Genomic DNA, 48,560 nt, shown 5'->3' on the forward strand with positions numbered 1-48,560 from the left:
CGAATCGATGAGCGGAATCTGTGTCAGATCGCTTTCTGAACGGTCGCTCTTGTTCCACAGGCAACTATTCCAGCGGATTTCCGAGACTCTGGATAGTGTTGCCACTCAGACGCCCTGCTCTCAAGGAGAGAGTCCCGTTACTATCCGATTCCGGTTTCCTTCTTCACCAGCGTCAGCGTGTTGTCGGCTGTCACAATGGGCGAATGTTCGTACTCACCGGTCAACTGCATCTGCACCAGCAGATCGACCGCCCGCCAGATCGAGTACAGCAGACACGCGAACGCGAAGTAGAAGAATCGGAGGCCGAAATTTTTCGAGGTAGTGCCGGTCATGAATCGTTTAATCGATTTGTAGCCGCTCTCGATCTCCCACCGGTAGCCGCACTCGGTGAGGTGGCCACTCCCTCTATTCGTCACTGATCTCTTTGGGATCACCCTGACCTGCTCAAGCCATATGCATTGAGACGACCGGGCTCAACTACTGTCGCAATTTGGAGGGTCTGCTATATCCGGCTTAGAGGACCTGAAATCCGCAAAACCGTGATTGAGTACAGAATGTAGCGTGCTGGAGAGGGGCTTTTCGCTGCCTTTGGCGCTCCTTGAGGTAGGGGCTTCCTGAAAAAAGGCTACTGTGGGCTAGAGTACCCCCGGCCGGATTGGGAAATCGCCGATTGCAGATCTATAGGCCGGTCTTCCACCGTCAACGCCGGATAGAGACCATGTTTCGCCTTCGCGCTTGTGGTAATACACTTGGCCGCAGTCACCACACTTGAAATATGCCGTTGCCCGATTCCCCTCAGCGTCGTGTAGAGCTATTGTTGCGACTTCTTTTGGGACATCTGCAAGATTCCGGTCTTGTCCTCGTAGGTCTTGATATACAGCTCGCAGCTCTTCGACTGCGTGTCTAGGGAATCTGATCTCAACTTTGATCTTTGAGTTCCCGTGGCCAATATTGTCCACGCCGTCACAAGGACCTTCTATACGTTCGCACGATCTTCCACGGATTACGTTGACCCATTGCCTGAGCGACCCACCATACACTGCTCTGAACCGTTTGATCTTGTCCGATGGCTGGTCATTGCAGTCCTGGGGTGAATCCCCGGCTTCGATAGCACGAACGCTGACGGCTGGGGAGCCTGGTTTCATCATTGGTGTTTTGGAAGGTTACTCACGGGCTGTTCGACTGGGAAGCCGCCAGTAGCGTATTCGTAGATCGGCTTTTCATCTATTTCACCTGTGACAGACCACTTTTCTCCCTCTTCGTCGTAGCTGTGATATGTCCCACACTCACCGCAGGTGAAGCAGGCGCCTGCCCGGTTACCTTCGGCATCGTGAAGGGCTGTCGCTGTCGCCTTTGTTGTGGTCGGCTGGATATTTCTGTTTAGGCCGCGAAAGTCTTGGCAGATAGCCTGAAGCTTTTCCTTTACCGTCTCTGGCTGGTAAATCCAGATTTTGATTTTAGATTCTCCATGTCCGACCTCGATCACGTTATCGCAGAGCGATGCGGTACACTTGCACGATTCTCCTCGGACTGTCTCGACCCAGGTTCTGAGCGACCCACCATAGGTTTCTCTGTACTGCTCGATGGTGTGCATTGAGGCCATTGGGCCGGGGGGCACTTCGCCAGTCTCGATCGCAAGGACGTTGATTGTTGCTTTGATCATTTGCGGTTATTGAGTGTACTTCTGTGGAACTGTTCTGTGTAGTGTCGCCGTGAATCGCAAAACCTCGTGTCCTTGACTAGAACTTTGTTTGGCTTGTCGGTAGAGACCTACTCTGCTTCTCCCTCCCGTCTGAAGCGGTTCGCTTGGTATTGTAGCCCGGTCGCCTCCAGGTCGGCTCGGACGAACGAGCCGTCGGCAGTTTTGACGACAACCTCGTTCCCGCCTTTGTCGAAGTACCGCTGCGGAAGGCTGATGGTGACGTTCTCGGTCAGCCGTTCGTTATCGAGTTGTGAGGCAGGGACCGGGTGTTCGTACGTCGTTCCATTGGGGTTGATGACCATGACGCTGGGCTTGTAGGAGGTCAGAATATCGCCAACATAGGAGAGTTGCGCCTCTCCATCGATTTTGATTCCGTTTGTTTCGATGGTGGACATATCGAGTGTGTGCTCGCCCAGCGTGAGGCTATCCAGTTCGATGGTCGCCTTCTCACCTTCTCCAAGTGGTTCTGACTTGCCGAAGTCTTCTGGGTACGAGAACTCGGTGCCGTCAATGCTGATCGTGGCATCACCGACCTTGGCGGTCGCGCCATACCCGAGTTCATATTTCACTGGCAGGCCGTTGGCTTTGATCGTGATGTTGTCGCCGCCGACCAGCGTCGAGTCTGCGATGTCACAACTGGTCGATCCAGTGAGAGCGTTGGGCTTCTGGCAGATCGTACTCCCATCGTGCATCAAGCGGACGTTCTTCGTTGCCGTCCGCTCTTTGTATTCGACAACAGCCTTCAGCGTGGGATTCATCCCATCAACTGACTGCGACTGGACGGTGAGTTCCTTCTGTCCGGGCGAGAAGGCCTTCGTCGACATTTCGTAGGTATCGCCCGACGTCAGCACGCCCATCCCGTTGTTACGTTGGTCGTAATTGAACGTCTGACCGCCCATATCGACAGTTCCGGAACCCACACCAGCTCGTGCAGTATAGCTCATCGATACTTCCGGGGTCGGGCCGTTCGATGAGAACGATAGCGTGCTGCTCGGGGAGACATTGCTTGAGTCTACCGTACAGGTTGTCGACCCCGGAACCGTGTTCTCCGAACACCGGGTATTCCCATCTGCTTTTACGCGCACGTTTTCCGTCACAGACCGTTCTTGGAACGTCAACTCGTAGTTGACACCTTGTTCACCGGAGGTCTGGATGTCGAACGTGTGCGTCCCTGGGGAAAGAGAGCCGATGTTGACTGTGCTGGACCCGGAGCCGCCGACATTATCGTTGTAGGTCCCGGAGATGCCAGGGCCAGAGACACTGACGTCCCGCGTTTTCTGTTTCTGGATAACCTCTACGGAAATGTCAAGGTCATCATAGGAGGCCCCAGTGAATGAGCCTTCCAACATCCCGTTATTTGGATTATCTGGGTGTTCTGGCCGGGAGACAGTGACTTCCTTCCGGGCATCAATTGGTGGTTCCGTGCCGGTAGAGCCGCCGTAGCTAGAGGTCGTAGCCCAAGAATCGATCGTCGAATAGTTTCTATCTACGTAATACCCATCCATGATGTCTATGTACTTCTGGTAGGGCTCGACCTGCTTCCTGAGCGCGAACGTCTGGCCTCCATCGTAGTTCGCGTCGTGCCAATCGCCTTCGACGTCGAGAATATACTCACGGGTTGAACCGTCGGGCGGCGCAGGCATGATCGTCTGAATCTTAGCATTCCCGCAGTCCCAATAACACTGACCAGCACTGCCGCTGAAGTGTTCTGTGGTGACTGTCCCGGTCCACGACTGTCCATTCAATTGGAGTTGGACATTCTCTGCTGGCTGATTACCGTTGACCTGGACGGTCAATTCGCCGTCCTTGATCTCTCCTGTGACCCTCCGGTTGTTCGTGTTTTCTTGACCGGTCACCTGGAATTGGACATCCTGTGGACGGAGGTTGCCGCGGACGTTGTGGGTAAATGAGTTCTGTGACTTCGAGGTACTGATGCTGCGCGACTCAGTATCCCCGATGAGCTGGAGTTGGTGGTTGATTGTCGGGAGGTTCCCACCGACTGTGAACGTCTGACTGTTGCCGCTGGCCGCTTGCTGTTGCTTGAGAGATGAGACTTCCTGGAATCCTTCAAGCGTCACTTTTGGGTTTTCGATTGGCTGGTTACCCTCCAGTGTGTGAGTGGCCTCGGTCGAGTTCCCGGTCAACATCTTGTCAGATGCTTTGCTGTCACCGTAGAGCGTCAGTACCGGATTGCGCGGTTGTGTATTCCCGCGTGCGGTGAAGTCGAGGGGGGAACTAGCGTTGAATTGTATTTCCCGTTCTGAGGAAGTGGCGACGCTTGAGAGGCTAATTGTCACGTCGTTGGCGTTGAGGTTGTTCGCGAACGTGATGTTGGAGTTAATTCGCGATCCGTTTCCGAGAGCTTTGATCTGTTGTGCCTCTGGAGCAGTCCAGTCGATCTCGTTTCTGGCAACGTCGCCGTCACTGTCAGTGAAGTAAATCGCGCTGGATGGGGCTTTCTCCAGTTCGATATTGCCGCTGTCTCCGACCTCAAATTTTGCAGATCGGGGCGCTGCTGTCGACTCGAGATCGGTTGGGATGACAGAGAGCGTGTGTGTTCCGCTCTCGACACTGTCGAAGGAGTAGGCACCGGATTGGTCCGTAGTGGTTTCCTTTTCGCCGCTGTCCAGGATCACTTTGGCGTTCGTGAGTGCGTCTCCGGAGGGGCCAGTGACGCTGCCTTTGACTTCTGTGACGTTGTACGAGCCTTCTGATTCGTTCCCGTCGATCGGGTCTGAACCACCACCGCCACCTCCTCCGCCGCCACCGCCACCGCTGATCGGGGCAGTGGTGCCGTCGTTCAGGACATTTTCGACCTCAGACGCAGTTGTTTCCTTGAATTCACTGGAGGGGAGATTATCGAGATTCCATTCGATGAGCGCTTCCTCTGCGGCTAGCTGCGTGTCATAGAAGTACGGTTCGACGCTTACTGACCCGTCTGGATGGAGGAATACGACGTTTCCTTCTGAGTTCTCAGCTGCCACGACGTACGCACTACTATTGACTTTGAAAACAGACCAAGGAGAGTCCAATTCTGGACTGGAGATGTTGCGCGCGTCTGGATCGATTGTCGTGTTGGGGTTTTCGACTACAATTTGTTCCCACTGTCCGATGGCCTTTCTAGCATCTTGTTCAGTATCGAAGAAGTGGACGCTGTCGACGACTACGCCATTGGCGTTGAGATAGACTGTTTCGCCGTTACTATTCTCGCCAGCGACGACGTATTGATCGCCGTATTTGTAGATCGTCCAGTTAGGGCCACCACCGACTTCTGAGATAGATCCGTCTGCTTTCGAGACGTTGGTCTCTGCTGAGGCGACCCCACTACTCCCACTAGGACCGCCGAGGAATGGGAGGCCGGTAACAGCGATCAGGAGGGCAACACCAAACAGGGAGATGCCAATTATGACACCGACTGTTTTGAGACTGGTTCGGGCAACGATTTCTTTGGGGTTGAAACTCCGTCCAGCCCCCAGCTGCATCTCGATGACCTTTGCAGGGATTGCCTCGCCATTTTTGTAGTGATGCTTACACCCTTCGGTTCGGCAACCCGAAGCATGGATGATTTTGTCTTTGTCTGAATCGTACGCCTGAACTCGACGCTGGTGTGCGGCAAGTCCCCGTTCCCAACATTCGGGGCAGACCATCTCGCTCCGAGATGAGGCGTTGATATCATTCAGATCGCGACTCACTGATACCACCCCGGTTCAATAGAGGGGGCCGTTTTCGATTTTTGATGGGGACATTTCCGTGTGTGGAGGACAGAGCGGACAGATGGGGGTCCATCCATGCTGCGCGCTATTTCTCGAACTGACAAAAATCTATGGAAACTGATTCAACTTCTGATAATCTCACGCGGAGAAAAACCGGCAAGAACGGCACTATAGATTGTGTTTTTTCAGTATCGATATCGGGCTTGGCGGGATATGTCATATATCATCCGTGTTTTGATCTTGGTTTGGATCGCTGTAATCAACACCAGGCCCGAATTTGGGCGGCAACTCGACTACGGGAGAAATATTGTAATTTGCTTTTCGGCCATCTTCACCGTGTGTTATCTTTGTAATGAGCGAATGATCTTCTAGAGTGCTGAGAGCGCGCTTGACTGTTCGTTCGGGTAGTCGAGTCTCTTTTTTTAGTTGATTGCGGGAGAGCCAGCCTTCGTAGGCGAGGGTCTTCAGGACGAGAATTTGTGATGGCGACAACTGGTTTAACAACTCTTCGACAGGTTGGTCTGGTCCGCTCGGGCCGTCTGGGTTGTAGTCTGGCGGTACCATTGTCGGTCTGCGCCAGATGCAGAGCCTCAACACGCGCGCGAGACAGCCAGACCAGGCGGTTGGAATTTTGGCTGCTGTTGCTTCCCGCCATCATCTAGCTGAAAAAACAAGTGGATTTTTACTTAAATGGGCGAATAATTCCGCCATGGACAGCCCTCCAAGCTGGTTAGAGGTAGATTCGGCGGATCAAGTATTGTATTCTGGTCATCCGAGTCCGTTCGTGCTTGTGCCAGAGGGAATTGCGACTGTTGTCGTGTCGCTGATCACCTCGTATGTAATTTCAGAGGGGCCGCTTGCTGGGACGACGGTTTTTGGCCATTCGATCCAGTTCTATCTCGCGATTCTTCTGGCCCTCTCGATTCTGCTACTCGGATACATGGAGCTTCGGAGACGCTTCACGCAGTATGTCGTGACGACACAGGGGGTTTATAAGAAGACGGGAATCATCGGCCGAGACCCGGATTTTATCCCGATTCGGAATTTGCAGGCGATGGATTGGAACCAGAATCCGCTCGAACGGATGGTTGGAATCGGTGATGTGATGTTTTTCTCGGCATCTGCGGGCCATATGTCGACGTTGGATTGGAGCTACGTTCCGGATCCGTCGGAAGCTGGTGGGTTGATCGAAGACCAACTGTCGGGCTTGAATGTTGAAGTGCAGCGCCAGCCGCCGGGGACTGAGGAAAGTACTGAGGGGCAGGAACAGCAGACCCAACCGAGTGATGACGATGGCGGGACGCAACGTTCGACTGGCGATGCAGCGAGTGCAACCGCCGAAGGCGCGACTAGCGATGGGGCTGAGACGGAGGATTCAGCGGAGACGCCGCGCGGATTCCATTGATTTTTCGGGCTGATTCTGGTTACCAGCGAAGATTTCGCCAGACTCCTGCGCCTGTTTGTGCTGGTCGCTGATCGTGTCCAGAGCCTCTTTCTCGTCGAAGACCCACGGTGGGATTGGTCGGGAGACGGTTTCGCTACTTTCCCTCCCGTGGGTATCTGCTCGTTGGGATTCAGACATCGCTCTCACCCGGCGGGTATCGGAGGAACTGGTCGTCTGAATCGTGGAACGTTTCGACGTGACTGAAGGTTCCGTCAGGGTCGCCGAGGACGAGCGCGAAGTGGTGGCTGTGGACTTCCTCGATAGCGAGAATGTACTGGGGGGAGTTGGTTGGCTCGTGCCAGATCCACTCGGCGCCGTCGGGCCACAGTATTCCCTGTTCAACGAACTCGTCTTTGTCTGGTGGGGCGGAACTTGGTGGTTGGTTGCTGTCGGTCTCGTCGCTCATGGCACTCTACTTGCTGTGCCACAAAACCGCCGGCCTTGGTACGGGGGAACGGACAGAAAAGAAGTACCACAGAGTCCGACTACGAGTCGCTGTCGCGCGAGGTGGTAGTCGGAACGTTCTGGCCACGATCTTCCAGCTGCTGGAGGTGGTATTCGTGGGCGTCTTCGGACCCGCGCTCGACCTTGGGGAAGTCGTCGGCTGTGATTTCGGGCTCGTTGATCTCGTCGGGGATTTCTGTCCCGTCCGGGACCTGCGTATCTACGTCCCGATCGTGTTTGTCTTCGATGTTCTGGCTGTCGAGGTGTTCGGGCTCGGGCCCGAACTGGCCGCTGTCACACTCCCAGCATTGCCAGACGGGCCGCCCGGGAGTGTCTTCGAGATAGTGGAGCGTTTCGAGAGGGGGGCCACTGGACTTGATATCGCCGTTGTGGTGGATATCGTCTGCCCATGTTGGCCGTCCTTCTCGCCCTTCGAATGTGTGAGGCGTTTTCTGGCCACAGTCGGTGCAGAAGAGGTCTTCTGTGTCGTCGGGGGCAGATCCGGATTGCTTGATGACGTAGGCGAGTGCGGGGACGATCCAGTATCGCTTGCCGTCCACGAGGTCGGCATCGGCGTAGGTCGCGACGGTGTCGACGTCGAGTTCTTGACCGTACTTGCCGTAGAGGTGGGGCCGCTTTGCGGACGCGTACGAGGACGTGTTGGGTGTATCCAGTTGTGACTGGATGGTGGCGAGGATTGCCTGCCCGTCTTCAGAGGTGAGTGGGGCGGCTCCGGGCAGGTTGCCCCAGGCGTTCTGGACGGTGTCTGCGAGATCAACGTTATCGATGAGGTCGTAGTTGTCCCCGGACGTGGGGAGATCGCGACTGCTACCCAGTTTGGACTTAAAGAGCCCCGTCGCCTGCGGGAGTGCAACATGCTTGGACTGGGCCGGGACAATCGCGAAGACAACCCGGTCGAGCGTCCAGCTGTTGGAGTCGGTCGTGGCACTCCAGCGCGCAGTGACCGAGGGATTGATTGTGTGCCCGCAGTTGGGGCACTGAGCGACTTCAGTTGAGACGGATTCTTGGCAGGTGGGGCAGGTCTGCTGGTTGGGGCTGTCCTGATCCTGGTGAGTGCCGGTAGACTGTGCAAATTCTGAGATGGGAGATTGGGATGAGTTGGGGTTGGGAGCCATCGGTTCAAGCATACTTCGGCAGAAGGTCCTATTTAAACTGTCCGGTCTATCAGAATTGATTCATATTCTGTCTAGAAGACAGAGATCGAGTTCGACGCGGGACGCTGGATGGGCTAGTCGTCGAACATGAACTGCTGGCTGGCCTGTTCGCCACCCAGCGTCAGCTGTTGGTCGTCGCTGCTCGCGAAGAGAGATTGCTGTTCGGTCTCTTCGCCAGTGGGGCCACTGTCGGTGGATCGATCGTCGACGCCAAACTCAGAGGCTTTCTCCTGTTCGACTTGGCTTTCGCCCCGCTGTCTGGGGATGTCGACGCCATGGTCCTCGAGCGACATTCTGATCTGTTCTTTCTTCGTGAGTTCGCCGGACTGATTGAATTCGGCCTGTGTGCCGTCCTGTTCTGGATTGCTGTCGATGCCGGGGTCAGCGAACTCTGTAGGCGGATCGCTATTGCTTTCGCTTTCTGACATTGGTGAGACCTACGGACAGATTGTCCACCTCACCCGCAGACTCACAAACCACAAACCGGATTTTCACCTTGGCTAAATATTTTTAGCTGAGAGGATGTGCCAGTACTGAAACTAGAGTCCTACCACATTAAAGTCGAATTTTTGGCGGGGGAGAAGTGTTGGACGGCGCGCTTTGAGAAGCACCTCCAGCGTGTCAGATCCAGGTACGAACGGGAAGTTACCTGGCTTTTCGTGAATTACTGGGACTCCTTCAGACGTGAAAACCAAGTGCTGTTGAGATCTACTGGCCTCTGGTTGGAGATTAAGCATACATTGGCCGCGGACTAGGCCGAGTCCTCGAACCAAGTTGTTGATTTGGATCTGGGCGTGGCCTTGATCGACTGTGAGGGCGTCAAGCAGGGCGTCTCGTGCTTGTTGCAGGGATTGAGTGGTTGTTTCTCGGAGTGCAAGCTCGTTGGCTGCTTGGGCTGGATCGGCGGCTTCCAGCCTTTCGCGTACGTCCGACTGAGACAGTTCATCTTGGAATTGAACACGAACCGGTTCGGTCAGGCCTGAAACTGCCGGTGTGTCAACGTTGGTTTGGGTCATGATTGGAGCGGCTGAGTGGTCTGGATCAGGATGGCGAAAACGACGATCTGGCAGAGAACTCCGGCCGCGAACAGGCCGTAGTTCCACCAGTAGTTGTCGTATTTTGTGAACCCGTAGTACAGTTCGCGGTTGCTAATAGGCCAAAGCGGACGGATCAGGTTTGATCCGCGGCCCACGGTAAGTGCATCTGCAAACAGGTGCGATGCGACTCCAAGGAATGCGCTCGCCGCTGCAATGGTCCCCCCAGCTACAGGACTGGGAAGCGCGGACAGGACCGCTGTGACACTGTCACTGTCTGGAATTGTGGCCGCTGAGTCGGTTGCGACTGAGAGGCCTGCTGTTACAACGAGTCCGGCGATGATGGCGACGATGAAACCAAACCACACCGTGTGTGTGCCGCCACGGTGTGTGATCAACTCCGTTGAAAAGTCGATAGTGTCTGGAAGTGACGCTACTGATAGCGCAATTACGGTAGCGCCAGCAGCCAGCAGGGGGCTAGCCGCAATACCGAGTATGATAGTGAGCGGGGCCGCCCATGCGAGGGCCATTCCAGCGTGACCGATTTGCTTCATCCCTTGGTATCCTCTGCCGTTTCGCAACCAACTGTTTTAAACCTATAACTAGAGTCCAACATTATCCGGTTCTTCTATATTCTTTGATACTATTGGACAGCCAAATTTTCGGCCTATATGGGACTTATTTTGATTCTGTAAATAAACCATATGGTAAATATACATTCTCTGCAAGTGTCAATAAGAGATGGAGAACTCTTCTAGAGAACCGGGGCGCAGATCTGAGATGTCCAGCCGTGGTTCCTCAGTTTGAATGTAGAGATCCTTCGGCGTGTTGAACGTACGGATCAGCTGGAAGTCGTATTTCTCTTCGCTGCTAGTGTTGGTTCCGGCTCCAATTGAGCCAACGTGGGCGATCTGTGCTTTTGACTGGCTCGATAGTCCGATGTTGAGACTCCCGCCGTGTTCTTTGGAAATGCAGACCACGTCTGACGGGTCCGAGACGATCTCGCGAGCGGTGTGGAGGCACCATTCGGCTCCGAACTGCAGCTGTGTGTCGCTGACAGTGACTGGTGTTGGTGGCCGGTCGGTGTAGGAGTCTTTGCCACGGAGATACACGCCGGGCGAGAGGGTCCCGTCCTGTCCGTACCCTTTTTCGACGCCGTCACCAGCTTGTAGGACAATCGCGATCCGCCCGACCGGGAGCAGCGAGTCGGCGAGGGGATTGGTAAACTACCCCACCCTACTTCGCTCACCCACAGGGGGTTCGCTCGTTGAGGGTGGGGCTTTGACGTGGACTCCCGTTCGGGCCACAGTACGTGGCACGGAGAAGCCCGTCTCCCCGTCGAAGGGGCTTCGGTGCTTACACGTTCACGTTCATCGTCCCGCCATTCAGCGCAACGTTTACGGGTGCGCCTCCGTCGCCGCCAGTCTGGTTGCGACGGAGTAACCGCCGACACCAACGCACCGCTACGTTCTTGGCGGCGTTGTAGTCGGCGTGGTTCTCGTAGCCGCACTTCTGGCACTCGAAGTGTTCTTGCGTAGGGCGGTTATCCTCGTGGGTGAACCCACAACTGCTGCATCGTTGTGAGGTGTAGTAGGCTGGCACCGTCTTCGCCTGCGGACTTCGCTCCAGTTCTTCGACGTCGATGCCGTAGGCCTTGGCCTTGTACTCGACGTACTCGTACAGACGGTTAAAGCGCCAGCGGTGATGCCACGTCGCTCCCTGCGCCCGCTTTCGGATGTCGGTCAGGTCTTCGAACGCGATCACTGAACAGTCGTGTTCGACCGCTTCTTCGACGATCTCGTTGGCGACGATGTGGAGGTACTGCTTGTAGTACGCCGTTTCTTTCGTGCTGACGCGCTGGAGCGTGCGGTGAGCTTCCTGTGTGCCGGCTTGCTGGAGATCAGCCCGGCGCTGTTGGAATTCGCGGTGCCAGTGGTCAAGTTCGTCACCTGTCCAGAACGTGCCGGTTGACGCGACAGCGAGAGTTTCGACGCCGAGGTCGATCCCGAGAACTGTCCTGTTCTCGGGGACAGCGGCGTCAGTGTAGGTGCTATCGGTCTCTTCCTCAATGCGTTTGAATCCGATGTGGAGCCAGAACTCGCCCTCGAACGGCTTATAGTGGAGTGTACTGGTACGAAACTCCCAGTCGTCACCGTTGAGGTACTCCTCGAACGGCGTGTCGGTCTCGTCTGCTGGCAGCACGTAGTCAGCTTCGATACGTCCATCCACGGTGGACAGGGACACGTGGTCGTCGTGGAAGGTGGCGGCGCGTTTGTCGTACCGAGCGGTGTCGGCGGTGAACTCAGGTTGACTGGTGTCCTCGTTCTTTTCGAGGCGTGCAACACCAGACTTGATGGCTTCGACGGCCTGGAAGATGGCTTGCTGGACGAGATTCGCGGTAAGGTCGTGGTCTGCTTTCAGGTCGTGGTACAGCTCGTCTTTGACAGCGTACTTCGCTGTTTGCTTGTAATCGTTCTCGTTCCAGCAGTGGTCGCTGGTCTCGTTGGCGATGTGTTTGTATTGGGAGATTGTGTCGAGAAGTGCGTCTCTGTCGCTGTCGGCCACGTCGAGTTTGACCGGCAGTGTGCGACGCACCTCCATACTCGTTTCAACGATTTCTATGTAGTTAAATTCTTTTATTATGTAGTGGGGAATTGGCCGAGTGCAGAGAACTGTGATTGTCGAGGGATGCGACGCGCTCCTCCCCTCCCTACTGCGCTGCTTGAGAGACTGCAGTCTCTCTGCGCTGCTCGTTGAGGAAGGGGGCTCCGCGCTGTTTTATGCTGAACGTTGGATCGTGTTCGTCGGCTTCGTCGTGCCACCGCGGGCTGATTGCACGCTCTTTGTGGCCGTCGTTCGATTGTCGGTCTTCCTCTTCAGCCCGGCTTGCGGTAATTCCGGGCGTTACTGTTTCTTCTTCCGAACTGGAGGACTGGCTACTGTCTCCCCAGTCGGTAAGCGAATGCTGGCCGCCGCTAGAAGAAGGCGTGTCGTTGCTCATCTTTCAGAATCCGGCGAGTGTCGATTGTTGGTCGGTTTCTGCCTCTGTCCGGGAGCGATTTGCGTTGTCTTCCGTCTGTTCCTGCATTCGAGAACTCATCTCGGGATGGGGAACGCCTGCTTCTACGAGTGGGGCGAGTGTGGGGATATTCTGGTCGCCAGTCCCGCCGAGTGCGTTGCCGGCCTTGATGACTCGATGGATCGTTTCTGGCTTGTAGTTCTGGTCCCGCAGCTCGATGGCGACGAGCGTTGCTTCCTGCTCGACCCTGTGCCATTCGCTGTCGTCGTTAGCAACCGCATCTTGCTGTTCTGCGATCCGACGTGCGGCGGCGACGATATCGTTGTCAGGACCGGGATGCTCGATCATGAACTGTACTGCAGCGTCGTAGGCGCGGTCTTGGCTGACCCGTTTGACCAGTGGATATGCGTCCGGGACAACACCACTTGCAAGTCGCGTCTGCCCGGATCCGGTACCTGTACCGTTCATCCAGGTGACGGCGACTATAAGCTGGCCGTAGAACGGATGGTCCCAGACGGTCCGGCTGGTCCTGGAGGGATACTTGCTGGTCGATGTCGTGTGTTCGGTCAGCGTCCAGTCGCCCGGCGGCGAAATGTCGTCGACGTGGATCGAGTCGTAGTCGGTGCTGATATCGGCAGTCAGATTGATGTGGGTCCGACCACCGGGCCCGGATTCATCGAGTGTGGCCAGATACGGCCGATAGCGTCCGTCTCCGGGATGAGAATTGAGATGAGATTCCAGTTTCCAGGCCCCTTCTGCCCACGAGTCGGGACCGGGCTTGCCGAGACTTCGCTGGCGGTACTCCATCATGCCGTCGGTGTCGAGACCGACGCGATGCCGGATGTGTGTTGCCCAGTCGAAAGGATCGATTGCCCACAGGCGAACGTAGCCGTCCATCTCGAACAGGCAGACGACCTGCAACGCTCCGTCTTCTGCAGTTCCGTAGTAGGCGAGACCGAACCCAGGTGCTGGGATTCGCTCCCAGCCGTTGATTTCGTTTGGCGGCTCTGAGAGGAGTTCTTTGCCGTTGAGGAGTCGCCGTTGTTCGGTGGCGAGATCGATCCACGCCTCTTTGTATTCTGACCGGAGTTCGTCCTCGACGTCGCTGAGTTGGTCTTCGGAAAACGCGTGGGCGAACCAGCTGATGATTGTGTTTGCCTTCTGCAGTTGCTCGCCGTCTTCGCTGTTGATTTCACCGAAGTTTCGCTCGTGAGGCGTTAGCGAGAACACCATGTCTCGCCAGTAGCCCGGGTCGTCGTTGCTTCCAGCAGTGTCGTCTTGCCACGCTTCCATGGACTGACGGATCTCCTCGTGATGTCCGAGGTCGCCAAGCGCCTGTTCGAGACACCGCTCTGCCACCTGCACCGTGTATTCATCGTCGCTGGCAGGTACTTGATCGGGCAGCGGCGCTTGGGACACAGGAAGGGTCCCGTCTAACTGTGGTGCGACCATCTCTTTGTAGAATCGATCTGGAGAAAATTTGTCGATCATTGGTCGGGCCCCCAGTCGATTGCGGTGTTGTTCTTGACGATCAGGTCCACGACACGATCGACGATTCGAGTGTGGCAGATGTCTTCGGCTAGAAAAATGTCGTTATCGCCGCCGTTCTGGACGCGAGAACTGGCAGGAAGCGTCTTTGCGAACGCGAGAGGCGCGATGTCGGTATTGAAGCCAGATTCTACGAGTATGTCTGCGACACGCTCGCGAAGGAGCGATGTGTTGTCCACGTCGCCGGCCATGATTTTCTCGCTATGTTCGTCGACGAACGCGACGAGCATCCCATCGGCTTCGCTCTTCGATTCTGGTTGTGTGACTTCTCGGGTCATCGTAACTGTCTCACTTCGCCCGCTGATCCGCAACTAATAAGCAGACTGGAGAAAGCGCCGACGTACTAGGGAAGCACGAGATTCTCTAACCGAATTTCGTAGGAACCGCGTTCGTAGCTCAGAGCGAATGGGTAAGTTTCAGACGGATTCACACACCATGTTGAGGGCACTTCTGCGTCGGGGCGGTCTGCGGTAACCTCCGTACATGTTACACCTTTCACCGTCTGATTCTCCCCAATGGTGACCGTTACCGATTCATCTGTCGTCCAGGAGTTTCCATTCTCTAAGGAGTGTCCGTCAACGAGTGCCGGTCCAATATTCAGTGTGGAATATACGGAACCGAATTTCACTGCCGTCTCTTCACCAACAGCACTCTGATTCACGGTTATTGAAGTGGCTTGATCTGGCGTGGAAGTGAACACAGTCGCTTTGTCAACAGTCGCGTTGATGATGGTCCAGTTGTAGGTGAGTGTAGGGCCCTGTTCACTGCTCTGTTGAATATACTGGAAGGATTTGTTCTGTTTGTGGAACGGTTCTTTTTCAGATGGTGCTGACCGATTGTCTGTTGCATTCTCATCCGTGGGGGTCGGTGTTGCTGTTCCTTGCTCACCGCCGAGCATCCCTCCACATCCAGCGAGGGCGATAAGCGCTACAAGTCCACAGAGACTGAGGGCTTTGCGATTGGGGAGTGTGCGGCTCACGATTTCACGATTGATTTTGAACATGTTATATCATTCGGCTGACTTCGATGTTGTTTGGATTCGTCTGTCTATCCAATTCATTTGCGGCACCTCAACATTATCCGCCGGGAATACTATTATCTCCTTTCAGGTTTTCTTTCTGATAACGGGTGAGAACAAATGTCACATTCGTCGTCAGACCCAGACAGTACCTCTCGCACCGATTCGCTTCAGCTGATGCTTGTCCACAGCGTTTTCCCGGACGTAGACCAACTAGACGACGACACTGTCGCGAAACTTCTCGATGGGCGTGACCAACTTGGCTCGGAAACTGGCTATCTGATGTGCTTTACCGATCTGAAGCACTCCCGTCTTCACCCACACTCTATCTCGGATATGGCTGATGAGAAATATCCGGTCCCACGGCCTGCACTTGAGAGTCTCCCACCGCACATCGAGGCAGAACTCGAGCAGGGTGGTGAATCGATGTTTTTTGCGCGATACGACCGAGACAGTCACGAATTCTACGATGTGGCTCTACCGACGGACCAGAGTGACTACATTGAGAAGGCGGCGGAGTTAATGACCCGATTGGATTGCTCGTTGCCGGAGGCCCTGGATTACATTGTCCTTGAGTCTGGGGAATACAGTCCAAAAACATGGAGTAGTATTCGTGACGTTCGCGAACGCCAAGTTAAAGCAAACGCAGATGCTGTACGGGACAATCTTCACGATCGCCCGTCAGAGTGAGAGCGACCCGACCTCGTCGGGGATTTTGGGCATTGGTGTGCTTGGGGTTGGCCGTTCAGCGAACGGTTCTGGCGACTGCCGGTCGTACCATTTTCGAAGCCATGCTTCGACGGCGCCGTCTGCGATGGACATCAGTCGCGAGTCGGGCCAGAGATGGACTGGCAGATCATGCTTATCGCCTAATTCCTGAACCCACGCGTGGTGTTTTAGCGAGTAGCGCCGCCATGCGTCCCGATCGCGAATCTTGGCTAATTGGCTGCCAAGCTCATCGTGGCTGTGGTTCCAGGCCGCGTCGACGGTCATCTGAAAGTTGGCCCCGCGTTGGTTGATCGGCTCATGAAAGATGACGTCGGGATCAGCCGTCGCCACCTTTTTGAGCAGCGTCTCCATCTGGTCCCGGCTGTCGATTGACGGGTATGTTGGGGAGAGCGAGATGAACGTCGGGAAGCCGGCGTCGGCGAATTCTTTCAGGCCGTCGAGCCGGCTTTCTACTGGTGGCGCGTTCTGCTCTATGGCGCTCACTGCGTCCTCGTCGAGCGTAGGGACTGAGGTCCCAATGGTGACGTAGCCGCGTGCTTGCTCGAATGAGTGCTGGTAGTGGTTTGCCAGCTTGGGATTCCGAGTGAGGACTCGAGTGTACTTCTCGTAGTCGCCAAGGATCTGGATCGTCTTGCTGCTGATATCTGCTGCTCGCGGATCCATGAAGGCGTCTGTATGGAACGAGATTCCGACAATCCCCTGCCCACCTTCGGTTTCTCGCCACGTACGCTTTCTCGAGAGTTTGCTTTCTAACCGTTCGGGGATATCGTCGCGATAGAGCACGTAGTCACCCCACTCTTCCTGTCCATCGTCGACGTCGACCTGTTCTTTGAGCATTTCACCCCGCGTTCGGATATTGGGGGTGGAAGGGACGTAACAGAAAGAACATCCGTGAGAACAGCCACTGGCGACGTTCAGTACGTAATCGCAGAGGTACTTCTCATTCAGTCCCGATTTTGAAAGGATGGCTTTGGTCGGATCTTCTGCAGTCCGTGGTCTGTTGCTTTGACCGTCTGACATGGTTGTACTGACCCTGTGGGTCAGTCGTCTGACCACGCCCCAAGGCCGGATTGTTCGCTTTCAGTTTGGTCAGTTGGGACTACTGCTGAGTTGTAGCCGCCTTCCTTTCCATCGTTTTTCTGGTTCCACACAAGCTGTGTTTTCAGGTAGTCAACCCGTTCGTTATACGCATTGATGTGATCACCCACCTCGGACTCAGACACGCCGAGACGGATGAGCAATTCTTCCAACTTCGATTTGTAATTGTAGAGCGTTTCAACCCAGAAGTGCGAATCATAGAGCGGAGACTTAGTCTTCTGTAGGGTGAGAAGAATTGTCTCGATACTGTGGTCTGGGAATGTAGCACGCGGTAATGCGGCGATCTGGACGATATTTTCTCGAAGGAGTACGTCCCTGAACGGCGCAAATGTGTCCCGCAGGAGCGCCTGTTCGGGAAGAATGACTGACATCCAACCGCCGACCTTCAGGTGGTTAATCATAGCTTCGGTGAAGGGGGCATACAGTGGGAATGATCCCTCTGTTGAGTTGTACTGCTCCCGGTATTGGTCGCGAAGACCCGTGTCGATGTTTTTGTATCGAGAGTACGGCGGGTTCGCGATAGCGAAGTCGAACTTGGTGTCGAAGTCAGCGGTGAGGAAGTTCGTTTCTTTGATGGTGACGTCTCCGTGGACTGGCGTTTTCTCGGCCGTTGCTCCTGGCGGATATGAGGGTGTGTGGGCTCGACGTGAGTCGTCTGAAAGCGACGGGGTATGTGGCTCGGATTTACCGAACCGCTGGTCCAGAAATCCAGCCCGGTTCTCATTTGCCTCGACGAGGTGAGCGTCTGGAAGCGGCTTCCCTCTCACACTGCAGTATCGTTTGACTGCTGCGAAGAGAGGGCCACGCCCTGCCCCCGGGTAGAGAAGATTTGTTTCGTTGTCGTCGTTGTTGTGAATGCAACTCAACAGTGAGAGCGCGACTTCATCACTGATTGCGGGCGGTGTTGGGACGAATCCATCTTCCGCTGGCATATATCACTTTCAGTGGCAGGACCACAATGCCCCGTCCGTTCTATCGGTGTAGGGGCGCTATTTTGCTGTCATCGGAAGAAGGTCTATATATCAGGAGTTACTCACGTTGGATTGATGTACGACCTGACTGCCTTCCAACGTGACCTTTTGTATGTAATTGCAGGGTTGGATCAGCCCCATGGTCTCGCGCTCAAGGAGGAACTCGAGACGTACTACGAGGGCGAAATTCACCATGGCCGCCTGTATCCGAACCTCGATACACTGGTCGAGAAAGGACTCGTAAGCAAGTCCTCGAAAGACCGGCGAACGAACGAATATACCATTTCCAACCGCGGAGAGCGTGAGATTGAGACCCGTCAGAAGTGGGAACAGAAGTATCTCTCTGACTCAATTACAACGTGATGATCTCGTCGGGATCGCCGTAACCGATCGGTGCTTCGTTCCAGATACAGATTCGTGGCCGTCCGTGGGACGCGCCGAAGTCAACGACGACCCGGCCGTCTGAGATACCAGGAATGCGAAGCACCTCTGTGTGATTACCGTCAGGCTCGATGCCACACCGAGACTGGAACTCAACCCCGTCGCTGTCCTTGTTCTCTTGGAACCGGACGAAGACCTGGTCGCTGTTTCGGGGATTGACCGCGTCGACGGTGAATCCCTCGACGTTGCTCGCGATGAATCCGTTGTTCAGCGGATCGTGGCCGATCTCGATGAGTGCGCCGACCCGCCGCAGCTGCCCATACAGGTAGAAGTTGGCGACGGTGGCGTCGTCTAGAGCCTGCTGGAGCCGATCGACCCGGTCGAGGTCTCGCTTCACTTCGTCTTTGGTCATCCGGCTGTTGATGAGAGCAACCGGACCGGCCCGTTCGATGACGTCCTGCTGTTCGTACGTTTCTTTCTCCAAGTCATTGGCGTCGTGTATTTCTCCCATGTGTTCACTAACCTCGCAAGGACGACAACTCGCGGTGGCGAGAACGGGAATTTCAGTGCTTATCAGCACTTCTCCAAGCGCGTCAAGGTGTGCGTAACAGTTTTCCGAGATCCCTGGAAAATGAGATGCATGGAAGATGGACTCGGCAACGAACGAGTTGACTTGCTCGGCACGACCGCTGATGACCTTGTGGCAATCGGGCGTCTGCTTGAGTCGCCGAGGTTGGCGCATATCTGGTTTACTCTCTTTGTGGAGGGAGGTATAGAGAGGGAGAATTCAGACTCAAATCCGTTCCTGTGGGATGGCCTTACGGTAAAGGAAATTCAGGAATCAACTGACGCTGACATCCCTGAATCGACTTTGTATGAGGATATCGACGAGCTGGTGGACATTGGTGCTATTCGTGTGAAATCAGATATTCAACCTCGCGGGTATGAGGCGAAGTTCTTCCAAGCTGATGGGGATAGCATTGATCGCACTGTTGGCGGCGGTCTCATAGGACCTGGCTACATCGGTTTAGTAGGAAAATCGGAGGTCAATGATAGCGTCGCTCAATTCCTCGACAAATACCGGTATGAGGACCTGAACAACGTTCTTCAGATGCTGCGGGCTGATATGCGAGGGGTGCTGGATAGGAGTGTTCAGGAAATGGTTCCTGAAGCTGATGATGCTGATATCGAAGCGGTTCTTCCTGTACTCGAGGACGTGTTTTCGGATGTCAGCCGTCACCCGCTTGTTGATTCAAAGTACTTTCCGGATGAAGTGAGGGGGTAGGCTGTTCCTCCCCTTCACGTTAGTCGTCCGAGTTGGCTCTGCCATTCCCTGCATTTTCTCCCGGTGTGGTTCCAGCGCTTGGAGTGTCACTGTCAGTGAACGAGAACAGCGTCGGATCGTGACTGGTCAGTAGGTGTTTGCAGAGTGCTTTTGCCAATGACACGGGGACTGCGTTCCCGATCTGTGCGGTCGTTTCAGTCTTGTTGCCGACAAACTCGTAATCGGAGGGGAAGCCTTGTGCACCCGCGAGTTCTTCCGGTTTGAGCATCCGATATCGAATATCTATCCCGAAGGGGTAGCACTCGGGGATCACGAGCGCGAATCGGTCCTTGGTGGTGACGGTCGGGAGCGGTTCGTTGATCGGGTTGGGGCTTCCCTGCCCGTAGAACTCGTCGATGAACGGCTGAATTAGACCCGGCTGAGAGCCGGTTGCCGTGACGGTGGGTAGTGGATCGTCGAGATCGTGGGTTCGTGGGCGCTGGCCAGCGCGCTCGCTGTAGAAGGGCACGAGGTAGGACTCGACCAGGTGTCCGTCATGATTCTTCGCAGTGACAGTGTGAAGGGGTTCTTCACCCGGATTATACCCAGGGTTGCTGTGGAGTCCACGTTGCCGTCCGTTCCGCGGCAGGACGAATGGATCTGGGTTGAGCATCTGGAGGGCCCCGGTTGTCGTAACGGTGTTCACGGGCTTCTCTGATGCTTTTCGCGGAGCGGCCCCGCTGTGCTGTCCGAGGATAAACGGATCGGCGTTCAGGAGACTGACCGCGCCTCTCGTTGCGATGGTGGGCAGGGGCGATTCATCGACTGCCCGTGCCACTGAGTTCGAATGCTGGCCGAGGACGTAGGGCGTTGCGAGCGCGAACTTTTCGCCACCGGCAGTAATGGTATCGAGGGGGGAATCGACGGGCTTGGCCGTACTGGTGCCGTAGTACTTGACGAGAAACGGTTCACACCGTTGTTCCATCACTTCGCCGGCGTTGGCTGCCGGGACTGGTCGGTCTTGTAGCTCCCGAACTTCGTCGCGAGTGATGCCGTCCAGGAAGTCGGCGAACGGTTCAAGCGAGTCGTCACAGTACCGTCGGAGCCCTTCTGCCACCCGGCTCATCGTCGTGTGCTTGAGCGGTTTCTTGTTGTTGGAGACGCCCCGCTCCCAGATGCTCTGTCCGGGATCGTCCCAGTCGATGATTTCGCTGGCCGTCCGCCACGGTTTGGTGTCGCCGTGTCCGTCTTCGGAGTGCGTCGGGTCGGGGAACGTGGGCTTGCCGTCGCGACGGGCGACGATGAACAGCCGTTCACGGCTGGTCGCATCGCCGTAGTCTGCGGCGTTGAGAACTTTCCAGTCGACGCTGTACCCGTGGGCGTGGATGCTGTCGACCCAGGCGCTGAACGTTTCTCCGTTCCGCGATGGGGTTCCATCAGCCTCAAGCGGTCCCCAGCTGGCGAACTCCTTGACGTTCTCAAAGAGGACGATCTCGGGCTGGAGTTTCTGAATGAACGTCAGAACGTCCCACGCCGGCATTCTCTTCTGCTTGTCGGCGGGTTTGGAGCCACGTGCCGCGCTCCAGTGGGTACATTCGATGCCACCGCTGAGGATCTTCACATCGGGATTGGGGTCGTCGAATATCTCCCGCGGCTTGACGTTCTGCACTTCGTCGTGGAAGTGACGGGCCCACGAGTGATTGGCAGCGTGGGTTTCCAGCGCCTTCTCGTCGTGGTTGATCCCGACCAAGTCGATACGGTCCTCGAGTAGTTCTCTGGTAGGCTCTGGGGCGTCGACGGCTTCCTCTTTGATGCCCTCGACGAGCCCCCAGCTGAGACCACCGCCGCCGCAGAACAGATCCACGACGCGGATGGTGTTGTCACTGCTCTCTGTCATTGCTCACTTCCGTCGCACTGACTCAATTTCTCAGGCTGGTTTGAGGTCCTCAAACCGGTTCGGGAATCCGCACTCTGGGCAGTGATGAATCGTTTCGTTACCGACGATACGGGTTGATCCGTTGGGCGCGGTTCCACAGTGCTGACAGGCAAACGCGCTCGGTGTCGTACGGATTCGTGGATCGATGTTGGGGTGATTGTGCTGTTGGAGACAGTCCGTGACGATTTCGCTCATCGCCTTCCGGCCGCCGATCTCGAAATGGTCGGATAGGGAGTAGTTGTGTTTTGATTGCTGCCCATCGACGTCGTATACTGAGAGGAACGAGAGCCCACCTGGACCGCCAAGATCAGTCTCCGACACGTTCGCAGTCGTCGGGATGATCCGATTGAGTGTGACGAAGGGGTGGACCGGAATCCACCATGCGTTGACGATAACCGTCTCGCGGGCTACTCGGACAGCTTCGGAAAAGAGGGCTACACGCTCCTCGTACGGTATCTTCCACGGCGGGTCGGTGATGACGGCGTCGACGGCGCCGTCTTGGAGGGGGAGATTGCGACCGTCGCCAAGGTGTGTGGCTGCTGTCTGCCCCGTCCCCCCTCGATTCGTGTATTCTTTAGTGAGGTCGATTCGAATATCACCGAGGCGGTTGCTTCCGCAGCAGATGTTCGCGACCGTGCCGGCGTCTGCAACTAACTGTTTGACCGTTTCGCGTAACTGCTCGTGCCACGCCCAGCCTTCTCGGAATCCGCGTTGTTCCTCGTCGGTGTCGAACGGACGGGGGAGTCTTCTCGGAGGGCCTGTTCCCCTGCCCTGCTGTTGCTGCATGACCACGCCCCCATCACCCCGTGTCTCTCCTGACTGAGGGGTCCAACTGTCTTCGAAGGTGGATTGGACCCGCGAAAATCGAAGATAGCTTTGCGGCGGTTCGAAGCCCAGTGGGTCCAATAGGTCAATCTGCTCCATCTGTAGCCGGTCTGAGTCCGGGACCCATTTCGCCGAGGAAAGCAGCGTCCCGCCCGTCGCCAATAGTTCCGAAAGGCGGTGGAATTCGGTTGGCCGGGCGAACCATGCCATCTTCGACTTCGTATAGATGATCGAGTCGTACGTTGGCGACTCGTCTGGAAACCACTCGTTGGCCTTCACAGCATCGGCAGTCGTCGCGCTTGACACACGAACCGTGGGCTTGCGCCCAGTTACCTGTGAGACGACGTCGGCGTACTCTTGGGTACGGTCTTCGCATCCGCCGACGACAAGCGTCTCTCCGGAGACGTGCTTACCTAGGTAGTCTCGCTCTGCCGTCGCGACCGTATCGAGGGGGCCGGACAGGCGGCCGTGCAACAGGCCGCGATCGGCGTCAGAAAGTGGAATGGGGCGCATCTTTAGACTCTCTGGTGATTAGTCGGCCAGTTCTTGCGGCATCGCGACGAGCGAGCCGAACGTCTCCTGGGCATTGTAGACGCTCGTCAGCCACTGGGCGACGAGCAGCAGGCAAATCTCGGCCTCCTTCTCGTCTTTCACGGTATAGCCGCGTCCGTGCTTGCCCCCGTTCTCGTGGATTGTCTGGTCGATGTCGGCAACGTGGTCCCGATCGTGGAATTTGAGGACCGTGTGCGGGTCGGTTCTCGTCTGTTCCGAAAGCGACTCCGGCAGCGGGAGGTGTCCGAATCGGGTCTCGTTCGTGAACTGTCTGAGATCGCTCCGGGGAGTGACGACAGCGGGGAGTTCGTCGTGGTCGCCGCTCGCGACGATTCGGTGTGCCCGGTACATCTTCTGGCCGGGATGGTGTCCCCACGGATCGATTGGGAGACACTCGACCGTCGTTCCGCTTTCGTGGACTAACCGAACGAGTAGGCAGATTCGCTTCACTTTTGCGGGCTGGCGGAAGCCGGCTTTGTCGACGTGCCAGTCTTCGCTCGTGTGTTGATCGATGTACCAAGCCACATCTTTGATCGTGTGGCCGGTCTGGTCGTCTCGCGGGGGGACGTGTCCGTCTTGAACGTCCTCTCCCGAGATGGTCCGGAAGTCAGGCATGGTTCAATTGGATCGCTTAGTCTCAATCCTGCGCCGGCGATCAGGGGGCAACTACGAGTTGTTCTGCGGGGGGTGATCGGTCCCACTGCCCGTCGTTCTCGACGGTGACGGTGATATCGCCGAGGTGCCGGAGGTTCTGTTGGACGGCATACAGTCGTCCCTCTTCGTCGACGCAACTGAGCGACACGGCTTCCGGATCTTCGGGGTCGAAGATGGATTCGGTTCGCGGGTCGTCGACTGCGATAACGTCCGCCTGGACTTCTGGACGCAATTCGGCGGGGACGCCGAGTGTGTCGCGGAACTCGATAGTGAGGCTGGTTCCTCGCCGTAACTCGCCAAGGTCGATCGGGCGGGCAGCGTGGTCGCCCGTTGCGAGCGAAACCTTCACCCCCGGCGCTTGAGCGTTCGGCCCAGCGGTCGGCTGGACAGCAGAGGCCCGCGCCGGAGCGACGCCACCGTCCGCGGTGTGGATATCGTTGAGCGAGCCCTGGTCGGCGAGTGTCTTGATTTCGTGACGCTCCCAGAGCGTCCCGATGTCGTCGAAGGTTTCCAGAAGACTGTCGGGAACGGCCCCGAAGGCGGCCAACAGCGGGGCGAAAGGCGATGACCCCGACGTATTGCTGAAACTGAGCCGTTGATTCAGGGCGCACAGATAGTCCGCGTCTGCGATGTGTTCCTCGAACCAGTCGGCTGAAAGCCCCGTCGACGCGATGAGACAGACGATCAATTGCACACTTTCTCGGTTAGCTTCGGTGTGGATTTTCTCGGCCCACTCGTCGATCACGCCCCGCTCGAACGGGGGATTCACGTAGACCGCTCCAAACCAGTCTTGCTTGAGGCCGTTGTCGGCAGGCGTGAATCGGTGTTCTGCGATTGGGAATGGTTCCGTCTCACTGCGCGTGGCGGGGTCCAGGTCGAAACCGCCTACCGCATCGGAGAGTCGCCGAGCCAGCCAGCGTGGCGTCCCCCGTTCGTTGCTCCCGCCCACGCCGGGCATCTGTTCAGATCGAGTTTCGTGCGCTGAGCTCTCGTCCGTCTCGGTCTGACTTGGGCCGAAGTTGGAGAGTGTGGTTGACTGCGACTTGTCGGTCATCACCCGGCCCGCAGACCCGCAACGTCCCGATACCAGCCCCCCGTGTCTCCAGTTGCGATATACGTGGGATTCTGAGTCTCTTCGGTTTGCTTGCTCTCTCAGTCGGTTCGGCGGTATTGAGTCCGCGTCTCGTAATCGATGACCTTCGATGGGTCGACGTTGGTCCCATCTACAGCATCGATGAACTGTCTGGCGTTAACAGTCACTGCCTCTGCTGGATCCGCGTCGGCGTCCTCGAGCATCTGCAGGGCAGTCGATTTATCTATCACTTTGGGGTGTTCACTTCCTACCCTTCGTACTCCGGCCACGTTGTCTCCGACGTCCACTCCGTCATCTAATGCAGCCTCTATCACTTCCTGACGGGCTTTTTTAGCCTTTTTCTCTAACCGTCTGAACGCATTTCGCATCTCCGCAAGCGCCCGGACATTACTCGTGTCGATGCCGTCATCAATTACGGCCTCGGCGTAGTTGGCCGTATCTTGGAGTTTTCCGGGGTCGGGGTGTACCATCGTGTCTAGATCGTTAGAGTAGTCCACCTGTATAGCTTACTGCAATCTCTGGGGCCGGGATGTTCATCGACTGCGCTTTCAAACACATTTCCAAAGACCACAGAGCGTGTAGAGAAAGGCATCGGAGGTTCCTATTTGGAGAGGTTATCGTGCAGAAACCCGATGGATTCACGTCGGGAATTATTATTTGACCGGGGCCACGACGACCGCTCGTTCTGGTCCTTCGAGCAACAACTCCTCGTGCCCGCGGAAGTAGATCGTGTACCGATCCGGATCGTAGAGCATGGCTCGTTCGGTCACCCATCCCAGCGCCCGTTTGAGAAGACCTTCTCTGAATAGGGGTCCGAATTCCTTGTTATGGAGCGTCCCGCCTTCTTGGAGCTCCTCCCAGTCCTCGAAGCCGTATGCTTCGGGAGGGCTGATCTGCTTTTGAGCAGTCGCTTTGAGGTGGTCATCGTTGTCGACGACCTTCCCTATCCCTCTGCCCGCTCCTGGAACGATGGTAGCCTTCTTGACGGTTGTCGTTTCTCCCTTTTCCCATACCACCTGCTCAGGAAGATTGGGTAACGGTAGTCCGTTGTGTTGCTCCACCACTTCTTCCAGGTGCTCTCGTGCCGACGGGCGTGACAGGAACGTCTCGCCACATTCGCAGCTTATCGTCTCGTTCTGACCGAAATAGCCGTCAGTGTCCTGTACTTCAATGATGTTCCCCCCTTCGATCAATATCTCGTCTTCGAAGTACTGCTGGTACTCGATAGAGATGCTATGCTTTGCGGCGGGGACGTCTAGCGAAACGGTCCCGTCTTCGGGCTGGTTCGCGCTTTCGCTCATGACTCACTCCGGTGGCTGTACCCCAATGCTCGACGAGCTACAGGTCCGCCAGCGAGGATTGTGACGTGTCTTCTTGATCGGGGACATCGACGTCGACGGACCGGGACTTCGGTTTCGACTCGATCGGGGCCGATGCCGGGTATTCGGTGGGGGCGTTCACTGACTGCAACCAGTCGAACGTTTTCACTACCTGATGTTCACTCCCGGCTGCAGTTTTGTTCTCACCCGTACAGTTCTCTCTGAGCGCTCCGATGGACGTGTAGCCGTGATACGCAGTATAGAACCAGAGATGTACCTCGACGCTATCGCGTAGCAGATACTCGAAAAGCGGCGTCCTCGTGGCGGCCTGCCGCTTGGCTTTCCATTCGGTGAGCGACACGCATTCGACGCCGACGTGCTGATGGTTGTACCCAGCGACGGCGAGGCGTTGCTCCGATGCAGATGTGAGGCGACGGAGGGGTCCGAAGCCGTCGAACCCGTGCTCGACCGGGACGACGTCTTCTCCGAGCGCCTGGGCAGCTGGCGTCAGCCGGTGCGGGATTTCGTCAATCCCGCGTTCTTCCTCCGTTGCCCAACCGCAACGATCACAGATTGGCATCGATCCGTCGCCACAGATTGGACACTCCCGATCGTCGGTCTCGGTTGCCATCGTTCACCTCTGCTGCCGTTCCGCAACCTGCATTACTGGATCTCCGAAAGCGTCGTCTGCTCGCTTGCGTCGGCCTGATGACTGACCGCGGCCTGGGCAGTTGGTTCCCCTACATTCGCGAGGGGGTTATGGACCTCCTCCTCGTCGACGATATCGGCTCCGCAGTCAGGACAGCAGTAGGTTTCACCATCTTCGATGAGCGTATCGAAGGGGAGCTCCGTTCCACAGTCGATGCAACGGTAGTCGTATGGGCCGTAGAGCGCTTGTTCTCGGTTAGACAGCTGTAGGTCCCAAATGTTGAGTGCAGTCCCCTCACAGTGCCGACAGCGGCCCGAGAGCTTGGCCGCTGGACGGCCTGGGTCCAAGACCTTTCCACAGAGGCATTTGATTCGGACGTACTCGTCTACGTCGTAGTCTCCTGAAGTGTAGTCTCCAATGCTAGTGACTGTCACTCCGGTCGTATCGACGTCGGGGTTGATTGCCGCGGCTTCTGAAATAACAGCATCGACGTCACGGCGGTAGTCGCGATAAGCGATGAGCATGTTCACCCAGTTGAAGGAGGGATACTCGGGTTTGCGGTAGTTGACCCACTCGTCTTGGAAGTGTTTGGGGCCCTCGTGGGCTGTCGTTGTCGCGTCGTAGTAAAGCCGAGAGTCCCACGCATTGCTATCGACACTATCGAGTGCAGCAAGGATGTCTGGTGAGTTCATCACGGTCTGCTTGACGCCAAACCCGTGCAGATCGACGCGAGAGGGGAGTGCGTCACGGACCCGTAAGACTGTATTGCGGATTCGTTCGGTTTGGCCGCGCCGGCACACGCTACCGATCCCCATCTTGTCGGTGATCAGTCCGTGGTCCTGCAAGAGATCCAAATGCTCCAGGTACTCTCGCACGTCGTAGCCTTGGAGTACGGCGACAGGGTCGGCGTCGAGTCCGCGGTTCGATGCAGCTTCGATCGTTTCGATGTGGTCGCGGAGTGTCCACTGTTGATGTTGCGTCACTGACCGGTCCCACCGGCGGAGTAGATCCGGTTCGCAGGCCCAGTCCCTGAGTGCGAAATGCTCGATCAGGTCGTCACGCTCTTCGATAAACGTGATATAATCAGAAATCGAGGTCTCGTATTCAGGGTTTGAGGAAAGCGTCGAATAGCCGCCTGAGTCCAGAATCCAACTGGGCCCGTCCCAGGGTTCGTTCATCTTCGTCGCGTAGGACACCATCGCGTATTCCGGGGCGTTGAAAGCAGCTGGATCAAACGGAGTTTCATCGAGTGTTTCCGTGTGGTCGTCTTTGGACAAAGCCCGAAGTGCCTTCCTGGAAGACCCAGATGAGACTGTCCAGACGAAGTCCAATTCATCGGGTGAGGGCATCGAAAATCTCCACTACCCCCGCCGACCCCCAACTCCGTGTCTTATCGTACTGATGGGGTCTGTACCCCGTTGATCAAACTGTATCTACTTCGGGTAGCTCTCGTCACCGGGGAAACCAATCTCGTCGGGATTCTCTGCGATGTCGTAAGCGATCTGGTCGATTGCCTTTACGTCACCACTGATCCGAAGCAGTCGGTTGATGGCTTCGTCGTACACTTCGTTCCGTTCTCTGTTTTCGTTCTCGAAGTTCTGTTCGAGGGCCTTGCGAAAGCGAGTCCGTGCGTGACTGCGGGCTGCATCTCCCATTACGATCACCCAGATTGCCATGACCCAACCCAATTTCACTTAGAGATAATGTAAAAACGGCAAATATCGCACCCCAAGACGGCCAAATTCGGAAATATAACGGAACCATTTTCACTAGTGAGAATCTGACTTCACATGGTGGCCGCGGAAATCGGCCACAATGGATGAGTTCCAAAGGAGCGTGTGACTTCGGGGATTTCCCCGAGGGCTATTGGACGACTTTTCCAGCATTCGCTCAATCTCTAAATCGCTTCTAGACGGGCGTAGAGTACTTCAGAGACGGTTTATTGAATAATAATCTACTGAGTTTATTGACCGGTTTGCCAATTGATTTAGTGGCTTATCTATCCATTGACGGACTGGCCTGTCTGATTATGGCTAAGCTGTCTAATCGGTTGGTGGATAACGCGTTTAATTAACCAGGCTGGTATATGAATGTCTGACGTAGTTTTTTATTAGATGATGGAGTAGTCTCCGGTATGCCACGTACGTATGTGTGGTGGTCTGAGAGTGGAGGTCCCGGTAAAACAACCAATGCGATGAACACTGCTGCAGCCATTGGGCGAGATGACTACGACGTTTTAGTGATCGATCTTGACCCGCAGCGGGGTGCGCTCACTCACTACGCAGGATTTGGGCATCTCGATCATGACACCGAGGAAAATACGGTTGAGACGACTATCATGGATGTCTTTTTCGAGGGGACGGATCCGCACGAGATAATGGTCGAAACCCCGCATTTCGATCTATTGCCAGGACATGAAAGCCTCGCCAACTTCGACTCGAAACTCGACGAAGCCGGGTTCTATGGCCTTGATCGGTTTGGCGTCATCCGAGACATCATCGAGGACCTTGCCAGTGAGTACGACTATTTCTTGGTGGACTGCAATGCTGCTCTCGGCGAGCTCGTCGACAATGCTGTCTTCGCGGCGCGAAATGTGATGGTCCCCCTGGAACTGAGCCCGAAAGGCCGGGCGTCACAGAAGGGGCTGGAGGCTACGATCGACGCTATGAGTTCTGGGTTTGATGGCGTCGGCGTTGACATTGCGATTGCGGGTGTGGTCCCGTCTCGTGTCGGTAACGCCAAGATTTTCGAGGAATACCGCGAGGAATTCGAGGGTGACGATATTCCTATGAGTCCGTTCTCGATTCCCGAGCACAGCTTGCTTCGATATACGTGGGACAAGAACATGGACATCTTCCAGTTCATCGACTCGGATGAGACTCGCGATCTCCGCGAGTACGAAGAACACGTCCCGCTCGCGTTCAAGGTCATTGGCCGCTGGATGACCGGCGATTACTCCTACGATGAGGCTGTCGAGAAGTGGGACGACGTGAAAGACGAGCGGATGGGCGACGCTGAGCCGGAGAAACTGCTGGACGAAGGCGATTCTTCAACGGAGGCTGAAGTCTAATGGGGAGTAAGGAAGAGCGTTACAAGGTCGACGGCGTGGATGATGGACTGGATGAAAAAGAGGACGCTGACGGACAAGAATCAGAAAGCAGGACAACTCCTTCGACATCTTCCCAGAGGGCCGAGAATGGGGAGTCTTCGGCTGGTACGGCCGATAAGCAGGCTTCGGACAGTGGTACAGGCAATGAACAGGAAATCCCGCACCGAGTACGGTACGACAGCCCCCAGGAAAACCGGTCTGCCTTGACGATTTATGTTGGTGATGAGGATGAGCGGCGCATCCGTGAATTGGTCCAGCTGGCAGAAGACGAGTTTGATGAAAAGGTGTACGAAACTGATGTCCAACTTGCGGCACTGCGGTGTGACTTGGACGATGACGACTCGTTCCTCACCGAGATGAGGGCTATCGGCTACGGCTACTTCGAGTAGCCTACGGCTGGATCTCGCGAATTCGCTCGCTGTATTCTTCTTCGTACTCTTCGAGCAACTCTTCGAACTCGTCTTTGGCGTCTTCGGCGGTGGGTCCGGACCCTTCGATGGTGATCCGGTCCTCGTCGCGAGTCCCTTCGCCACGCTTCAGCCGGGCTTCGATTCGTGCGCCAGTATCGTCTTCGGGTTCTGCTGACATTGTTTGATTCGGCCGCTCTAAGGCGGCTGCTCCACTCGCAGTCCCTCAACTCAACTGAGCGCCGTTGTCCACTTCGTCTTCGTCCAGTCGTGACTGTAGACCGTGTCAGAACTGGCTGTGACTGTCTTCTCACCCTCGTACTCGAAGTCGGCGGCCTTGTAGCACGTCCCGTCGTTCCCGTCGATACCGGCGAGGGCGATGAGCCGGTCATAGTCCGTGTTGTGGCGCAGCCAACCCCGAACCCGTGCGAGCATCCACGAACTCGTGTTCTGTGGCCGGTTGGGATGGTTCGCAAGACGGGTCAGATATAGTGTGCCGTCGTAATTGTCGATCGAGTTGTTGTGTGGGTGTTCCACGACCGCGGCCGAGGTCAGGTAGCCGTCGACGGTCGCGATGAATGCGTACCGCCAGCCGTGGACGCCATTTTGTCGGTGCCAGACCTGTCCATCCGCTGCTCCGCAGAGAAACTGGTTGACGATTCGATTTGCTCCCTCTCCGTGAATCCGTGCAAAGGCGAGATCACTGCACGTCTCCGCCGTTGGGTACGCATCTTCAGCACCGATCTTTGGCTGTTCCCAGCGTGAGTATGCCCATTCGGGGCTATCCCCTGGACGTTCATTGGGGGTTGGATGATGAGGCATTTCGGGCGGTGGCGTTGTTCGCCAATCATGGTCAGCAGAGTGGACTGCAGCTGCCAGAGGGGCCGCCTTGCAGGGGAGTCGGTTGGCGAACTGTGTGTACCAGACACCGTCCTTCCGGTGAAACCCGACGATACGGTGTCGAGTGTACGTTGCGAAGACCTCTTTGACGTGAGCGTCTCCATTTTCCCCTTCGTATGTATGTTCTTGCGTGTCCGAGACTGTGCGGTGGAATATGTCACGCTCGCCCAGAGACGATGGCGGGTGTTGGACTTCGCCGTCGTTATCTAAGAAGTCCTGTTGTTCGGACTGTCGGAACGTGGTCAGTGCCCGCGTTCCGCCCTGCTGAGAGGTCTTCGGCATGATATTAGGGAAGCGAGCAGTCGATTGTATCGTCTTGCGGTGCTCGTCGGATTCGGATCTCGTCGTCGACGAGTTCAATTCGTTTGATGCCCGCTGTTTCCAGAACGGCTTCTGCGACGGAGGGACCGTTTACTTCGATGTCTGCAGTGGTCACTTCTCCCTCGTACAGTGCCGGGTGTTGGAGGCTGGGGCCGTCGAATTCGTAGGCGTAGCCGAGGATTTCCCAGTTCCGCTGGTCGGTGTGGAGCGTTTCGCCGAGGATGGCGTATCGAGTCGTCGTGTCGTCTTCCGATCGGGTTGATGGTTCGGTCATTGATGAATCGTATGTTGGTTTATGAACTGATCGGTTACTCTGCGTCGAAGTGGGGATCGTGGTGTTCCGCCTCGTTGATCCCGAGCGACCGATGCAGATTTGCGATATCTGTTGTTCGCTGCTCGTAGGATCGGTTGTGCTTCTGGATGAGCGACAGCTGAGCGGTGTGGAAATCGACGTAGGAGGGGATTCCTCGATGTCCCGCTCCGTTGTCGTAGTACACGAGGCCGGTACTCGGATTGTGCAACTGGAGTGCGACATTCCGGACAGGCCGTGACGCTTTGTCGCCGGTCCGGCTTGCGGTTTGGAACTGATCGACAGCTTTCCAGTCCAGTTCACCGCCAGTGTAGCGATCGAGTATTTCGACGACCGTTCCGTGCGTCCAATTGAGGATTTCGTGGGCGTGTTCGTCCTGCCGACAGAGGGCGGGACTGACTTTTTCCGGCTTCTCGGCGTCTCCCGTATCGATATCAGAGTGATTGATTAGAAGCCGTGAGAGAGCCTTGTTGACGCTCGGGTGGAGCGACGACGCATCTGGCCAGTATGGCCGCTTGAGCCGGACGACGTCGCCTTTTTCCACGAATGGAATGGACAGGTCTGTGTCTGGGATATCCATGTGTCGCCCCATCTGCGAATACTCAACTCTCTATACCGGACCGCCCATCGCCAGTCAGGCGCAAGCTTCTGGCGGGATCGAAACTGGGTTCAGGAATCCGTATTCTGTCTCTTTGCCTAGGAGCAGTAGGCCGAGTTGGTACTCGAGGAAGGTTTCATCATCGACGGTCCGGGGGCGTACGATAGCATCTCGTGAGAGGACCCATTCGCCGACGGTGGTGTCCCACCGTTGGTAGAGTTGGGCGTCAGATAGACCCAATAGCTCGTTGCAGAACTCAACGAGATCCTTGTGCGTGAATTCTGAGCGTGAATCGCGTTCCAGTTCGCACTTCCAGCTGGCGATGTCGCGGACGATTCGTTGTCGCTGGACCTCTGAGAGAGGCTCAGGTCGGTTGGAGTAGAGGTTGTCGGTTGTGTTAGACTCCGCTTCGCCGGCTTCTTCGGTGGACATGGCACTCTCCTCACCGGGCCACAATCATGTAGAGAAGGCTCCAAGCGTCTCCTGGTGTTCGTCAGCGTTGGAAACAGCGTCTCGGGACTGGAACCGGAACTCGGACGTTTCGAGATACTCACGGTTGGTGTCGATAGCTATCCATCCCCGATCGTGTTCGGCGGCGACGGCGCCGACGACATTCGATCCGGCGAAGGGATCGAGAATGACGTCACCGGGTTTGGAGACGCGTGGAACGAGGTACTCGACCAGCTTGCTGGGGAAGCGTGCAGGATGCCAGTCACGGCCTGCTTCTCGGCACATCTGGAGATATTTCGTATTCGATGCGGTGTTTGAGATGGAGAGCGCGGCTGGTTCTCTGTCCAGCATGACCTCGACGAACCGGTAGTAGGACAGGAGAGCGCTCCCATCGAGTGGGGAGGGATCGCAGAACTTCGAGAGATGCTTTCGGAGTGTCGCAGTGTTGATGCCGAGCATGGTCGGGTCTGGGAGACGACCTGGGTCTGGCCGGGCATCGCGAAGCCCGAGTTTTGCGCGAACGAATTGGTCCAACGTGCGCTTTGCATCGACGAAAGTGTCTTTCGATACCGACGGTGATCGGAGTGTTGCCAGATGTGGTAGTGGGGGCAAATCGCGGTCCGAGGGGTGCGTCTGTAGGTCCGATGGCTGAGCGACGAAGTTGCCCGGAATTTCGAAGTCACTCGGATGGGCGGCATCGGGAACTGTTCCGGCAGACCGGTTGGACAGCCCCCAAGCTGTGTCGTCGACGTCGATGTTGAACGAGCCTTGGACCGGGGCCTTCAGCGGCGGGGCGGAATCGTTGTCGCCGCCGAGTGGTGTGAACCAGTGGATTGGATTGGCCATGCACCGAACGCGCGTTTTCCGGTTTTTCGCGTATTCCTGCGAGTCGTTCGGATCTGTGCCGGGATTATACCACGTCACAGCGTGTCATAGAAGTCTTCACATGGTACAGTCATATTCATTATCTTTTTAGAGAGTAACAGACGTAGAAGAGCGTGCACTAGGTGCACGACTCTTAGAATCGTTCAAAGATAGGAATTTTACTCCTGTATAGTGACCATTCTTGCTCAGTTGGCGTTATTCGACGTAGCGACTGTGGTTTCTATGGAGCCGCAGACAGCAGGCTTGGAGCCGGTAACGCTGAATCCGTCGATAGCCATGAGAACCGTTCTATGACACCCTCGGTCAGTCTGCCGACGTGGCGGGCCCGCTGGGGCGGAGAGACCGTGTCGGTTGTCTCGGGGGGAGAGTATCCTCCTTCAGTACCATCGGACTGGTGGGCGGAGAGTGGGCTTACAGAGACGTTCTCGGAGCCACAGAAGACAGCGGGGAGTGTGTGTTGGTAGGTGGTCCGAACTGGTTTCTCTGGTTTCCAGCCGCCACCAACCTCGATGAGAATGCTCCCCGTAGGCTTCACGACCCGTGCCAATTCCGCGGCGAAGGGATAGAACCAATCGAGGTAGTCGTCTGCGGTCGGATTCCCGTATTCGAGGGGATCCGCGAGTCCGAATGGTGGTGACGTGATGACGGCGTCGACGCTGTTCTCTGGGATATCCGGAAGTGATTCCCGACTGTCTCCGTGGTATGCAGTCCCGTTTTCTCTTGTATATACGGGACTACTGGAAATAGCAGTCTCTGGTTCTGTCGCCATGCTACTGCCATGGCCAGTCCACAATCTCTAGCCCAGTCTATCGTCCAGAGATCGTACTGAAAGGTGACCAGAGAGGCACCCGTAAGGGTGCTCGGAGTTGTCATGAACCGCAATCAACGGACCAACGGCGATGATCGCGTTGCGCTCAGGTTCTCACTGAGCGAATGAATATACTACTGGTCGCATACATACGATTTACGCAAATTTTCGCGGTTAGTAGCTTTGAATCCCGGATTGTGTTGTTGCCTGATCGTTCCCACAATCGGTTTTCCCAGTGGTGTTTGGTGTGAGTTGGGACCGATGCTGGCGCTGTTCGGTTGGAATGTCGTCGATCATGTCCTGCACTGTATCGAGATTTGTTTGGGTGTGGTAGGTCTCTTCCAGACAGGGATCGTCGACGCGGTCGGTCAACATATAGTTCGCCATCAGTAGGACGCTCTTGGCGAACTGGCCGTTAACCGTCGAGATGTCGGTACCAGAGGGCAGCGTCAGCTGGCGTTGTTTCCATTCCTTGTCGGGAATCTGCTTGTTGACAATCGCGAACTCGGCGGTCTTAGTGTCGAAACTGTCGATGAGGTTCGGTTCGTTCCGAATCGCGCGGATCATGGTGAGTGAGGTCCCGACACCGAAGGCGTGGAGGTAGGTGTGATCACTGACGGCGTCGCTAATCGCCCTGATTCGACGGACCTGCTTCTCCGGGTCGTTGAGTGACTGCAATCCGCCGATGGCCAGCCGGCTGAATTGCTGGTAGAAGGACTCGTGGGCTCCGTAGTGTTCGACGTATGGCGGTTGGAGAACAGGCATGATCTCGGGCCGGCGGCCGTCGACGTCCTGGTAGCGGTTGAGGAAGTCGACGAGCGATTCAAGGGTCCGCTCGGGCTCGCCGGGATAGTCTTTCGGGATGACGATGTCGGCGCTCTGGTTGAGAGCAGATTCGAGTACGTCTTCGTTGGCCATGTTCTCGTCTTCGTAGGCAGAGTCGATGATCAGTCGCGTACACATCGCCCGCATGTCGTTGTGGGCTTTGCCGGCGTGCATCAGGCGATTCGGGTACCGATATCGCGGGATGTAGGAGGCGGCGAAGACGTCGACGTAGGACGAACCGACGATCTCGTTGATGTAGCTCTGTTCACTCCGCATCACGATCACCCCCGGAACCTGCAACTGCACTGCCCGCTTCGGTGAGCGCCCACCGGTCTGCTGTTGGATCCAGCGTTGCTGTATCGACGCCGGGATCGGTTACGAACCCGACGTGGTAGAGATGCGACTTTAGATGCTGGAACTGGCCACTGTAGCCGTTACCGCTCGTGAGCGGATGTTCGCGACCGTTAGGCGAGTGAATGACTGGTGGCTTCTGATCCTGCTGTGCGAGTTCCCAGCCGTTCTGGAGACAGATCGAACTGGTGAGAGAGATATTCTGTTCGGTGAGATGGGTGACGAGATCGGGAAGCGTGACTGCGTTTGAGATGCCGACGGCGCCACAGTCCGCGAGGGCAGTGAGAATTGAGTCGGCAGGTAGGTAGTGCTGATAGACGCGCTGGCCGAGACGGGCCCAGAACGGCGCTTTCTTTGCGAGACGGGCGTGGGATCTTTTGAGGTCTTCGAGGGCGCTGAGAGCCGCCGTTGACGTCTCGAATTCGTCCGTCGCGACGGCGACGACCTGCTGACCGACAGATCCGACCTCGAATTCGCGAGTGATCAAGCCCAATTCCTCGGCACCGAGTCGGGCGTGTCCGACTGTCTGAACGAGCGAGTCGGTGATGTGCCGAGTGGTTGCTCCGTCGGCATACACCGCGAGTGGGACGCCGAGGTAGTTTTTCGGATGGCTGAGGTTCAGTTGTGCGATGTGGGGCGTTGTCGGATCGTGCTCCGGCTCGGTGTAACCCGCGTCTGGGTCTCGGGGAGATGGTTCTGTCTGTGGCATATGGTTCACCAGCGACCAGCTGACTCAGTTCACCGACAGAGCCCCAAGCTGGCGAGAGCAATCTGGGACTACTGCGGATTCCGCAGTGTCGAGGATTCTCTGAGTGCTTTGATCGATGGCATTGGAACTGGGATGAAACAGTGGGGGTGGCTACTCGACGGTCTGCGCCGCAGCGAACTCCTCGTTGACTATCTCCCCGTCCTCGATGAACACGGTATCACACTCGATACAGCTGAGAGAACTGTACGCCGGGAGCAACTCGCCGACCTTCCGTTTGTGTCCGTCTTCGGTGACCGTGATAGTCACGCCCATGCTCTGGACACCGTGGAGCTTGTTTGAGCCGCAGTTCAGGCAGTTCGTCAGCGTCGGATATTCTACGACCATCGCGCCGCGTCTGCGTGGACTCAACTATTCTTCGCCCCTGTTTGCTCAATACAGATCAACAACGGTTCATCACTCGGATCCCACTTCCTTGATGAGTTTTGGGTGGTAGTGCCGGACAAGTTTCGTCATGGACTCTACAATCGTGTCGATGAATTCTTCGTCTGGTTCGCGGTCCAGTTGCTCGAACTCTATGTAAACCAGATTGCTATTGGGACGGTGTTCGTCGATCGTTTGGAACCCTTCTAACTGGTCCGCGTATTTCGTAATGACTTCACGAACTCTGTCCTTTTCCTCCTCATCTGATCCAAATAGACCGATGCTCACGACCGCCTTTCCTTGCTCTACCATGTGCGGTTTGAATCGATACAGGACTGTGTCTGGATGATCGGGATGTTTCGAGTCAAAGCCAAGTCTGCGAGATGCGGCCCCACTGATGTCCGCTGGACTCGAATGGTGGGTCATATCGCCTATTTCATCATAGATGTAGTCCCGAACTTGCCGAATTACCTTGGAGTAGTCGACCTTGCTGTCTTCTGGCTGTACCCGAGACAGTGGATAGTCCACGACCGTTGAAGACAACAACAGCGATTGACTCGTCGCTGCATCGTCAGGGAAATGAAACCACTGTACGGCAACACACTGGACGGCCAATCCCTGTTCAAGCAGGTATCGGGCGTTGTTCTCGGTGCGTGAAGTGATCTCTTCAGCGAGAATCACCATCCGCTGGTGCGTGTTGAACCCGTCGACGCCGCCCCCTAGTGCAGTTTCGTGAGCCTCCTTGAGGGAATCTTCCACAACTGCTGTTTCACCAACATCCCATTCACCATCCCGAAGATTCCTCTTGTACTCGCGGTTCGCTTGCTGATCCGACCGTAAGTTTGTCCAACCTCGTCAGCAACTGCCCGGTCGAGGTAGACTGCCCGGCCGTGTTCCTCAACGACGAGCCAGGCGACCAAACCGGTTTCGTCGGCTAGATCGGAGAGGATCCCGTCCGCCTGCCCGGATATCGGTATTGAGTTGCGTGCAGCGGTTCCGTGAGAGAGAAACTTGAGACTCAGATGGTAGCTCCCCCCGTCGCTCACGAGGTATTCGAGCGACTCGAGTGTCGAAAGATATCCGTGAAGTGTGCTCTTTGCGAGGTCGAACTCGTCGGTCACTTCGTCCAGATCTGCGCCCCCGTGGTCGTGGACATACTCGATGATCTCAAACGCGGTTTGGGCCGATTTGACCATCCGTCCGGGCTCGGAGAGTGCCATGACAACACATTACATTCATCGTATTTTAGTATTTTCGTATGGCCACTGCTAAGCTGCTCGCCCTTTGCCACCATTGTTACGAATATATCGAACAGCATCATATATACCAATGATGTTAGAATAATTGTTACTATCCATTGCTATATACATTCTCCTCTCGGAACCGAGTTACCCGGGATCTGTTATTCACAACAATCGAATCACGATCCTGTATCTGCAGGTAACAGCGTAGCTATTCGGTATCGAGTCGGCCTATGGATGAGAATTTAGGAGATCCTGTTGGGATATGTGCTAACATAATACAAACCAGATGAAATATTACCTACTATAATTAGGATTATTCGAAAACAATGTATGTTAAAACGGTGCTAACGGTCTCATAGATTTGATTTATGTGAAACAAAACGACACCACAAATATCATATTACATATATTTATTCGGTATAAGTGAACGGATCCGCCTTGCACCTTGAAGTGGTAGCGTGATGTAGTCGGTGACAAGGGTACATACTGCCGATTGCGGCAGCTTGTCGTATACGCTCGTATCGACGAGTTCGAGTCACAGTCACCAGCACAACACCGTCACGCGAAAACCTTCACCAGAGATGTTGTTGCGGCCACAACAAGACTGTGGCGGTCATCGCACGGGAAGTCCTTGCAGCCAGCGGGAAACAGCCCTCAACACGTTTCTCACCGAGTGCAGCTAGAGTGAGTCCAAACGTCACCGCGACTGCCGAGATGCCCGCACTGTCAGTTACAGCCTGTCTCTCCGGAAGCCCGCAGCCTGGCATTGTTGGACCATCGTTCCGATACTACCGGAAGCGGCTCCACTACGTCCACATAACAGTCGTAGCTTTGTTATTCTCCTCAAGCCCGTTGCGCGCACACCACGACTCGTCATCAATGAATATCCCCAGTTTTAAATTTTGATCCACCGTAATTTGCTTTAACGGATGGTCAATACTAGGGAGGACGAGGACGGGAACACTGTCGACAGCAAAGTCGCCCGTCTGATAGACGATTACGGCCTCGGTGAGGCATACGGCAACCGTCTCGAATCGCTCTGGACCGCCGAGGGAAGCAAGCGCGAGAGCCTCCGCTCGCTTGCCGATAGATTCAACGAACGGCTACTCGAAGCCGCAATCACGGACGCCGGGATGTCGACGGTCGACGGTGAGGTTGCCAACATCTACCGACTGCTGACCGACGACGAGGTGAGTAGCGGCAATCGAATCGAAGCTCGGCGACGGCTCGAACAGAACGGCATCGATGTCGACCAACTTGAGCGGGATTTCGTCACTTACCAGGCGATTCGTTCGTATCTTAAGGGGTATCGCGGGGCGGAGTACGAGAATGAGAGCCAGACAGAGCGCACGGACAGTGTGATCGACACCATTCAGCGACTGAAATCGCGTACCCGCTCAGTGGCCGAACAGAGCCTCGACCAACTCCGCGGGGCCGACCGGATCAACCTCGGCGAGTTCCGACTGTTTATCGATATCAGCGTTCATTGTGAGGACTGTAACTCACAGTACGGGTTCATCGAGCTGGTACAACGAGGCGGATGCGATTGTCAGTCGGAGTAACGCGATTTCAGATGTCGGTTACACGGGTATAGTCGTCGGAGAATGCCTGCGCATCCTCGGGGAGGAGCGCAACCACGAGGAATTGCACGTAGTCTGCAAAGTACGTGATGAGATCGGCGATACGGTTGGAGTCGATCGCTTCGAGTGAGTCGAGCAACATGAACGGCACTGTTTCGTGGACATCGTGGACGAGATATCCTGCCAAGGCGAACGTCAGGCCCGTCACCTCGCGTTCACTCTCCGAGAGGTGATCGATCGTGTCTTCGTAGGTCGCCCCGGATTCGGTGGTTCGCACGACATGAAGCTCGAATACGGTCTTTTCGACGTTGCGCCGCCCCTCTTTGACCGTTTTCTCGATTCGCTCGATCCAGATGCGCGCGAGGTTCTCGTATCCGAGCAGGTCCAGCACCTCGTCCATATGATTATTGAACTCCTCGATGGCCTGCTGCTCGATCTGGTCGATACGCGTCCGCTGTGCCTCCAGTTCGTCGCTGATTTCCTCGCGTTTGGCTTGGAGTTGGTCCTCCTCGGCCAGTCGGTCTTCGATAGTCGCGATGCGGTCGGTGACGTCGTCGAGATCGGATTCGTGTTGGCTTAGTTCGAACTCCAATTGGTTGGCCTCTTTGTGGAGATCGAGCACCTCAGAGAACTCCTCTGATTCCAGAGATTCGACCTGCGTTTCGACCGCTTCGACTTCGTCGCTGAGTTCGTCCCGCCGATCCCGGAGGTCGTCGAGTCGTGCCTTCCGTCGTTCGATTTCCGCTTCAAGATCGCTGATCTCCTTGTCGAGCGATTCACGCTTGCGTTGCTGTTTCTCCCACTCACGCTTGTCTGTGCGCAACTCATCAAGTTCGTCTTCGATCTCGCGGATTTCGCTCATCTGGTCCTGCCGGACCGTCCGGAGCGTGTCCATCGTGTCCTCGATGCGGTCGGGATCGACTTCGCTCCCGCAGGTCCAGCAGACCGCCGTCTCGGATTCGAGCAGTTGATCGGTCACTTCCTCGTAGGAATCGGCCTCCGCCGTGAGTGCGTCAGTGACGTTCGTTTCTTCGCCATCGAGCATTTCCTCGTTGAACTGGATGATGTCCTGTAGCGCGCTGACTTCGGATTCAAGCGTCTGTTTGCGCTCCCGGAGTCGAGATATTTCTCGGTCGACCCTCTCGTTGTCACCCATCGGCGTCTCGGGTAACTCTTGGCGTTCCGATTCGAGGTCCGCTAACTCACGGTTGAGTGATTTAATGCTCTCTTCCTGCACGTCGATATCGGATCGGACAGACTCGAGATCCGACCGGAGTTCACGGAGGTCGTCCAGCCGTGATTCGAGTTCACGCTTGTCCTCACGAGTTTCGTCGAGATCAGCGTCAGCCGACTCGATCTCTGTTTCCTTATCGGCGAGTTCCTGTTGTTTTGCCTCGATCTGTTGTTCGAGGTCGCGCTTTTGCTCCTCCAGCGACGGAAGTTCTTCTTTGAGGGAATCCAACTCCTCAAGTTCGTCGTCGATCTCGTTGCGTTTGCGTTCAAGACGGTCAATTTCGGCTTTGATTTCATCGATGTCGACAGGCTGCATGATGAGTTCCCGCAGGTCACGCTGCTGAACGACCGCCCGGCGGGCCTCGTTCGATTCGAGAAGGAAGGCAAAGAGGTTGGCGAGGGTGGCGTCCTCGAGGTACGGGACGCCACCGAACGTGATTGAGCCGTTCGTGCGTCGGAGCGTCCGGCGGTATCGCTCACCGTCAAGGACGAGTTCGACTTCGCCTTCCGTAGCGTCACCCTTGAGTGTGACGTCGTCGCTGCCCATAACCGCCATGATCGACTGTAAGAAGGAGGTTCGGTTGGTCGCGTTGCGTCCGCTTAGGACTGTCACGCCCTCGGGAATGTCGACTTTGGTCTGATCGATACCTCCGATATTTTCGGCGGTGACCGTGGCTTCCGAGATATCCGTATCGACCTTTGACATAGATACAGCCAATGAACGAACGTATAAAAATGTGACCATTGTGTCACCCTTTGTACCGGACGCCCACGCGGAGTCGACCAAACAACGGGTGACCATTCTACGACCTTCTGTGGGACGATCCCGGGCGTAACCCACCGATCAATAGAAGGTGTCACCGGCCGTCACCTTCTTACCCAGCAGGTCACAGTGGACCCTTTCGGCGAGTTCGTCCTCCGATCGTGACGGGTGGCGACTTCGGTCAGTTTACGCAGGATTACGTTGGCACCGCCCTCATCGCACTTATCCAGCGGACCCTCGGGCCAATTTCCGCCCAGGCGAGCTCCCGTGTCGATCTCCGCTGCGGTCACCACGTCGTTCTCGACCAGCTTCGCTGCCTCGTTGACAAATGGCGTCCACACCAGCAATGTGTCAAAGCCCTGGCCGGCGTCGGCCGGGATGTCCGGTTCGTGTCGGTCCGTGTAGTCGTAGTACCCCCATCGGGTCTCCGTCAACACCGCCCATTCTCGTTGAGTTGATGGAGGAGCGGACAGACTGGCGTGTTGTAGGACATTGGCCGGTCATCCTTCAGGTCGTCCTGTTCGCCCTCGACGCGGAGCTGGATACCGCCGGTGTAGTCCGCGAGTTCGAAGGGACCCATCGGGAACATCTCCTTGTACGTCATCGCGGAGTCAATTCCTCGAGAGAGTGGTCGCAGCGGTAACACATCCACTCGGATTCCTCCATGTAGGGCCGCATCAGGCGGTTGACGATGACCGAGGGAATGTCCATCTTTTCGCCGCGGCTCACTCTGTCTCCGATCTGCCTTGGATACCGACCTGGTATAACAGATACAGGGTTGTTATTTGGTTCTGCTCGTTCCGTTTGACGGAACGAAGTTACCGGGCGATCGACGATTGACGACCGGAGAGCGCCAATCCGGGCCCAGTCCGACCGCAGTGTGAGTGGTTCCCGCCGCTCGAACGATTACTTGAAAGGGGGCCGTGATTAGCGTCCGAATACACCGGATAAAACGAGATATGTGTTACCGCGGAACAAACACGACACTCCTGCTGTATCGGCAGATATGGTCCGGAATCCGGATATTTGGGGGCGGCCCAGTGTGGTATAGCGGGGGTTCAGCGTTCCGGAGAATACGAATGCAATATGCGGCCGTGCTTCAGTGATCGGGGTTGTATTTTGCTGGATGCCATCGGTATATCCCACGCGATTCGGAGCTGTGGATATCTCGGGGATGCTGAGTGGAGAACACAGAACTGTCCGGATAATCCGGACAATTAAGTGGGTCGGGGTTGAGGTATGCAATCATATGACTAAGACCATAGAAACTGCGTTCAATATCGTTGAAACGATACTCGAACTGGAGAAAGCGGGGGTTGCGGAGTTAGCTGACGAACTGAATAAACCAACGAGCACCGTTCACGACTACCTGCAAGGGCTCGAGGAGATCGGCTGTGTTGTCAACGATAACGGAACATACCGTGTTGGATCGCGATTTCTATCAATCGGGACACGTATGCGGAGTCAATTGGAGATATATGAGATGGCAAAACCGGAACTCCAGAACCTGGCGGCCAAAACCGGTGAACATGCAAGTTTAATGATCGAGGAAAATAATTACGGGGTTGTATTATACACGGCCACCGGGGAACGAGCAGTGCAGGTTGATATCCATGATGGTGACATCTCACGGCTACATACAACCGCTCCTGGAAAAGCCATACTGGCAAACTTTTCTTCAGAGCGAGCGGAGGCGATTATTGATCATTACGAGTTGACGCCTCGAACTCCGCACACTATTACGGAAAAAAGCGAGATTTTCGAAGAGCTAGATGACATCCGGGAACAAGGGTATGCAATCGATCGAGAGGAACTCTTCGAAGGGATGCAGGGCGTTGGCAGGCCGATCGTGGTCGGAGATAACGTTATCGGCGCGATCAGCGTTTACGGGCCAACCGGCCGAATGGATGAATCGAAAATAACTGAAAAAGTATCGGATATGGTTTTGGAGACGGTGAACGTTATCGAAGTTAGTTTGAAGTATTGAGCAAACCCGGCATCCTCTCCCGAGTTTACGCGACGGAATCCCGATGGGAGCTTCAGGTTTGCAGTCTCGTCACCGGCCTCACAGACCTTTCGGGGACGGGTTTTCCCACAGCATCGGACTGGTTGACTGCCGGCTTCACGAGAACGCCGTTCTCGTGGAACCCATCAGAAATAGTTTTATTAAACGGGCCTATATCTATGTTACCATGCCACAGGAAGAGGGCACTCAAAAAGATACCGTCACCCGATCGAACGAGATCGCTCGAATGGTCGGTGGTGATATCGCTCGCCGTGCGGCGAACCGCACGCCACAGAAACTGGCGTTCATCGCTCCAGAACAAGATGAAGAGTTGACGTTCGAGGCGTTCAATCGCCGTGTTAATCGCGCGGCCCATGCGTTCCAAGAGGAGGGGCTGGAGAGTGGGGATCGTCTCGCAATCGTCGGCGGCAACTCCCTCCAGTTCCTGACGGCCTATTTCGGGGCGCTGAAAACCGGGATAGTTTTCACGCCGATCAACCCTGAGATCACTTCCGAGGATATCGGGTACGAACTCGATCACTCGGAAGCGGATGCACTCCTCGTTGACGATGTGCTGTACCCGAAGGTCGAACCACTCGTTGCTGATCGTGACATCGACGTTCTTGCGACAATCACGGTGGGAGATGAGGACAGTCCAGTCCCCTCGTTCGACGAGGTTATCGACGGTCAGTCACCCACGGAACCGGCCGTCGAGATACACGACGAAGACCTCGCACAGATTATGTACACGAGCGGGACGACCTCTCGTCCGAAAGGCGTGCTACTCAGCCACAAGGCGATCACGACCGGCTCTCTGAACGTCAGCGCGAGTGGTGACCTCACCCGGAACGACGTAACGTCCTGTGTGATGCCCCTGTTCCACTGTGCGCAATTAACGATGGTGAAGGGTGCGATGCACGTCTCGGCGACGACAGTCGTCCGCCGGTCGTTCGATCCCGACGGCTTCCTGGAGGACGTCGAACAGCGAGACCTGACGTGGTCGTTTATGTTGCCCGCGATGTACAATGGACTACTGGCTCGCCCTGACATCGAGGACCGGGATCTATCCTCACTCCGCTACTGCCTGTACGCGATGGCGCCAATAGGGAACGAGACGTTAGAGCGGGCAATCGAGACATTCGATGCCGACTTCGCTCTTGGAAGCGGTCAGACCGAAGCCTATCCCCCCACCTGTATCTACCACCCCGAGTGGCAACTGGAGAAAGAGGGCAACTACTGGGGCCACGCCGCCGCTAACACCGACATCGCGATCATGGACGACGACGGGACCCTGCTCGACCGCGGCGAGGTCGGGGAGATCGTCTACCGCGGCCCGAACGTCATGGACGGCTATCTCAAAAACGAGGAAGCCACGGAGGAGGCGTTCGCCCACGGGTGGTTCCACTCGGGGGACATGGGATTCTTCGACGAGGACGGTCTATTGAAGTTCGTCGACCGCAAAAAGGACATTATCAAATCCGGCGGCGAGAACGTCTCCACGCAGAAAGTCGAGTCGACGCTCCTCGACCATCCCGCCGTCGAGGAACTCGCCGTCGTCGGCATCCCACACGAGCGCTGGGGCGAAGCCGTCACGGCGTTCGTCATTCCCGCGGAGGGGGCCGACGCCGACACCGAAGACATTCGTGAGTACGCCAGCGAGCACCTGGCCGGATTCGAGTCCCCGAAAGCCGTGGAGTTCGTCGAGGAGTTACCCAAAACGGCGACGGGGAAGATACAGAAGTTCCAGCTGGCTGAGCATGAAGCGGACTACTACCAAGAACAGGTCGACGATTGACATCCTCCTCCGCCTGAAGGCGGAGGAATCCCGAGGTTGGGATATTAGGGTTCGCAGTCCACCACCTCTCGTTGCGGTTGGAATCCGCAGGAGAGGTCATACAGGTGGACTGCTGGCTGTGCCAACCAGCCGGTACTCCTATCCCCGTCCAAACTGGACGCAGACTCAGAGTTACTTGTACTGTCGTTGATGTCAAGACGGATGTTCTCCGCCCCGTTCACGTCGGCGTTGAACGCCGCATCACACCACTCGCAGACGTATAGGCCACGTTCGACACGTTGACTCTCGTCTTCCGTCCCGCAGATGCAACACGTCTTGCTCGTGTCCCGTTCGAACACGTCCACGACCTCGATACCCTCAACCTTCGCTTTGTATTCGAGGATGTTGGTGAAGCGGTCGAATGCCCACCCGTGTAGGTCGAGGTTGCCGTGCTTGCCCCAGTTTTTCGACTCGCCGTTCTCGTCTTCGCGCACGCCTGCCAAGTCTCCGACGTTGATGCGGCCAACGCCCTTCTCGACACACCGTTCGACGATGTGTTTCGCTAAGGCATGGAAGAAGTGGGTGCGGCGTTCCGACCACTTCGCGTGGAGACGTGTGGCTCGTTCACTACCGCTGTCGTCGCAGTTGGCGATTTCTTTCGGGAAGTAGTACCCGTCCTGTTTCAGGCGGTTGCCGGGGTACAGGTCCGCGTCTTCCGTGCTGTAGGCGACGGCGGCGAAGTTGCTGATGCCGAGGTCGATACCTGCTGTCTCGGTTCCGGGAGCGTTGGGCGTCTCGATCTCGTCTTTGCAGACGAGGTGGAGTTCCCATCGCTCCTTCGCTTGGTCGTAGACGGCACGGACTTGTTGCAGGTTCTCGACCGTGACTCCGGGCCGGGTTTCGTATTCGACAAGGATGAATTCCCGCGCTCGGGGGTGTTCCTTGTGGTTCGCGCCCTTCGAGAGCCGCACTCGATTGTTCTTGGCGTCGTGGCGGATACCGTTCTGCTTCCACGTCACTGTCGAACGAGGATGTTCTTCGTGGACGCGACGGCCTTGGTCATCGTAGTAGTTTTCTTTGCGATAGCCGGGCGGATTGTCCCGGTTGTCGTCACTGGAGTACCACGAGTTGAAGGCTTCAGCGAGTTCCTCCAGAATCCGCTGACTGGACTGACTGTGCAGTCCTCGGTATTTGTCGTGTTCCTTCAACTCGTCTTTCAACTCCTCGTGGTCGGGGATCTCCCCGGTTTCCTCCCAGACTTCTCGGGAGTAATAGTTCGCAACGTTCCAGAGTTTGCTGGCACTCCACCCGTGTCGGTCGAGCGACTCCGCCACCTGCGAGTGGTTGCGGATTCGCGCCCGGTGGGTGCGGTGGACTTCCAGCATCGTGAAACGCCTGTATAACCGATTATACTCGCTTCTTTTGTAAATGTTGGTGGTTGGTAGCCGTGGAATATCTCAACCCTGTTGGTATCGGTTGAGCGTGACACTGAGTGACGGCGCGTATCCACGGCCTGAAGGCCGTGGTATTGCGCCTGCTCAACGTATAAGCCGAAAGATAATCCGATATCGGTGCGCCGACTGTGTCGTACCGACATAGTTCAGGCCACCACAAGGATATAAGGTCACCCGGCGAAAGTACTGCAGCATGGACTTCGAAGAATCAGAGTTCGAGCAGATGATCCGCTCGTCGGTACGCGAGATCGCCGAGGATTATGACGAGGACTACTGGCGAGAGGTCACCGACGAACGGCGATTCCCCGAGGAGTTCTGGCAGGACCTCGCAGACAACGGATGGGTCGGTATCACGATCCCCGAAGAGTACGGGGGACAAGGCCTTGGAATGCAGGAAATGGTGACCGTGATGGAGGAGATCGGCCGCGCCGGGGCTTGGTCCGCGACGGCGGGGTTCATCCTCACCCCTATCTTCGGCGGCGAGACGCTCGTCGCACACGGAACAGAGGAACAGAAGGAACGGTGGCTCCCCCAGATCGCCGACGGCAGCGCCCGCTGGGCGCTTGGTGTTACCGAACCAAACGCGGGCCTCAACACCAGAAACATCGAGACACGGGCCCGCAAAGAGGGCGATGAATACGTCATAAACGGACGGAAGATGTGGATCTCCGGCGTGGCCGAGGCGGACCGGATTACGATGCTAGCTCGGACGTTGTCACCCGAGGAGGCAGAGCATCCGAGTCACGGGCTGTCGGTTTTCCTGGTCGATCCCGAAGATTCGAACCTCGATTACGACGAGATCCCCCTGGATGGATTCTTTCCCGAACCGACGTACAACCTCTATCTGGACGACGTGCGGGTTCACGAGTCACAGCTCGTCGGAGAGGAGCACCAGGGGCTGTATCACGTGTTCGACACGCTCAACACCGAACGCATCGCTGGAGCGGCGACAGCCATCGCGACGGGCCACTACGCCCTAGAGAAGGCCGTAGAGTACGCGAAGGAACGGGCCGTCTTCGATGCCCCGATCGGTTCGCATCAGGCGATTCAGCACCCGCTTGCCGACGCGTATGCCGATCTCGAAACGGCCCGATTGATGAACCATCGAGCGGCCTGGTTGTACGACAACGACGAGGAGGCTGGCACCGCCGCCAACATTGCCAACCTAAAGTGTGGAGAGGCGGCGTGGAACGCGTGCGAGACGGCGATGACGACCTTCGGCGGGATGAGCATCAGCAAGGAGATGGGTATTTCCAAGATGTGGGAGATGATACGTCACCTCCGCATCGCCCCCGTCAGTGAACAGATGCTTCGGAATTACATCGCCGAACACGAACTCGGACTCCCCCGCTCCTATTAGGGACGTGCGTACACCGAGCGGGACACCAGTTGACTGCGGCTTCGGGACGGACCGCTCCGGACGGTGATCGGTACCTCGGAGAACGCTATGGAAATAAGAGTGCCTCCCTGTTCGGACCGTCGGTCATGGCTTTCATTCCGACTGGTCATGAATGTGTGCCCGTCACGAAGATGATAAAGACAGCGAGCGCATACCCCTGTCTTCAGGTGGGGGTTAAGCGGACACCATAGTGTGCCAATCCACCGTTCTGTTACAGAACCGGATTTCCCACCGTCTACCCAAGATATTTGTCCACCGAGATCCACAGTGTACAATACAGATGAAGACCACACGGCATGCAACCTACAACCTCAATTACCACATAGTGTGGATACCGAAGTACCGGCAATCGGTACTCACGGGAGAGGTCGCAGACCGTGTGGAATCCATCATCCACGAGATAGCCGACGACAAAGGACTTGACATCCAAGACCTCGCCATCCAGCC

52 protein-coding genes and 1 pseudogene are annotated in these 48,560 nt (G+C 56.3%); 11 read left to right on the forward strand and 42 right to left on the reverse strand.

Features of this window, described 5'->3' with window-relative positions; translation table 11 throughout:
- Positions 1 to 140: 140 nt before the first annotated feature.
- The 4 genes and pseudogenes from BMX17_RS19370 to BMX17_RS25325 form a co-directional block, all read right to left on the reverse strand.
- A pseudogene (locus BMX17_RS19370) lies at positions 141 to 416 on the reverse strand (transposase); the annotation flags it as partial.
- Between the two features lie 728 nt (positions 417 to 1,144).
- Positions 1,145 to 1,663, reverse strand: coding sequence for a hypothetical protein (locus BMX17_RS19375; protein ID WP_092663200.1), 519 nt, complete (start codon positions 1,661 to 1,663; stop codon positions 1,145 to 1,147).
- A gap of 107 nt (positions 1,664 to 1,770) precedes the next feature.
- Positions 1,771 to 5,394, reverse strand: a complete 3,624-nt coding sequence (locus BMX17_RS19380) for a carboxypeptidase-like regulatory domain-containing protein (protein ID WP_139203585.1) — start codon at positions 5,392 to 5,394, stop codon at positions 1,771 to 1,773.
- A gap of 237 nt (positions 5,395 to 5,631) precedes the next feature.
- Positions 5,632 to 5,979, reverse strand: a complete 348-nt coding sequence (locus BMX17_RS25325; RefSeq protein WP_139203586.1) for a MarR family transcriptional regulator — start codon at positions 5,977 to 5,979, stop codon at positions 5,632 to 5,634.
- A gap of 16 nt (positions 5,980 to 5,995) precedes the next feature.
- Between BMX17_RS25325 and BMX17_RS19385 the strand changes: the two genes are divergently transcribed.
- Entirely contained in the window at positions 5,996 to 6,820 is an 825-nt protein-coding gene (locus BMX17_RS19385) for a PH domain-containing protein (RefSeq protein ID WP_092663204.1), read from the forward strand.
- Positions 6,821 to 6,989: 169 nt separating this feature from the next.
- On the opposite strand, the gene BMX17_RS19390 is transcribed toward BMX17_RS19385, so the two are convergent.
- From BMX17_RS19390 to BMX17_RS25335, 10 genes are all read right to left on the reverse strand, one after another.
- Positions 6,990 to 7,265, reverse strand: coding sequence for a hypothetical protein (locus BMX17_RS19390; protein WP_092663206.1), 276 nt, complete (start codon positions 7,263 to 7,265; stop codon positions 6,990 to 6,992).
- Positions 7,266 to 7,344: 79 nt separating this feature from the next.
- Positions 7,345 to 8,451 carry a DUF7995 family protein gene (locus BMX17_RS19395; protein ID WP_092663208.1) on the reverse strand — a complete coding sequence of 369 codons (1,107 nt, stop codon included), beginning with the start codon at positions 8,449 to 8,451 and terminating at the stop codon, positions 7,345 to 7,347.
- A 101-nt stretch (positions 8,452 to 8,552) separates the two neighbouring features.
- The gene (locus BMX17_RS19400) at positions 8,553 to 8,906 is read right to left on the reverse strand and encodes a hypothetical protein (RefSeq protein WP_092663210.1); all 354 of its coding nucleotides are present in this window, start codon (positions 8,904 to 8,906) and stop codon (positions 8,553 to 8,555) included.
- A gap of 584 nt (positions 8,907 to 9,490) precedes the next feature.
- A complete protein-coding gene (locus BMX17_RS19415; protein WP_092663216.1) occupies positions 9,491 to 10,066 on the reverse strand; it encodes a metal-dependent hydrolase in 576 nt (191 codons plus the stop codon).
- A 177-nt stretch (positions 10,067 to 10,243) separates the two neighbouring features.
- Complete coding sequence (locus BMX17_RS19420; RefSeq protein WP_092663218.1) at positions 10,244 to 10,624, reverse strand: hypothetical protein; 381 nt, start codon at positions 10,622 to 10,624, stop codon at positions 10,244 to 10,246.
- A gap of 244 nt (positions 10,625 to 10,868) precedes the next feature.
- Positions 10,869 to 12,113, reverse strand: coding sequence for an RNA-guided endonuclease InsQ/TnpB family protein (locus tag BMX17_RS19425; RefSeq protein ID WP_092663220.1), 1,245 nt, complete (start codon positions 12,111 to 12,113; stop codon positions 10,869 to 10,871).
- Positions 12,114 to 12,222: 109 nt separating this feature from the next.
- On the reverse strand, positions 12,223 to 12,513 hold the full coding sequence (locus tag BMX17_RS25330; protein WP_139203587.1) for a hypothetical protein: 291 nt from the start codon (positions 12,511 to 12,513) through the stop codon (positions 12,223 to 12,225).
- A gap of 3 nt (positions 12,514 to 12,516) precedes the next feature.
- Positions 12,517 to 13,983 (reverse strand): hypothetical protein, encoded by a 1,467-nt coding sequence (locus tag BMX17_RS19430; protein ID WP_139203589.1) that lies wholly within the window; start codon positions 13,981 to 13,983, stop codon positions 12,517 to 12,519.
- Between the two features lie 35 nt (positions 13,984 to 14,018).
- Positions 14,019 to 14,309: a hypothetical protein gene (locus BMX17_RS19435; protein ID WP_139203590.1), complete on the reverse strand. Its 291-nt coding sequence runs from the start codon at positions 14,307 to 14,309 to the stop codon at positions 14,019 to 14,021.
- A 113-nt stretch (positions 14,310 to 14,422) separates the two neighbouring features.
- Positions 14,423 to 15,082: a hypothetical protein gene (locus tag BMX17_RS25335; protein ID WP_139203591.1), complete on the reverse strand. Its 660-nt coding sequence runs from the start codon at positions 15,080 to 15,082 to the stop codon at positions 14,423 to 14,425.
- A gap of 192 nt (positions 15,083 to 15,274) precedes the next feature.
- Here BMX17_RS25335 and BMX17_RS19440 point away from each other — a divergent pair, with 192 nt between their 5' ends.
- Positions 15,275 to 15,787 (forward strand): hypothetical protein, encoded by a 513-nt coding sequence (locus BMX17_RS19440; RefSeq protein ID WP_092663226.1) that lies wholly within the window; start codon positions 15,275 to 15,277, stop codon positions 15,785 to 15,787.
- On the opposite strand, the gene BMX17_RS19445 is transcribed toward BMX17_RS19440, so the two are convergent.
- On the reverse strand, positions 15,779 to 16,663 hold the full coding sequence (locus tag BMX17_RS19445; protein ID WP_342027705.1) for a radical SAM family protein: 885 nt from the start codon (positions 16,661 to 16,663) through the stop codon (positions 15,779 to 15,781). The genes BMX17_RS19440 and BMX17_RS19445 overlap by 9 nt on opposite strands.
- A gap of 203 nt (positions 16,664 to 16,866) precedes the next feature.
- Positions 16,867 to 17,856, reverse strand: a complete 990-nt coding sequence (locus BMX17_RS19450; protein WP_092663230.1) for an Eco57I restriction-modification methylase domain-containing protein — start codon at positions 17,854 to 17,856, stop codon at positions 16,867 to 16,869.
- 114 nt (positions 17,857 to 17,970) lie between these two features.
- Between BMX17_RS19450 and BMX17_RS19455 the strand changes: the two genes are divergently transcribed.
- Complete coding sequence (locus BMX17_RS19455) at positions 17,971 to 18,258, forward strand: helix-turn-helix transcriptional regulator (protein ID WP_092663232.1); 288 nt, start codon at positions 17,971 to 17,973, stop codon at positions 18,256 to 18,258.
- Here the strand turns inward: BMX17_RS19455 and BMX17_RS19460 are convergent.
- On the reverse strand, positions 18,248 to 18,787 hold the full coding sequence (locus BMX17_RS19460) for a hypothetical protein (protein ID WP_092663234.1): 540 nt from the start codon (positions 18,785 to 18,787) through the stop codon (positions 18,248 to 18,250). The two genes, BMX17_RS19455 and BMX17_RS19460, sit on opposite strands and share 11 nt — an antisense overlap.
- Positions 18,788 to 18,916: 129 nt before the next feature.
- Here BMX17_RS19460 and BMX17_RS19465 point away from each other — a divergent pair, with 129 nt between their 5' ends.
- Positions 18,917 to 19,561, forward strand: a complete 645-nt coding sequence (locus BMX17_RS19465) for a hypothetical protein (RefSeq protein ID WP_092663236.1) — start codon at positions 18,917 to 18,919, stop codon at positions 19,559 to 19,561.
- Positions 19,562 to 19,580: 19 nt separating this feature from the next.
- Here the strand turns inward: BMX17_RS19465 and BMX17_RS19470 are convergent, their stop codons facing one another.
- The 9 genes from BMX17_RS19470 to BMX17_RS19510 all read right to left on the reverse strand — a co-directional run bounded on the left by BMX17_RS19470 (position 19,581) and on the right by BMX17_RS19510 (position 28,223).
- Complete coding sequence (locus BMX17_RS19470; RefSeq protein ID WP_092663238.1) at positions 19,581 to 21,437, reverse strand: DNA cytosine methyltransferase; 1,857 nt, start codon at positions 21,435 to 21,437, stop codon at positions 19,581 to 19,583.
- Between the two features lie 30 nt (positions 21,438 to 21,467).
- Positions 21,468 to 22,814, reverse strand: a complete 1,347-nt coding sequence (locus BMX17_RS19475) for a TRM11 family methyltransferase (RefSeq protein WP_092663240.1) — start codon at positions 22,812 to 22,814, stop codon at positions 21,468 to 21,470.
- An 18-nt stretch (positions 22,815 to 22,832) separates the two neighbouring features.
- Entirely contained in the window at positions 22,833 to 23,468 is a 636-nt protein-coding gene (locus BMX17_RS19480; RefSeq protein ID WP_092663242.1) for a hypothetical protein, read from the reverse strand.
- A 40-nt stretch (positions 23,469 to 23,508) separates the two neighbouring features.
- Positions 23,509 to 24,465, reverse strand: coding sequence for a DNA N-6-adenine-methyltransferase (locus BMX17_RS19485; protein WP_170845487.1), 957 nt, complete (start codon positions 24,463 to 24,465; stop codon positions 23,509 to 23,511).
- 194 nt (positions 24,466 to 24,659) lie between these two features.
- Positions 24,660 to 25,070 (reverse strand): hypothetical protein, encoded by a 411-nt coding sequence (locus tag BMX17_RS19490; RefSeq protein ID WP_139203593.1) that lies wholly within the window; start codon positions 25,068 to 25,070, stop codon positions 24,660 to 24,662.
- Between the two features lie 183 nt (positions 25,071 to 25,253).
- Positions 25,254 to 25,901 carry a hypothetical protein gene (locus BMX17_RS19495; RefSeq protein ID WP_092663248.1) on the reverse strand — a complete coding sequence of 216 codons (648 nt, stop codon included), beginning with the start codon at positions 25,899 to 25,901 and terminating at the stop codon, positions 25,254 to 25,256.
- A gap of 37 nt (positions 25,902 to 25,938) precedes the next feature.
- On the reverse strand, positions 25,939 to 26,550 hold the full coding sequence (locus BMX17_RS19500; protein ID WP_092663250.1) for a hypothetical protein: 612 nt from the start codon (positions 26,548 to 26,550) through the stop codon (positions 25,939 to 25,941).
- Between the two features lie 32 nt (positions 26,551 to 26,582).
- Positions 26,583 to 27,917, reverse strand: coding sequence for a zinc ribbon domain-containing protein (locus tag BMX17_RS19505; RefSeq protein WP_092663252.1), 1,335 nt, complete (start codon positions 27,915 to 27,917; stop codon positions 26,583 to 26,585).
- An 84-nt stretch (positions 27,918 to 28,001) separates the two neighbouring features.
- Positions 28,002 to 28,223 carry a hypothetical protein gene (locus BMX17_RS19510; RefSeq protein ID WP_139203594.1) on the reverse strand — a complete coding sequence of 74 codons (222 nt, stop codon included), beginning with the start codon at positions 28,221 to 28,223 and terminating at the stop codon, positions 28,002 to 28,004.
- A 479-nt stretch (positions 28,224 to 28,702) separates the two neighbouring features.
- Between BMX17_RS19510 and BMX17_RS19515 the strand changes: the two genes are divergently transcribed.
- Both BMX17_RS19515 and BMX17_RS19520 read left to right on the forward strand, forming a co-directional pair.
- Positions 28,703 to 29,638, forward strand: a complete 936-nt coding sequence (locus BMX17_RS19515; protein ID WP_092663256.1) for a ParA family protein — start codon at positions 28,703 to 28,705, stop codon at positions 29,636 to 29,638.
- Positions 29,638 to 30,066 carry a DUF7970 domain-containing protein gene (locus BMX17_RS19520; protein WP_092663258.1) on the forward strand — a complete coding sequence of 143 codons (429 nt, stop codon included), beginning with the start codon at positions 29,638 to 29,640 and terminating at the stop codon, positions 30,064 to 30,066. The genes BMX17_RS19515 and BMX17_RS19520 overlap by 1 nt, the downstream gene beginning before the upstream one ends.
- 1 nt (position 30,067) lies before the next feature.
- On the opposite strand, the gene BMX17_RS19525 is transcribed toward BMX17_RS19520, so the two are convergent.
- The 12 genes from BMX17_RS19525 to BMX17_RS19580 all read right to left on the reverse strand — a co-directional run bounded on the left by BMX17_RS19525 (position 30,068) and on the right by BMX17_RS19580 (position 37,881).
- Positions 30,068 to 30,265 carry a DUF7389 domain-containing protein gene (locus BMX17_RS19525; RefSeq protein ID WP_092663260.1) on the reverse strand — a complete coding sequence of 66 codons (198 nt, stop codon included), beginning with the start codon at positions 30,263 to 30,265 and terminating at the stop codon, positions 30,068 to 30,070.
- Between the two features lie 50 nt (positions 30,266 to 30,315).
- Positions 30,316 to 31,266 carry a Mom family adenine methylcarbamoylation protein gene (locus tag BMX17_RS27720; protein WP_449272162.1) on the reverse strand — a complete coding sequence of 317 codons (951 nt, stop codon included), beginning with the start codon at positions 31,264 to 31,266 and terminating at the stop codon, positions 30,316 to 30,318.
- 4 nt (positions 31,267 to 31,270) lie between these two features.
- Entirely contained in the window at positions 31,271 to 31,579 is a 309-nt protein-coding gene (locus tag BMX17_RS19540) for a hypothetical protein (protein WP_092663266.1), read from the reverse strand.
- Between the two features lie 34 nt (positions 31,580 to 31,613).
- A complete protein-coding gene (locus tag BMX17_RS19545) occupies positions 31,614 to 32,195 on the reverse strand; it encodes a hypothetical protein (RefSeq protein WP_092663268.1) in 582 nt (193 codons plus the stop codon).
- A gap of 54 nt (positions 32,196 to 32,249) precedes the next feature.
- The gene (locus BMX17_RS19550; protein WP_092663270.1) at positions 32,250 to 32,645 is read right to left on the reverse strand and encodes a hypothetical protein; all 396 of its coding nucleotides are present in this window, start codon (positions 32,643 to 32,645) and stop codon (positions 32,250 to 32,252) included.
- 24 nt (positions 32,646 to 32,669) lie between these two features.
- Entirely contained in the window at positions 32,670 to 33,122 is a 453-nt protein-coding gene (locus tag BMX17_RS26365) for a DNA methyltransferase (protein ID WP_170845488.1), read from the reverse strand.
- A 646-nt stretch (positions 33,123 to 33,768) separates the two neighbouring features.
- Complete coding sequence (locus tag BMX17_RS25340; RefSeq protein WP_139203598.1) at positions 33,769 to 34,317, reverse strand: DNA methyltransferase; 549 nt, start codon at positions 34,315 to 34,317, stop codon at positions 33,769 to 33,771.
- 213 nt (positions 34,318 to 34,530) lie between these two features.
- On the reverse strand, positions 34,531 to 35,457 hold the full coding sequence (locus BMX17_RS19560; RefSeq protein WP_092663274.1) for a hypothetical protein: 927 nt from the start codon (positions 35,455 to 35,457) through the stop codon (positions 34,531 to 34,533).
- Positions 35,447 to 36,241 (reverse strand): hypothetical protein, encoded by a 795-nt coding sequence (locus tag BMX17_RS19565; RefSeq protein WP_092663276.1) that lies wholly within the window; start codon positions 36,239 to 36,241, stop codon positions 35,447 to 35,449. The genes BMX17_RS19560 and BMX17_RS19565 overlap by 11 nt, the downstream gene beginning before the upstream one ends.
- A 150-nt stretch (positions 36,242 to 36,391) precedes the next feature.
- Positions 36,392 to 36,625: a hypothetical protein gene (locus BMX17_RS19570; RefSeq protein ID WP_092663278.1), complete on the reverse strand. Its 234-nt coding sequence runs from the start codon at positions 36,623 to 36,625 to the stop codon at positions 36,392 to 36,394.
- 69 nt (positions 36,626 to 36,694) lie between these two features.
- Positions 36,695 to 37,420, reverse strand: a complete 726-nt coding sequence (locus BMX17_RS19575) for a hypothetical protein (RefSeq protein WP_139203599.1) — start codon at positions 37,418 to 37,420, stop codon at positions 36,695 to 36,697.
- On the reverse strand, positions 37,381 to 37,881 hold the full coding sequence (locus BMX17_RS19580; RefSeq protein WP_092663282.1) for a helix-turn-helix domain-containing protein: 501 nt from the start codon (positions 37,879 to 37,881) through the stop codon (positions 37,381 to 37,383). The genes BMX17_RS19575 and BMX17_RS19580 overlap by 40 nt, the downstream gene beginning before the upstream one ends.
- Positions 37,882 to 38,834: 953 nt before the next feature.
- On the opposite strand from BMX17_RS19580, the gene rdfA reads away from it, so the two are divergent.
- Entirely contained in the window at positions 38,835 to 39,467 is a 633-nt protein-coding gene (gene rdfA / locus BMX17_RS19585; RefSeq protein WP_092663284.1) for a rod-determining factor RdfA, read from the forward strand.
- 7 nt (positions 39,468 to 39,474) lie between these two features.
- Here rdfA and BMX17_RS19590 read toward each other — a convergent pair whose 3' ends face one another.
- The 3 genes from BMX17_RS19590 to BMX17_RS25345 form a co-directional block, all read right to left on the reverse strand.
- On the reverse strand, positions 39,475 to 41,424 hold the full coding sequence (locus tag BMX17_RS19590) for an archaea-specific SMC-related protein (RefSeq protein WP_092663286.1): 1,950 nt from the start codon (positions 41,422 to 41,424) through the stop codon (positions 39,475 to 39,477).
- Positions 41,425 to 41,585: 161 nt separating this feature from the next.
- Complete coding sequence (locus BMX17_RS19595; protein WP_170845489.1) at positions 41,586 to 41,918, reverse strand: 3-hydroxyacyl-CoA dehydrogenase family protein; 333 nt, start codon at positions 41,916 to 41,918, stop codon at positions 41,586 to 41,588.
- Complete coding sequence (locus tag BMX17_RS25345) at positions 41,912 to 42,085, reverse strand: hypothetical protein (protein ID WP_139203601.1); 174 nt, start codon at positions 42,083 to 42,085, stop codon at positions 41,912 to 41,914. Before BMX17_RS25345 ends, BMX17_RS19595 begins: the two co-directional genes overlap by 7 nt.
- Before the next feature lie 645 nt (positions 42,086 to 42,730).
- Here BMX17_RS25345 and BMX17_RS19600 point away from each other — a divergent pair.
- Entirely contained in the window at positions 42,731 to 43,468 is a 738-nt protein-coding gene (locus BMX17_RS19600; RefSeq protein WP_092663290.1) for an IclR family transcriptional regulator, read from the forward strand.
- Positions 43,469 to 43,673: 205 nt separating this feature from the next.
- Positions 43,674 to 45,281, forward strand: coding sequence for a class I adenylate-forming enzyme family protein (locus BMX17_RS19605; RefSeq protein WP_170845490.1), 1,608 nt, complete (start codon positions 43,674 to 43,676; stop codon positions 45,279 to 45,281).
- 44 nt (positions 45,282 to 45,325) lie between these two features.
- Here BMX17_RS19605 and BMX17_RS19610 read toward each other — a convergent pair whose 3' ends face one another.
- The gene (locus tag BMX17_RS19610) at positions 45,326 to 46,645 is read right to left on the reverse strand and encodes an RNA-guided endonuclease InsQ/TnpB family protein (RefSeq protein ID WP_092663294.1); all 1,320 of its coding nucleotides are present in this window, start codon (positions 46,643 to 46,645) and stop codon (positions 45,326 to 45,328) included.
- 262 nt (positions 46,646 to 46,907) lie between these two features.
- On the opposite strand from BMX17_RS19610, the gene BMX17_RS19615 reads away from it, so the two are divergent.
- Together BMX17_RS19615 and tnpA are read left to right on the forward strand one after the other, a co-directional pair.
- Positions 46,908 to 48,074 (forward strand): acyl-CoA dehydrogenase family protein, encoded by a 1,167-nt coding sequence (locus BMX17_RS19615; RefSeq protein WP_092663296.1) that lies wholly within the window; start codon positions 46,908 to 46,910, stop codon positions 48,072 to 48,074.
- Positions 48,075 to 48,393: 319 nt separating this feature from the next.
- The coding region (gene tnpA / locus BMX17_RS19620; RefSeq protein WP_139203602.1) for an IS200/IS605 family transposase at positions 48,394 to 48,560 on the forward strand (167 nt) is incomplete at its 3' end.

It is taken from the genome of Halorientalis persicus (assembly GCF_900110215.1).
Classification (GTDB): domain Archaea; phylum Halobacteriota; class Halobacteria; order Halobacteriales; family Haloarculaceae; genus Halorientalis; species Halorientalis persica.

Coding starts and splice junctions, on each gene's coding strand:
- BMX17_RS25335 (WP_139203591.1), bottom strand. CDS start 15,082: ATGTTCAAAATCAATCGTGAAATCGTGAGCCGCACACTCCCCAATCGC.
- BMX17_RS19495 (WP_092663248.1), bottom strand. CDS start 25,901: ATGAGCGAAAGCGCGAACCAGCCCGAAGACGGGACCGTTTCGCTAGAC.
- BMX17_RS19615 (WP_092663296.1), top strand. CDS start 46,908: ATGGACTTCGAAGAATCAGAGTTCGAGCAGATGATCCGCTCGTCGGTA.
- BMX17_RS19605 (WP_170845490.1), top strand. CDS start 43,674: ATGCCACAGGAAGAGGGCACTCAAAAAGATACCGTCACCCGATCGAAC.
- BMX17_RS19525 (WP_092663260.1), bottom strand. CDS start 30,265: ATGTCAGCAGAACCCGAAGACGATACTGGCGCACGAATCGAAGCCCGG.
- BMX17_RS19440 (WP_092663226.1), top strand. CDS start 15,275: ATGCTTGTCCACAGCGTTTTCCCGGACGTAGACCAACTAGACGACGAC.
- BMX17_RS25345 (WP_139203601.1), bottom strand. CDS start 42,085: ATGACGTACAAGGAGATGTTCCCGATGGGTCCCTTCGAACTCGCGGAC.
- BMX17_RS19570 (WP_092663278.1), bottom strand. CDS start 36,625: ATGGTCGTAGAATATCCGACGCTGACGAACTGCCTGAACTGCGGCTCA.
- BMX17_RS19490 (WP_139203593.1), bottom strand. CDS start 25,070: ATGGTACACCCCGACCCCGGAAAACTCCAAGATACGGCCAACTACGCC.
- BMX17_RS19455 (WP_092663232.1), top strand. CDS start 17,971: ATGTACGACCTGACTGCCTTCCAACGTGACCTTTTGTATGTAATTGCA.
- BMX17_RS25340 (WP_139203598.1), bottom strand. CDS start 34,317: ATGGCGACAGAACCAGAGACTGCTATTTCCAGTAGTCCCGTATATACA.
- BMX17_RS19415 (WP_092663216.1), bottom strand. CDS start 10,066: ATGAAGCAAATCGGTCACGCTGGAATGGCCCTCGCATGGGCGGCCCCG.
- BMX17_RS19470 (WP_092663238.1), bottom strand. CDS start 21,437: ATGACAGAGAGCAGTGACAACACCATCCGCGTCGTGGATCTGTTCTGC.
- BMX17_RS19390 (WP_092663206.1), bottom strand. CDS start 7,265: ATGAGCGACGAGACCGACAGCAACCAACCACCAAGTTCCGCCCCACCA.
- rdfA (WP_092663284.1), top strand. CDS start 38,835: ATGGTCAATACTAGGGAGGACGAGGACGGGAACACTGTCGACAGCAAA.
- BMX17_RS19425 (WP_092663220.1), bottom strand. CDS start 12,113: ATGGAGGTGCGTCGCACACTGCCGGTCAAACTCGACGTGGCCGACAGC.
- BMX17_RS19600 (WP_092663290.1), top strand. CDS start 42,731: ATGACTAAGACCATAGAAACTGCGTTCAATATCGTTGAAACGATACTC.
- BMX17_RS19465 (WP_092663236.1), top strand. CDS start 18,917: ATGGAAGATGGACTCGGCAACGAACGAGTTGACTTGCTCGGCACGACC.
- BMX17_RS19450 (WP_092663230.1), bottom strand. CDS start 17,856: ATGCCAGCGGAAGATGGATTCGTCCCAACACCGCCCGCAATCAGTGAT.
- BMX17_RS27720 (WP_449272162.1), bottom strand. CDS start 31,266: ATGCCGAAGACCTCTCAGCAGGGCGGAACGCGGGCACTGACCACGTTC.
- BMX17_RS19485 (WP_170845487.1), bottom strand. CDS start 24,465: ATGCCCGGCGTGGGCGGGAGCAACGAACGGGGGACGCCACGCTGGCTG.
- BMX17_RS19395 (WP_092663208.1), bottom strand. CDS start 8,451: ATGCTTGAACCGATGGCTCCCAACCCCAACTCATCCCAATCTCCCATC.
- BMX17_RS19400 (WP_092663210.1), bottom strand. CDS start 8,906: ATGTCAGAAAGCGAAAGCAATAGCGATCCGCCTACAGAGTTCGCTGAC.
- BMX17_RS19565 (WP_092663276.1), bottom strand. CDS start 36,241: ATGCCACAGACAGAACCATCTCCCCGAGACCCAGACGCGGGTTACACC.
- BMX17_RS25325 (WP_139203586.1), bottom strand. CDS start 5,979: ATGGTACCGCCAGACTACAACCCAGACGGCCCGAGCGGACCAGACCAA.
- BMX17_RS19435 (WP_139203590.1), bottom strand. CDS start 14,309: ATGCTCGTCGCGTTCGTCGACGAACATAGCGAGAAAATCATGGCCGGC.
- BMX17_RS19480 (WP_092663242.1), bottom strand. CDS start 23,468: ATGCCTGACTTCCGGACCATCTCGGGAGAGGACGTTCAAGACGGACAC.
- BMX17_RS19445 (WP_342027705.1), bottom strand. CDS start 16,663: ATGCTCAAAGAACAGGTCGACGTCGACGATGGACAGGAAGAGTGGGGT.
- BMX17_RS26365 (WP_170845488.1), bottom strand. CDS start 33,122: ATGCTCGGCATCAACACTGCGACACTCCGAAAGCATCTCTCGAAGTTC.
- BMX17_RS19540 (WP_092663266.1), bottom strand. CDS start 31,579: ATGACCGAACCATCAACCCGATCGGAAGACGACACGACGACTCGATAC.
- BMX17_RS19475 (WP_092663240.1), bottom strand. CDS start 22,814: ATGCGCCCCATTCCACTTTCTGACGCCGATCGCGGCCTGTTGCACGGC.
- BMX17_RS19560 (WP_092663274.1), bottom strand. CDS start 35,457: ATGCGGAGTGAACAGAGCTACATCAACGAGATCGTCGGTTCGTCCTAC.
- BMX17_RS19430 (WP_139203589.1), bottom strand. CDS start 13,983: ATGGTCGCACCACAGTTAGACGGGACCCTTCCTGTGTCCCAAGCGCCG.
- BMX17_RS19385 (WP_092663204.1), top strand. CDS start 5,996: ATGCAGAGCCTCAACACGCGCGCGAGACAGCCAGACCAGGCGGTTGGA.
- BMX17_RS19545 (WP_092663268.1), bottom strand. CDS start 32,195: ATGGATATCCCAGACACAGACCTGTCCATTCCATTCGTGGAAAAAGGC.
- BMX17_RS19505 (WP_092663252.1), bottom strand. CDS start 27,917: ATGCCCTCACCCGATGAATTGGACTTCGTCTGGACAGTCTCATCTGGG.
- BMX17_RS19520 (WP_092663258.1), top strand. CDS start 29,638: ATGGGGAGTAAGGAAGAGCGTTACAAGGTCGACGGCGTGGATGATGGA.
- BMX17_RS19500 (WP_092663250.1), bottom strand. CDS start 26,550: ATGGCAACCGAGACCGACGATCGGGAGTGTCCAATCTGTGGCGACGGA.
- BMX17_RS19580 (WP_092663282.1), bottom strand. CDS start 37,881: ATGGCACTCTCCGAGCCCGGACGGATGGTCAAATCGGCCCAAACCGCG.
- BMX17_RS19550 (WP_092663270.1), bottom strand. CDS start 32,645: ATGTCCACCGAAGAAGCCGGCGAAGCGGAGTCTAACACAACCGACAAC.
- BMX17_RS19510 (WP_139203594.1), bottom strand. CDS start 28,223: ATGGGAGATGCAGCCCGCAGTCACGCACGGACTCGCTTTCGCAAGGCC.
- BMX17_RS19515 (WP_092663256.1), top strand. CDS start 28,703: ATGCCACGTACGTATGTGTGGTGGTCTGAGAGTGGAGGTCCCGGTAAA.
- BMX17_RS19610 (WP_092663294.1), bottom strand. CDS start 46,645: ATGCTGGAAGTCCACCGCACCCACCGGGCGCGAATCCGCAACCACTCG.
- BMX17_RS19375 (WP_092663200.1), bottom strand. CDS start 1,663: ATGATCAAAGCAACAATCAACGTCCTTGCGATCGAGACTGGCGAAGTG.
- BMX17_RS19590 (WP_092663286.1), bottom strand. CDS start 41,424: ATGTCAAAGGTCGATACGGATATCTCGGAAGCCACGGTCACCGCCGAA.
- BMX17_RS19460 (WP_092663234.1), bottom strand. CDS start 18,787: ATGGGAGAAATACACGACGCCAATGACTTGGAGAAAGAAACGTACGAA.
- BMX17_RS25330 (WP_139203587.1), bottom strand. CDS start 12,513: ATGAGCAACGACACGCCTTCTTCTAGCGGCGGCCAGCATTCGCTTACC.